This is a genomic window from Acidovorax soli (assembly GCF_014207955.1).
Lineage (GTDB): Bacteria > Pseudomonadota > Gammaproteobacteria > Burkholderiales > Burkholderiaceae_C > Acidovorax > Acidovorax soli_A.
Genome location: NZ_JACHLK010000019.1, coordinates 57,672 through 111,244 on the forward strand (window position 1 = coordinate 57,672; position 53,573 = coordinate 111,244).

The following is a 53,573-nucleotide window of genomic DNA, read 5'->3' on the forward strand; positions in this document are numbered from 1 at the left end:
TGGACATCGACTCCCGCCATGTTTCAATCGCTGCTGCACCAGCATCCCCATGCCGATGAGGACCGGTGCCCACCTGCACCGGATTGCGCCCTTTCGACACCCCAGCTCAAGAACAGGTAGTTTGCATGACTGAACGGCTATCCCTGGTGCTCTGGAGCTGGTACGCAGAAGACGAGTACAAGAACATCCTCGCACTCTGCGAGCTGTGCCAGGCACTCGAATTCTTGGCTTCCAGTGCAGAGGAACAGGCGCACAACATCCCCAACTGCCAGGCATGCGAGGCCTGGTATTCCGTGATCTTGCCGGTCAACAACTACCTTGAAAGTTGCCCTCAGGCCGTTGGTCCGGATGTCAGGCATGCTTTGGCGCGCACATGGGAAAGCTGCAATGCCATGGATGCAGGTGCCTTGGAATGCGGTACCCCGGAAATCTTCAACCACCCCGATTGGGAGCCTGTCAGGATCGACGCCCGTGCAGCGCTCGATGCAATCGACTGGCCGAGTTTTCGGGCCGATGCAGACAAACTGGTACTTGAGTGCAGAACGGCGCTGTTTTCAATCGGGCATCGAGAGCGACGAGGCTCCAACGCCAAGCCTTGAAAACAATTCCGGGTAGTGCACCACGGCGCCGTGCTCGCACACTTCGAGCACGCCGCTGTACCCCACCGTGGGCGCGTCGTACTGGTAGCGCACGGCGTCCACCCGCCGGTAGACCTGCGGCAACTCTTGCAGCCGCAGGTCCGGGAACGACAGCCAAGCCGCTGGTGCCTGTGCCTGTTGCCCCACTTGCAGCGCCATGCGGCGGATCGCGATCATGTTGGTGGCGGGGCTGAAGTTGAGGTCGATGTCGGGACATGCGTGCGCTGAAACACCGGTGTCCGCATCGGGCTCACTGCCCTGCCCCACCCGCCACTGCCCATCGGGGCCCGGATGGAAGTGCAGGTCCACCGAGCGATCGCCACAGTGGCCGCGCACCTGCGCTGCCAGGGTCACCCAGTGTGCATCGACGCTGACCTCATAGCCCAGGTCGCAGGCCCGCCCTTCATCGTGGAACACCGCCATGCCGCGCAGGTCCCAGCCGACATCGGCACGCTGGTAGACGCGGCAGACCTCGCTGCCGGGGCTGTAGAGGCGGCGCCAGAAGAAGGTGTGGTGCGGTGCTGCTGCAGCGGCGGCGACAACTGTCGTCCTCGGTGTGTCAGGCTTCGGCATGCGGACTCCTGGTTCGTTCCCAACGCCGCCATTCTCATCCTGTCAGGCAGCCACCTGCACGTCCTTGCGCATGAACACGCTGTGCACATCGGGCGCATAGTCGCCAAACGGCCCGCACTCCTCGTACCCCATGCGCGCATACAAGGCCAAGGCATCCTGCTGCAAGGGGCCTGTCTCCAGCGCGAAGCGGGTGCAGCCGCGCGCGATGGCCTCGGCTTCGACAAAGGCCAGCAGCGCCCGCGCCAAACCCTGGCCACGCGCCTCGGGGCGCACGTACATGCGCTTGACCTCGCTGAAGTCGGGCCCCAGCACCATGGCGCCGCAGCCCAGGGCCACGCCGTCTGCATTGCGCGCCACGGCGAACAGCACATTGGGCTGCGAGAGTGCGTTCAGGTCAATGCCGTGGTGGCTCTCGGGCGGGTACAGCGGTTTCTGGAAAGCGTCGAGGTCGTCGATAAGCTGCACCACATCGGGCTGGCGCGGGGATTCGAGCTGGATGCGCATGGTGAATGGGTTTTCCGAGTTCACTTGGCGAGGTCCTTGAGCAACTGGTCCTTGGCTTCCTGCCCCGTCTTCTTTTCACCCAGCTGGTACTGGCCGAACACCACGCCGTGCACCAACGGCTCCTTGCCCTGGGCGTCGAAGACGGCCAGGAAGACCTGGTCGCCAAACTGGTCCACCTTCACGGCCAGTCGCTCTGCGCCCTTGACGTAGCCGTGCACATTGCCCTCGAAGGCCTCGCCCACCTTGGCGTAGCCGGCACTGGCCATGGACGTGGCCACCCGCTGCAGCATCTCGGCGCGCGAGACGCCGCTGTATTCCACATACAGGCCGTGGTCGTTGGTAGTGGTCTCCACCTTCACGAGTTTGTCTTTCACCACGGGAATGCCGCGCCACTCGGTGGGTGCGGCGGGTGAACAGGCGGCCAGCGCAGCGGCGAGGCCCAGGGTGGCAATGGTGGTTGACCAAGGCAATGGCATGAGCGTTTTCCTCACTTTGAGAACCAACTCTTGTGTGTGCAAACGAATGGCATGGTAAAGGGTTCGGGCACCGCCATGGGCGGGCGGCATCACCCCACGGTCTGGAGGTACTTGGCGCACAACTGGCCGATGGCCTCGCACAGCGCTTCGGTGCTGGGCGGGGTGCCCGGGGGCTCCATGGGCAGTTCGATGTCCTCGCGGTGCACCCAGTCGTCGCCCTCCACCTGCGAGAAGCGGATGCGCATGTTCGCCCAGTCGAAGACGCGGGCCTCCAGCTCCACCGCGCCGCTGCGGCTGAGGTAGGACTTGGTGCGCGACCAGCGCAGGCTGCGGAAGTGCCCGTCGTACTCGAGGTACAGCACATCGGGCGGCACGCGCGGGTCGGCGCCCGAGGCCAGGTGCGCGATCACGTCCTTGAGGCAGTTGCGCAGCCACTGTGGGTACTGGTGGGGCTGCCAGTCGGTGGGGCCGTCGATCAGGCCGGGTGCGCGCGCCCACGAGGCGCGCTGTGCCTCACCTGCGGGCGCCTTGGGCTTGGCCGGCTTCTTGGGCGGCACGCTGGTGGTGAGCGCGGCCACGCGGGCTTGGTACTCGGTGCCCTTGAACAGGCGCACATCGGCTGCCGCCAGTTGGCCCCGTGCTGCCAGGGCCTCGGCCAGCACGGCGGCCACGTCGAGGTTGCCGGCACTCACAGCAAGGCGCAGCGGGGTGCGCCCGCGGGCATTGGCGGCGGCAGGGTCCAGGCCCCAGCCCAGCAGTTGGCGCGTGGTGGCCACAGGGTCGCCCTCGCGCCGCCAGGCCACGGAGATGCCCGCACGGCTCAGGTCCAGGCCATCGACATCGCCAGCGGAATGCATGAGCGCATTGGAGCCTGCGGGCGTGGTGGCCAGCACATTGGCACCCCGGTCCTTCAGAAAGCGCAGCAGCGGCACACTGCCCATCGACGCCGCCATGAGCACCGGGTTGTACATCTCGCGCTGGTCGAGGGCCTCGATGTCGGCACCGGCCTGGAGCAGCATGTCGAGGGCCTGGTAAACCGCTTCGGCATGCCCGGCAGGCGCGTCGTCGCGAAATGGCATGCTGAAGATCTCGCCGCGCATGTCCCTCAGCCCGAGGGCGATGCACAGGGCCGGCTCCTTGGTCTTGCGGGGGTCGCCGCCCGCCGCCAGCACCAGCCCGAGCCGCTCCAGGGCGCGGTGCTCGGAGTAGCTTGAAAACTGCTCGCAGCACACGGCCAAGGGTGTGGAATTGCGGTTCTTGCGCCGGTTGGGGTCTCCGCCCTTCTCCAGCATCAGGCGCAGCAGCGCGAACTGTGCATCCACCCGGCTGGTCACGCTGGCGTCGTCCGGGCGGTCATAGTAGGCCCAGTACGCCGTGCAGGCCCACTGTACGGCAGCGTCCTGGGACACGCTGATGCGATCCGGGTGCAGGCCGGAGCGGACCAGGCGCTCCATCTCGGCAAGGAGGATGTCGAACCCGATGTCGTATTCGAGGGTGACGGAGGAAGGTGAAGCAGCCATGGAGGAAGGAATGCAAAATTACTTGAAGCCTGGTCAGGCCTTGGCCATCACCGCCAGTTCCTGGTGCAGCAGCAGCTCCACCTCGCTGGGCTCGAACTGCGCCGTCATGAGCGGTATCGCAAAGCTGTAGATGGCCTCTTCGCGCCGCAGCACCCAGGCCAGTTGCAGGCGCGCGAGCGACTGGCGCAGGGCCTGGGCGTCGGCCTGCACGCCATGGCCCTGCAGCAGGCCTGCCAGGGCCACCAGGCTGGTCTGCCCCTGCTGGGCCACGTGGTAGACCACCACGCGGTCGAGCCGGCAGGCCGCGTCGTCGGGCGAGAGGCGGCCCCAGCCGGCCAGGGCGTCCTGCACGGGTTGGGAGGCCAGGGCCTGGTCGAGGTGGCGCTTTTCAATCACGCGCTCGCCGGGCTTCAGGGCCTCCAGGCATTCCTGGCAGAGGATGGCGACGAGGTTGGCGCGCTGGCCGCTGGCATCCACCAGGCGCTCCACCAGGGCGTCGCCGCCAAAGCCCAGGCGCAGGCGGCGCAGCGGCTCGGTGGCCAGGGCCTTGCAGGCCGGGCGCTCCAGCCCGCCGATGGCCAGCACCTCGCCAAAATTGCGCAGCGGGCTCTGGTAGTCGAGCACGGCCGTGGCATACAGGTCCCAGAAACCGGCCAGCATGAACCAGCAGCGCCCCTCCTCGCTGAGCGAGCGCAGGGTGGACAGCTGGTGGTAGCCGTTGTTCGACTCGTCGCGGAAGAACAGGTCGGCCTCGTCGATCAGCAGGTACAGGCGCTTGCCGGTGTACTGGGCCTGCAGGTGGTCCACGATGGCTTCGAGCGGGGTGTCGGCCGGCAGGCCGAACTGCAGCGCCATGCGCGGCGACAGGCGGTGGTCGCGCAGCGAGACGTAGTGGCACACGATCTGCGGGTGGCCCTGCAGGCGGCGCTGCACGGCCTTGAGCAGGCTGCTCTTGCCCAGTTGGCGCCCGCCCACCACCAGGTAGTTGGCGGGCTCGCGGTTGACCACGCGGGCCAGCAGCTGTTCGCGCCCGAAGAAGGAGCCCTCGCGCGTCACGCCGCCGCGGGTCTGGTAGGGCGAGATGCGCGTCACGCGCAGTTGCGCGGCCAAGAGGCGCAGCAGCACCTGCAACGGCTCGCGCGCGAGCAGCCATTCGGTCTGGCTGGCGCTGTCCACCATGACGTGCAGGTTGGCGCCGTCGTCGGTGTGGGCGCGCAGCAGGGGCCAGGGGTTCTCGGTGCCATGGTCGCACAGAATGAGCAGCACGTCGGTGCCGGTCTGCGCGGCGCGCAGTTGGCGCAGCACGGTGGCCTCGTCGAGCCCGGGCTGCGGCACATACAGCAGGCAGCGATCCAGTGAAACCGGCAGATCGGGCGGAAACTTCCACTCGAACACCGCGCCGGGCAGCGCCCAGTCGCGGCTCGGCTGGCTGCTGGCGGACACACGCTCGGCCAGCACCATGGACTGGTCGGCCGCGTCGTCGTGTGCAAACTGTACGGCGCTCTGCCAGTCCTTGGTGCGCACTTCGGCGGCTTCGAGCGTGGCGCGCAGCCGGCCCACGGTGCGCAGCAACTGGTCGATGCGCGGCAGGCGCGAGACCGGGGTGCGCAGCAGCTTCTCGGGCCGCAGTTGCGCCGGGCCGATCAGCGGGTGGCGCAGCACCCACACCACGGCGCCCACGGCGAAGATCAGAGCGCACCACTTGATGAGGCTGCGCAGCCAGCCGAAGGGGTCCGCCGCCTCGACCGCGGCGATGCGGCTTTGGCGCACGGCTTCGGGGTCCATGTCGTCGCCCTTGCCGTCCTGGCTGTCCTGGCTCTGGGGGCCGGCGGCGCAGCTGATGGGCAGTGCGCCGGCGGGCATGGGCGGTTTGCCGGGGCGGCAGGTCCAGTGGTACATGTCGGGCGTCATGTGCAGCAGCACCTGGGTGCCGGCCAGGTGGCCCAGGGCCGGGTCGTTGATGACGTCGACCTGCAGGCGCAGCGGCCCGGGCGAGGTGACGCGCAGCTTGGGGAAGGCGACCGATGGCGCGTACTTCTGGATGTCCTTGGGCCAGTGGCCCAGCTCCTGGCTGGCCTGCACCAGGGCCACGCGCCACTGCACCAGCTCGCCCCACACGGGGCCGATGCTCTCGTAGGTGCGCACCGATCCGCGGGTGGCAGGGTTCAGGTGCGGCGTGAGCAGTGCGCTGCCAACGAACAGCGTGACGCCGGCGATCAGCAGCGCGCGCGCCACCGGCCAGGTCATCCAGGATTTGAGCTGCTCGATGATCATGGGGTGGGCGCGTCCAGCACCATCAGGCCGGCATGGCGCACGGTGGCGCAGCGCCAGTGCAGGCGCGCCGCATCGCCCGTGCCGCGCACGTGGATGAGGTTGCCCCAGAACAGGCGGCGCAGGTCGTCGTCCTGCAGGTAGGGGCGCGCGCGGCCCAGGTCGTCGGCCTGCAGCAGGCTGCGCAGGCGCTCGCGCGAAGCGCCCTCCTGCGCCAGCGGCAGAAAGGTCTGCCACAGGCGCGGGCTGGCGGCCAGGTGGGTGCGCAGCGCGGCAGAGCCGGCCTGGGTCTCGTTCACGCCCTGCTCCACCAGCCACTGCAGGCCTTCCTCGAACAGCGCGGGGTGGCCGCCACTGGCGTCCAGCAGGTGGGCGAGCACCGGCTGGGGCCAGTCCTGGCCGGGCCAGCGCTGGCGCGCCAGGAGGGTAAGGTCGGCCAGCGTGGGCTCGGGCCAGTGGTTGACCTGGGCGATGTTGAGCAGCGACATGTCGCCGCTGCGGTACTTGAGGTCGGCCAGCGCCTCGCCGCCGCACAACAGCAGGTGCAGGCGGCCGCTGTGCATTTCGCTCAGGCTGCGCAGGATGCCGGCCAGGGTTTCGCGCAGCGCGGGCGTGCCCTGCTCGAAGCGGCTGACCAGGCAGAACAGGCGCTCGCCCGCGAGCAGGCGCCGCTCCAGCGCAGATTCGAATTCGTAGTCGGACTGCACCTCGCCCAGCCCGCACTGGCGACCGATGGCGGCAAAGTATTCGGTGGGCGCCGTGCTCACGCTGTAGGGCGGCTGGATGTGCAGCACCGAGGCGGCGCCGTACTGCTGGCGCGCGCGCTGCAACAGCTCCAGCCGGAACGGCGGCTGCCCCCAGTGCGCAGGCGACAGCAGCATGGAGATGGGGTATGGCATGGCCTGGGCCAGTTGGGCGAACAGCCGGGCCTGGAAGGCGGCAAAGGGCTGCTCGGCATCTACCGCAGCGGGGGCGGGCATGCCCGGCGCTGCCGCCGGCAGCTCCACCTCGGCCTGCAGCGGGAACTCGGGGGCGAAGCCGGCGGCGCTGAGCAGGCGGTTGGTCTCGGCCTCAGTGAGGCGCAGGTAGCGGGTGCAGGCCACCACCTTCTCGCGCGAGCGGGCGTTGGGTGCCGACATGCCGTTGCGCCAGTTGTTCACGGCCTCGCGGCTCAGGCCGATCTCGGTGGCCACCCCCGAGGCGCTGGCGCGGATGCGGCGCATGTAGAGGGACAAAAGCTCCGGGAACGAATCGTGGGCCATGGATGGTGCGGGGCGGCAAGCCGGGTGGGAAATGGGGTGGCAACAAAAAGAGGCCGGAGCCTCTGGCACGGATTGTCTCCTGCGCCAGGGCTGCCGGCCGCCAAAAAGCTGGTGCGTGCCAGCCATTCCTGGCACTTCGCACCGTTTATCCCTCCCAGTCTCTGAAACTGGCGCGCCCCAAGCCAGTGCTCCCGCGCAAGGGCCGCCCCGCCGCGCTGGGAGCGTCCCCCTCCCGACTCGCGCAGCGAGTCGAGAGAGGGGTGAAGGCGCGAAGCGACTCAGGGGGTGCTTCATCCCAGCTGTTGCACCAGGGGCCAGGCCTTGTGGCAACCCAGCCCGCATGCCACGAGCACGGGGCTGTACAGCACCAGCGCCCCCAACACGGTGATCAGCCAGCCAGACTCCTCGTCTTCGGTCTGCTGCTCTTCTTTTTCTTCTTCTCCCTCCCTCCCGGCCTTTGCGGCCTTGTGAGTTCCTTGCTTGCCGGCTTCGTCCTCGGGCGCGTCGCCGGTGATCTCCTGGAACAGCATGGCCAGCACCACGGCCAGCGCCATGCCCAGCAGCACCAGGTAGCCGTACTGCAGCTCCCGGCGCTCCAGGGGGTAGAAGTAGCCCGCCAGCACCGCCCCGGGCAGCAGGAAGAACAGGCGCATGAACCAGCGGTACCAGTCGATGCCCTCTTCCTTCTTCTCCAGTGCGCCCATCACCAGGCGCCAGGTCAGCGCGCCCAGCACGAAGATGACCCCACCCCACCATTCGATCTGTGTCAGCATGTCGTGATTTCCTTGCTTGCCCTGGCTTCTCTTACGCGGCAGCGGCTCCGGATGGGCCGGCTTCATCCCCATCGCCATCGTCGTCATCGCCCTTGATCTCCCGGTAGGTGCGTGCTGCGTAGAACAGCGGCAGCACCACGGCCAGCACCAGGCCCAGGCCCAGCCACAGCCACAGGCCCTTGAACAGCAGCACGGTGACCACGGTGAAGACCGCGGCGTGCAGCAGCCCCTTGAGGGCCGAGCCCAGCACCAGCACGCCGATGACGCCATCCACGGTGTTCTTGACCCCGTTCTTGCCCATGCTCTTGGCGATTTCGACAAAGGCTTCGGCGGCTTCCTGCGCCTCCTTGCGCTTCTTGGCCTCCTCCTTGAGCAGGCGGTCCACCGAAATGGGCTTGGCCGGGTCGTGCGCATCGGCCGCCGCGCGTTCGCCGGGCTCGTCGCCGTCGTCGGGGTCGTGGGCCGGCTCGACGATGGACTGCAGTTGCGGGTACAGCGCCAGGAAATACTGGCGTGGCACCCACAGGCCCTTGTCGAAGTACATGCGCTGGGTCTCGCCCACCTGGTCGTAGAACACATCGAGCACCGCGGCCTGCAGGCCATGGCCGAACAGCGCGGCCAGGGGCGACAGGGGCAGCGGGTCGCTGGTGCCCGTGTCGAAGTTGAGCTGCAGGTAGCTCGGCGCAGCCGTGACCTGCTGGTTGAACCACTCGCCATCCCACAGGTCCGCGAGGTCCACGCCCAGCTTGCCGGCCCAGCGCGTGGCTTCTGCAGTGTTGCCCTCGGCGATGTACTGGTACACCAGCTGGGCGTACTTGAGCCGGATCGGGTCTTCAAAGAACAGGTGCAGGGTATGGGCGTTTTGGGACATGGTGGATTCGGGGTGCGACCGGGTTGGCTGCGAAGTGGTTGGATTGTTGCCGGGGTGCGTGTGCAGTGCCCTCTCCACCTTGTCCATGGCCGCTGCACCGGCGCTTGACAGGGCGTCAACCGCGCCGCGGCAGGCGGCTTGTTGGGGCATGAACGCCACACCTTTGGCCAACCAGTCGCCAAGGTTACAAACAACCCGGTCGCCTCATGCATACTGACCACCCTTTTCGAGGCCCGTGCCGCAAGGCCTTGCCAATGCCGTTGGCACCCAGGGCATCCATTTCCAACGCACATTCCCGTCCAGCGCCCGGCCATCCCGGCCGGCCTGCGCTGCCGGTCGGCTTTGCGTTGCCGCCCACCAGAACGAACCGAGGAAGAGAGAACACCATGTTGTTTGCCAAACCACTGGATGCGCGCCTGTGCGTGCTACTGTCGGGTGCCACCCTGCTGCTGGGCCCCGTGGCTGCACAGACCACAGCCAGCCCACCGGCCAAGGCCCCCACCGCGCGGCAGGCCGCAGCGCCGGCCGCCCCGCTGTTCGGCGGCACGCGCGAGAAGCTGGTCGTGGCCATGCCCAAGACCTACGCCAAGAGCGAGACCATGCTCATCTGGGGCGACTACTTCAATCATTTGGCACGCTGCGGCAACCTGGACCTGCAGAACCTGCAGGGCGAGTCGCTGGAGCGCAGCGTGAACATCGACACGCTGGGAGAGAAAGAGCTGATCGACGGCATCATCGCCGGCAAGGTGCAGCTCGCCCAAGTCAACCCCGGCCTGGTGCCACAGCTGGTGGCCGCCGGCCAGCCGGCCCCCTTTGGGGTGCCGGGCAACAAGGCCAGCGGGCAGCGCAATTCGTACAAGCTGATCCTGATCTCGCGTGTAGACAGCCCCTTCACCAAGCCGCAGGACCTGGTGGGCAAGAAGATTGCGCACACCACGCCTACCTCCAATTCGGGCAACCTGGCGCCGCGCGCACTGTTCCCCGCGCTGGGCCTGGTGCCCGACCAGAACTACGAGGTGGTGTTCTCCAACGGCCACGAGCGCTCCGTGACCGGGGTGATGCACGGCTTCTACCCGGCCGCCGCCGTGGCCAGCGACCTGTACCAGCGCATGGTGGTCAAGGGCGATGTGAAGGGGTCGAGCATTCGCACGCTGTGGGAGAGCCCGCCCTTCATGACCGAAACCTGGACCCTGGGCAAGGAGGTCTCACCCGAGGTGCAGGCGCGCGTGACCAAGTGCTCGTACAGCTACAGCTTCTCGCCCAAGCTGCGCCAGTTGCTGCCGGGCAATGACAGCTTCCTGGCCATCAATTTCGAGCGCGACTTCGCCACCGTGATGGAGGTCTACAACAAGACCCAGAAGGCGCAGGCTGCGGCCAAGGCGGCCAAGCCCTGAGACCCCTCCGCCCCGGCGCCAGCGCTATCAGGCGGGCGCCAGGGGCAGGTGCTGCACGATGAGCGCCTGCGCCTCGGGCGGCAGCACGGCCTTGGGGATCATCATGCACAGGCCGGGCTCGACAAACAGGTAGAACATGGCGTCGTCTTCCTGGCGCGCGATGAAGAACGCCCAGTCCAGGCGCGAGAAGGCGCCCTTGGCATGCTGCTCGATGCCCGCCTCCGTGACCACGACCGATTGCGGGGACAGGGTGCTGCCATCGTCCGCCAACTGCTCCTGCAACTGCCGCCGGGTCATGGCCGCAGCACCCAGGTAGGCCAGCACCAGGGTCGCCACCGCCGTGGCGGCGGCGCACAGCACATAGCCCTTGGTCTGCGGGCTCAGGGCCTTGGTCTGCAGGAAGCCCAGGGTGAGCGCCAGGAGCAGGGGCCAGACGGACAGCCTTGCCAGCCCTTCCACGACCCGGCGCACCGTGCCCTGCGCGGCCGCGGCAGCCTCCTTCCTGCGCCGGGCAATGGCCCGCAGGTTGGCACTGACGCGCCGGTAGGCCTGGAGATGGTCGCTGCGGGTCAGGGTGAAGGTCTGCATGGGCGCGTGGCGTGGTGGGGGACGAGCCCCCACTATAGGAGAGCCACGGCCCGGCCCCGCCACCCTCACCGCGCGCAATGCGCACTATGTCACGCGGTGGGCTTGGGCACTCCGAGCCGCTCGCGCGTGCGCCGCGCCACGTCGCGCACCCAGGGCTGGGCCACCCAGTGTCGCTGGGCAAAGGCCTCGATCTGGTCCTGGTAGGTCAGCGAAGCGCCGATCACGTCCAGCCCGTCAAGGAACATGCGCCGGTGCCGCTCGGAGATGGTGAACGGCGCGCTGTGCCCCGCCGTACGCACCTGGCGCTGCTCCACGTCGATCTGCATCGCCAGCGGGCCGCTGGTGGCACGCGCCTCGCGCATGAAGGCCTGGGCGTCGGCCTCGCTGACCATGGCCAGCAGCAGGCGGTTGTTCATGGCGTTGGAGTAGAAGATCTCGCCGAAGCTCGATGCCACCACGGCCTTGAAGCCATACTGCTGCATGCCCCACACAGCATGCTCGCGGCTGGAGCCGCAGCCGTAGTTGCTGGCGGCCAACAGCACATCGGTGCCGGCAAAAGCCGGCTGGTTGAGCATGAAATCCGGCCGCGGCTGGCCCGCGCCGTCAAAGCGCAGGTCGTACAGCAGGCCCGGTGCCAGGCCCGACTTGTCGATGCCGCGCAGGAACTGCTTGGGCATGATCTGGTCGGTATCGAGGTTGGCGATATCGAGCAAGGCCGCCTGGCCGCTCACAGTGGTGTTGGATTGGGCGCTCATGCGGTCACCTCCAGGGTACGTACATCGGTGATGCAGCCGGTGATCGCAGCAGCTGCAGCCATGGCCGGGCTCATCAGGTGGGTGATGGCCCCCCTGCCCTGGCGGCCCTCGAAATTGCGGTTGGTGGTGGAGGCGCAGCGCTGGCCCGGGGCGAGCACGTCGTCGTTCATGGCCAGGCACATGGAGCAGCCGGGCTGGCGCCATTCGAAGCCCGCGGCCACCAGGCGCGCGGCAATGCCCTCGGCCTCGGCCTGGGCCTTCACCGCGCCCGAGCCGGGCACGACCATGGCGCGCACGCCGCTGGCCACATGGCGGCTGCCGACGATGCGGTCCACCTCGCGCAGGTCTTCGATGCGCGCATTGGTGCACGAGCCAATGAACACATGCTGCACCGGCACGCCCGCCAGCGGCTGCCCGGCCGACAGCGCGGTGTAGCGCAGGGCCTGCTCGGCGCTGCTGCGCTGCACGGCGTCGGCAATGTCTTCGGGCCGGGGCACGGTGGCGTTGACGGCCATGGCCTGGTCGGGGCTGGTGCCCCAGGTGACGAAGGGGGCGACCTCACTGGCGTCAAACACATGCTCCACGTCGAACGCGGCGCCCGCATCGCTGTGCAGCGTGGCCCAGTGGTCCAGGGCCTGCGCGCGCACCTCGCCCGTGATATCGGGCGCCTTGTCCAGCACGTAGGCGATGGCTGTGGCGTCGGGTGCGATCAGCGCGCCGCGGGCGCCGGCCTCCACCGCCATGTTGCACAGGGTGAAGCGCGCCTCCACCGACAGGGCTTCGATGGCGCTGCCGCAGAACTCCACCACAAAGCCGCGCGCGCCCTGGGCGCCGATGCGGCTGATGATCCAGAGGATCAGGTCCTTGGCCGTGGTGCCCGTGGGCAGGGTGCCGTCCACGCGGATGCGCATGTCTTTGGCGAGGCGGTAGACCAGGGTCTGCGTGGCCAGCACATGCTCCACCTCGGAGGTGCCGATGCCGAAACCCAGCGCGCCCAGCGCCCCGTAGGTGGTGGTGTGGCTGTCGCCGCAGATGATGACCATGCCCGGGCGCACCATGCCGTGCTCGGGCGCGATCACGTGCTCGATGCCCTGCAGCGGGTCGTTGGTGTCGAACAGCGGGATCTGGTGGCGCTCGCAGTTGGCCTTGAGGTTGCTGGCCTGCAGGGCCGAGGGCGGGTCCTGGATGGTGCGCCAGCGCACCGGGTGCGTGGGGATGATGTGGCTCACCACCGCCACGTTCTGCCCCGGCACGGGCACGCCGCGCCCGGCCTCGTGCAGCCCGGCGAAGGCCTGGGGGCTGGTGTATTCGTTCATCAGGTGCAGGTCGCAGAACAGCAGCACGTTCTGTTCGTCCAGAACGGCCACGGTGTGCGATGCCACCAGTTTCTGGTAGAGCGTCGTGGGGGTGGTCATGGTGATCGTGGGCTTGTCGTTGTGTACTTGCTACCGGCCTGCCAGCAGGAAGGGCAGCGCCGCGTCGAGCAGCGCATCGGGCGCCTCCTCGGCGATATAGTGGCCGCAGGGCAGCGCATGGCCGCGCACGTCAGATGCCACACGCTGCCACTCTTCGAGCGGCTTGAAGCACTGGTGCACCACGCCCTGCTCGCCCCACAGGGCCATGAGCGGCATGGCCAGCTGGCGGCCCGCGTCGTGGTCGGCGCGGTCGTGCACCAGGTCGATGCCGGCGGCGGCGCGGTAGTCCTCGCAGATGCCGTGGGCCGTGCCGGGCAGGCCCAGGCAGCGCACATACTCGGCCAGGGCGCGCGGGTCGAACGGGGCCAGGCCGGCGCTGCGCCGGCCCATCACGTCACGCACATAGGCGCCGGGGTCGGCCTCGATCAGGCGCTCGGGCAGCGGCGCGGGCTGGATCAGAAAGAACCAGTGCCAGTAGGCACGGGCAAAGGCGTTGCTGGTCTGTTCGTACATGGCCAGCGTGGGTGCGATGTCCAGCAGCACCATGCGCTGCACGGCAGCGGGGTGGTCGGCCGCCAGGCGGTGCGCCACACGGGCGCCCCGGTCGTGGGCCAGCACGGTGAAGCGCGGGTGGCCCAGGTGCTGCATCACGGCCAGCATGTCGGCGGCCATGGTGCGCTTGCTGTAGAGCTGGTGTTCCGGGTCTCCCTCGGGCTTGGCCGAGTCGCCATAACCGCGCAGGTCCGCCAGCACCAGCGTGAAATGCTGCGCCAGCGCGGGCGCCACCTTGTGCCAGATGGCCGAGGTCTGCGGGTGGCCGTGCAGCAGCAGCAAGGGCGGGCCTTCGCCGCCCACCAGCGCGTGGATGTGCTGGCCATCGGGCGTGGGCACACGGTAGGGGGTGAAGCCGGGGAAAAGCGGGGTCGTGGTCATTGTGTTTTTGGGGTTCGGCGCGGTTCTATTCGGCAGTGATGCCCCGCTCCTTGATGAGCTTGGCCCACTGCGGCATCTCTTTTTCGAGCCGTGCACGGGCCTGCTCGGGGGTCGAGGGGATGGGGTCGAAGCCGTCCTTGGCCATGCGCTCCTTGAGCGCGGGGGTGTTGAGCGCCTGGTTCAGCGTGGTGTTGAGTTTGTCGATCACGGGCTTGGGCGTGCCGGCCGGCGCGAACACGATGAACCAGGTTTCGAAAGCGTAGCCGGGCAGGCCCGCCTCGGCAATGGTGGGCACGTCGGGCATCAGCGGCGAGCGCTTGGACCCCGTGACCCCCAGCGCCCGCAGCTTGCCCGCCTGCACGTGCGGCTGCGCAGCCGAGAGCACGGGAAAGCTCAGCGCCACCTGGCCCGACATGGTGTCGATCATGGCCGGGCCGCCGCCGCGGTAGGGGATGTGCACGATGGGCGTGCCCGCCACGGCCTTGAACAGCTCGGCCGACATGTGGAAGGTGCTGCCCGCCCCGGCCGAGCCGTAGGAATACTGCCCAGGCTTGGCCTTGAGCAGCGCGATGAGTTCCTTGAGGTTCTTGGCCGGCAGCGCGTTGTTGACCACCAGCACATGCTGCGAGCTGGCCACCATGCCGATGGGCGCCAGGTCCTTCAGGGTGTCGTACGGCATCTTGGCCGTAAGGCTGGGGTTGATGGCCAGCGACACGGTCTGCAGGCCGATGGTGTAGCCGTCGGGCTGCGCCTTGGCGACCATGTCCACGCCGATGTTGCCCCCCGCCCCGCCCTTGTTCTCGATGAACAGCGAGCCGCCCAGGGCCTTGCCCCATTCATCGGTGATGAGCCGCGCGGCGATGTCGGCACTGCCGCCCGGCGCATAGGGCACCACGAGCTTGATGGCCTTGTTGGGATAGGCCGCGCCCTGGGCCATGGCTGCGGGGGTGGCCAGCACGGCCAGCGTGGCGGCAGCCAGGGCGGAGGTGGCCAGTCGGCGGCGGGAAAGGGAAAGCGTCGTCATGGGTCTGTCTCCTGCGGTATTTGTTGTGGGTGGGATCTTATGAGTGATGTTCAACGCCATAAATACCGTCAAAATTACTTCATTCATAAATTCAACACACGAATTGACCACCCATGGACGGCTTCTCGGACCTGCGCTTCTTTGCCCTGCTCATGAAAGAAGGCAGCCTGGCCGCTGCCGCCCAGCAGATGGGCATCACCCCGCCTGCGGTCAGCCGGCGCCTGGCGCAGCTGGAGCACCGCCTCGGCGTGCGCCTGCTGCACCGCACCACGCGGCGCATCCACCTCACGCCCGAAGGAGAGACCTACCTGCTCGATGGCGCGCGCATACTCGGCGACCTGGAGGCGCTGGAGCGCACGGTGGCCGGCGCGCGCAGCTCGCCACGCGGCCTGATCAAGCTGGCGGCCACGCTGGGCTTTGGCCGTGTGCACATCGCGCCGGCCCTATCGGCCTTTGCGCGTGCCTACCCCGAGGTAGAGGTGCAGCTGCACCTGACCGACCGCCCCGTGAACCTGGTGGAACAGGGCTTCGACGCCGCCGTGCGCTTTGGCGATCTGCCCGACTCGCGCCTCACGGCCCGGCGGCTCATGGCCAACCAGCGCGTGCTGTGCGCATCGCCCGCCTACCTGGCCCAGGCCGGCGAGCCCGCGCAACCCGCCGACCTGCTGGCCCACCAGTGCATCGTGATCCGCGAGAGCGACGAGACCTACGGCACCTGGCACCTGCACCAGGGTGAGCGGCAGGAGACCATCAAGGTGCGCGGCATGCTCAGCACCAACGACGGTGCCGCCGCCACCACCTGGGCGCTGGACGGGCACGGCGTGCTCATGCGTTCGCACTGGGATGTGGCCGCTTATCTGGAGTCCGGGCGCCTTGTGCCTGTGTTGCCCGGCTGGGCCTTGCCCGCCGCCGACGTGACCCTGGTCTACCCGACCAAGAGCGACCTCTCGGCCAAGACGCGGGCGTTGGCGGATTTTCTGGTCGACTGGTTTGGCGGGCGGCGGCGGGCTTGAGCCGTCGATGCAAGAATGCAGGCATGGAGATCCGCCCTGTCGCACGATCCGAGCTGGCGCAGTTGCTTGCGCTCTATGCACACCTGCATGCCGATGACGAACCGCCACCCGACGGCGATGCGCTGGACAAGATCTGGGACGAACTACAGGGCAGCCAACGCTACCGCTACCTGGGCGCCTATGTGGGCGGCCAACTGGTCTCCAGCTGCACCATCACCCTCATCCCCAACCTCACGCGCGGTGGGCGACCCTATGGCTTGATCGAGAACGTGGTGACCCATGCCGATCACCGAGGACACGGCCACGCCAAGGCCGTGCTGCACGATGCCTTGTCCTTCGCCTGGGCCCAGGACTGCTACAAGGTGATGCTTATGACCGGGCGCAAGGACGAGGCTACGCTGCAGTTCTATGAATCCGCGGGCTTCGACCGGCATGGCAAGCAGGCGTTCATTGCCAGGCCCTGAGTGCCGCAGGGGCAGGCGCTACCGGGCGCTGTCTGCAAACAATTCCGCGATGAAGCGCTCCAGCTCCTGCTCCTCCAGCAGCTCGATCGAGAAGTTGCCGAAGCGCTTGGGCAGCCACAGGATGCGGGTGCCACTGGGTGTGCGCAGCCCATCCCTCTCCAGGCGATTGCCGTTCTCATCCTCCGGCTGCACACCGGCTGCCACCAGCCCATCGTAGGCGGCCTCGATGTCGGGGGTGGAGTAGCAATGGCGGTAGATCGTGCCCTCGCCCAGCCGGTCCATCAACTCCTTGAGGTTGCCGGCAATGGGCTCTACCAGCATGAAACGCTCGCTGCCGAACAGCACCACCGCATAGCGCACATGCAGGCCGCCGCGGTCCCACACCAGGGTTCTGGAGACGCGCGCACTGAAGACCCGCGCGTAGTAGGCGCAGGCCTCCTCCAGGTTGCCGACCAGAACATCGACGTGGCTGAATTTCAGGTCCATGGCTTGCCTTCACTCCATATGGTTCGTCCAAGGTGCAGAGCTTCGCACAGGCCAGGGCCTTCAGTTTTCTCAAGCCCTGCCGATAACCACCGGAACCGCATCAACAGACCAAGAATCAGAAAATGAGTGCAGTCAGCAGCCTTTCTTCCTCTGCAGCAGCCCTGGGCACACAGAACGCCACCATCAAGGCCTCCACCAACTCGGGTGCGGCGCTCGCGCAAGCCGCCAGTGCATCGGCCGCAACGGCAACGACGGACTTCACCGCGTCCACGCCCGTGTCCATCCCGCCTGCGGCGTCCGGCGACGGGCGCTTCCTCTACCTGACCCAAATGCCCTCGGGCCTGGACTCGGCCGACCTCACCTACGAAGCGCTGGCCCAGGTCTCATCCGCTTCCGGCCGCATGCAGGTGTGGGAGCAGCCGCCCGGTGCCAAGACCGCCGTGGACCAGGTGCTGGGTCGCAACGCGGGCGCCAGCACCGAACAGGCCCGCTTTGCCGGCCTGGGCTCGGCCCTGCTGGAGCAGGTGGCCAGCACGGGCTCGGGCTACAAGCAGACGGTGGTGAACATCGGCGCTGCCTACTCGCCGGACCGCATCCAGGGCAAGGCGACCGATGCGCTCTGGGCCATCAAGTCCCGCCCCAGCGCCAGCACGGAGCTGACGATCAAGACCCAGTCGGGTGCCACGGTGCGCCTGTCCATCCATGACCAGAAGGCGCCTACCGCCACGGGCTCTGGCATTGCCGTGCAGATCGAAGTCGACGGCAAGCTCACGCAGCAGGAGCGCGAAGCCCTGCAGTCCCTGGCCAAGGGCTTTGACGAGGCCATCGAGGGCCTGACGCGCGAGCCGCCTCTGCTCAACCTCGACGGGCTGATGAAGTTCGACAGCAAGCTGCTCACCAAGGTGGAACTCAAGGCCGAGGTCTATGGCCTGAACGACAAGGGCGAGCGCGCCATGGTGCTGGGCACCCGCTTCACGGCCAATGCCGGCAGCCGCGAAATCGAGCTCAAGACCCTGAAGGGCACGGCCACCGTGAAGACCGACCTGCGCCAGAGTGCGATCTGGGGCAGCGCCGAGCAGAAGGCCCGGGCGATGCAGCAGTACCTGGGCCGGGTGGACAAGGCAGCCGAGCGGGGCAACGGAAACCAGGAACTGGTGGATCTGTTCAAGGCCTCTTTCACGGCCCTGCACGGCGGCTATGGCGCCACCGGCAAGCCCAGCGGGCTGGAACGCGTGGGCCCGGCCGACCTCGCCAGTGATGCCGACGCCTTCAGCGAAGAGGACCACAGCCTGCTCACGGGCCTGGCGGACTTCAAGGCCTCCATCGTCACCAACCGCCGCGCCGCCAACCCGCGCCACACCAACGAGATCGACATCTTCGACTACCGGATCGGCCAGTCGACCCAGATCTCCGGTGGTTCTGCCGCCAACCGCGCCCTCACCCAGACGCAGACGGCCGACCTCACCGCAGGCTACCACCGCTCGCTGCGCAGCAAGCGCGAGCCCGACCTCAGCTCCGACACCTCCACCCAGAACTACTACTACACCCAGGTCGAGGACCACAGCAGCACACAGGTGGAACTGGCCTACGAGAAGGACAAGCCCGTGCGGGCCCTGGTCACCCAGGCAGCCTCCCAGTCGCTGCGCACCATCATGGTGGAGAACAACAAGGTGGTGGATACGGTGGAAGAGCCCCTGCAGCAGCAATCGAAGCAGAAGGACCTGCTGCCCCTGCTCCAGCATCTGCTGCGGCAGGAGGAAGCCAAGGAGCTGTCGGCCGAGGAAAGGCAGAAGACGCTGCGGGAATGGAATGCGATGGTGCTGGGCGAGCCGGGTGCGGCGTAGCGCCCCCTGTGCCTACGCCGCCATTGCCAGCTCATAGCGCGCCAGCGCCCAGCTCCCCTTGGGCACTTCGCTGTGCAGCACGAAACCGAAGCCTTCGTACAGCGAGCGCAGCCCCTGGCGGTCCGCCACGCAGTCCAGGCGCAGCCAAGGCCGTTGCACGGCCTGCGTGCGCTCGCGCGCAAAACGCAGCAAGGCGATGGAAACGCCCTGCCCCGCCCAAGCGCGGCGCACGGCCAGCTTGTGCAGGTAGACGGAGCTGCCAGGTGCGATCTCGGGCCAGTAGTGCGGGTCTTCCAGGTCCAGGCGCATGACGCCCGCTACCGACCAAGGCCCGCTGCGCGCCACCCAATAGCCGCCTGCCTCGATGTCGCGCCCTATGCGCTCGGGGCTGTAGTCCGCCGGGGACCACAGCGGCCGGCCATCGCCCTGCAGCCACTGCGCGGCCTCCTGCAGGGTGGCGACGACGGCGTCCAGGTCCGTGGAGGTGGCTTGCTCGATGTGCATGAAAACGCGGCAGTGAGTGCGAAAAGGGCCGCCATCTTAGAACCTGTTGAGGGCGTGTGCGGGGCCAGGCCAATCGTCATGCCGCTGCCAAAAACTCCTGCTAAGATCCGCCCATCGGGAAACCAGCCTCCCGAATCCTCGCGGATAGATGGTGTCCCATCCAAGTGCTGATCACTCTTTGCTGGAGTCATCATCCGTGGACACCTCTATGGGCAACGCCCCTTCCCTCTCCATTGCGCCCCAAGACCTCGCATCCCGCATCGGCACGCCTGATGCACCGCTCCTGCTGGATGTGCGCCGGCCCGCGCGTTTTGCCAAAAGCCCCCATCTGCTGGCGACGGCACGCCACTGCCCGCCCGAAGCGCTTGCCGGGCTGGTGGCATCCGGCCCGCCGCGCGAGGCCGTCATGTACTGCGTCTACGGCCACGCCGTGAGCCAGGAGGCCGCGGCGCAACTGCGGCAGGCGGGCTGGGATGCGCGGTTCCTCGCGGGCGGCTTCGAAGGCGGCGAGCCAGGCACCGACGCGCCGCAGGACATGGCCCGCTGGCGCGAAACGCGGCCTCTCGCGCTGCCCAAGCGCCCGGACCTGGGTGTGGATGGAACGGCGCCGTCGTGCTGGATCACACGCGCACGGCCCCAGATCGACCGCGTGGCCTGCCCCTGGCTGGTGCGCCGTTTCATCGACCTGCGCGCTGAATTCTTTTATGTGGAAGCGGCCCAGGTGCGGGCCGAGGCGCGGCGGCTCGGTGCCGTGGCCTATGACATTCCTGGTGCCCCCATCACGCACGAAGGCGCGCTGTGCAGCTTCGATGCACTGCTCTCGGCCTTTGGCCTGCAGGCCGACCCCGCGCTCGCGGCACTGGCGCACATCGTGCGCGCAGCGGATACGGACGCGTTGCAGCAGGCACCCCAGGCCGCCGGGCTGCTGGCCGTGTCGCTGGGCCTGTCGCAGCTGCACGCCAGCGACGACATGGCCATGCTCGCCGCGGCCATGCCGGTGTACGACGCGCTGTATGCCTGGTGCCGCCAGCAGGTGCAAGGCGTGCAGGAGGCCCACCGCTGGACACCCCAGGTGGTGCAGGCGTGACCGATACGAACAACCCGCCCACGATGACAAGCAACACCCACCCCGAGGTGGCCGCCTCCGGCCAGGCCGATGTCCCCAGCGCCGATGCACGGCGCCCCGCCGAAGTCCCGTTCATCCAGGCTTTCTGGTTCTGGCTCAAGCTCGGCTGCATCAGCTTTGGCGGGCCGGCCGGACAGATCGCGATCATGCACACCGAGCTGGTGGAGCGGCGCCGCTGGATCAGCGAGAAGCGCTTTCTGCACGCGCTCAACTTCTGCATGGTGCTGCCCGGGCCCGAGGCCCAGCAGCTGGCCACCTACATCGGCTGGCTGATGCACCGCACGCGCGGCGCCATCGTGGCGGGCGCGCTGTTCGTGCTGCCCTCGCTGCTGCTGCTGGTGCTGCTGTCCTGGGTGTACATCGCCTTTGGCCACTTGCCCGTGGTGGAGGGCATCTTCTACGGCATCAAGCCCGCAGTCACGGCGCTGGTGCTGCATGCGGCGCACCGCATCGGCACACGGGCACTGAAGAACCGCTGGCTCTGGGGCCTGGCAGCAGCGGCCTTTGTGGCCATCATGGCTTTCAGTGCCCCTTTCCCGGCCATCGTGCTCGCGGCGGCCCTCATCGGCCACCTGGCGGGGCGGCGCTGGCCGCAGCTGTTCACGGCCAGCGCGCATGGCGCCGCGCAGCGGGGCTACGGGCCGGCGCTGATCGATGACGACACACCCACGCCGGCCCACGCGCTGTTCAGCCGCGCACGCCTGGCGCGCGTGCTGGCCGTGGGCGGCGGCCTGTGGCTGGCTGCCATGGGCATGCTGGTGGCCTGGCATGGCTGGCAAGGCACGCTGGCGCAGATGGGCTGGTTCTTCACCAAGGCGGCGCTGCTCACCTTTGGCGGGGCCTACGCGGTGCTGCCCTATGTGTTCCAGGGCGCGGTGGAGCACTACCACTGGCTCAATGCCCAGCAGATGATCGACGGCCTGGCCCTGGGCGAGACCACGCCCGGCCCGCTGATCATGGTGGTGGCCTTCGTGGGCTTTGTCGGCGGCTGGCTGCACAACGTGCTCGGGCCCGACACCGCCTTCTGGTCCGGCGCAGTGGCAGCCACGGTGGTCACGTTCTTCACCTTTCTGCCCTCGTTCGTGTTCATCCTCGCGGGCGGGCCGCTGATCGAGACCACGCACAACCAGCTGCGCTTCACCGCGCCACTCACGGCCATCACGGCCGCAGTGGTCGGCGTGATCCTGAACCTGGCGCTGTTCTTTGCCTGGCATGTGTGGTGGCCCCGGGGCTTTGGGGGCGGCATGGACATCGCCTCCGTCGCCATCACGCTGCTGGCGGCCGTGGCGCTGTTCCGCTTCAAGCTCGGGGTGCTGCCCCTGCTGGGAGGTTGCGCGCTGGCGGGCCTGGCGCTGCGGCTAGTCCTTCAATAGCTCCTGCACCAGCGTGCGCACGATGGGCATGGCCGGCGCCTCGCTGCGGCCGGCCAGGGTGACCAGGCCGAACAGCGCGGTGGTGATCTCGCCTGGCACCATGGGCAGCTCCACCAGGTCGGGCGCGGCGGCGCGCACGGCCAGCAGGATGGCGTCGCTCTTGCGCACCACCTCGACCAGGCTCGGAATCTCCTCGCAGCGCAGGGTCACGCAGGCGGCGGGGTGGGCCTCGGGGCCGTAGGTCTCCATGAGCCGGCGCGCCACCTCGTCGCTGAGCGGGGTGGAGGCGATGGGGTACTCCTTGAGCATCTCGAAGCGCACGCCGCCACGCTTGCGCAGCAGCGGGTGGCCGCGCCGCACCATGAAGGAACCGCGAATCTCGCAGACCAGTTCGGTGCGCAGGTCGGTGGCGGGCTGCAGCGAGCGCGCGTCAATCACCAGGGCGTCGAGCTGGCGGTCGCGCAGGGCCTGCACCAGCCGGTCGGTGCTGCCGCGCGAGATCTCCAGCGTGAGCTGGGGGTGGCGCGTGGCCACCTGCATGAGCAGCGGGGTCATCAACAGCGCACCAGGCCCCGAGCCCAGGCCGATGCGGATGGCGCCGCCCTCGCCCTCGCGCATGCGCTGGCCCAGGGCATGCAGCTCGGCCGCGTCGTCCACCAGGCGCTGGGCGCGCTGCAGCACCTGGCGGCCGAAGGGCGTGAGTTCGCTGCGCCGGCCGATGCGGTCGAACAGGGGCAGACCCAGCTCGTCTTCGATGGAGCGGATGCTGCGGCTGAGCGCGGGCTGCGTGAGGTGCATGGCCTCGGCCGACTTGCTGAACGAGCCGGTCTGCGCCAGTGAAATGAAGTGCCGAAGCTGCACCAAAGTCATGCCGATTTGCCCCCTTCTGGTGCAAGAAAATTGAATAACTTCAACTCATGCTAACCCACTTTGCAATGCATTGGACGCGCAGAAACGCCAATCCTAAGATGGCCCGGCTGACCTGCAAAACGCGCCCCTAAAGAGCTGCGCTGCAGGGCCAGAGGGTGTCGATGAAACGCATGCCATGGCTGCCATGGCCGCCTACCAATTTGTACGCAAGGGATCGAAATGAAGCACACAACGATTGCGATGAAACGCCTGCTCGCCACACTGGCCGGGCTCACGGGCCTGGTGCTGGGCGCCAGCCCGCTGGCCGCCTGGGCCCAGGCCCCCACTGCCTACCCCGCCAAGCCGGTGAGCCTGATGGTGCCCTACCCTGCGGGCGGCCCGTCGGATGCGATGGCGCGCATCCTGAACACACCCATGTCGCGCGAGTTGGGCCAGCAGGTGATCGTGGAGAACCTGGGCGGCGCGGCCGGTGCCATGGCCGCGCAGAAGGTGCTGGCCGCGCCGGCCGATGGCTACTACGTCTTCCAGGGCTCGCCCAACGAGGCCATCCTGGCGCCGCTGGCCAATGCCGCGGTGAAGCTGCGCACCGAGGACTTTCGCCTGGTGCACCCGGTGTCGGACGCGGCCATGGTCTTCGTCACGCGCAAGGACCTGGGCGTGAACAGCGTGGACGAGCTCATCGCACTGGCGCGCACCCCGGGCAAGGATCCGCTGTCCTACGGCAGCGTGGGCATCGGCTCGCTGTACCACCTGATCCTGGAGAAGGTGCAGCAGACCACGCACACCACCATGCAGCATATCCCCTACAAGGGCAATGCGCCGCTGCTGCAGGACCTGGGCGGGGGGCAGCTCGACTTTGCGGTGCTGGTCTACAGCGCGGCCATGGGCGCCATGGCCGAGCAGGGGCGCCTGAAGATCATCGGCCAGCTGGGTGCGCAGCGCTCCGAGATGCTCAAGGCCATTCCCACCGTGAGCGAAGGCAAGACCCTGCCCCACTTCTCGTACAAGATCTGGACCGGCTTCATGGTGCCCAAGAAGACGCCCGAGCCCGTGGTGCAGCGTCTGCACCAGGCCATTGGCCGCGCGCTCAAGGACCCGGCGGTGCATACACAGCTCGCGGCGCAGTCCATGGTAGCGTCGCCCGCGATGACGCTGGCCGAATCTACCGCCTTCTTCGAGAGCGAGACCGCGCGCTACCGCGAGATCGCGCGCTCCATCAACCTGCAGCCGCAATGACGACGATGATGGACACCCCCTTGTTCGAGGCCCTGCAGGCGCGCGCCAGCGAGTTCATCGACCTGCGCCGCGACATCCACCGCCACCCCGAACTGGCCTTCGAGGAGCAGCGCACGGCCGAACTGGTGGCCGATCGGCTGGAGCACTGGGGTTATGCGGTGGAGCGCGGCATCGGCGGCACGGGCGTGGTGGGCAAGCTGGTGCGCGGGGACGGCACCCGGCGCCTGGGCCTGCGCGCCGACATGGACGCCCTGCCCATCACCGAGGCCACGGGTGCCGCCTGGAGCAGCGCCCACCCGGGCGTGATGCATGCCTGCGGGCACGATGGCCACACCGCCATGCTGATGGCGGCCGCCTGGTACCTGGCGGAGCACGGGCAGTTCAGCGGCGAGCTGAACCTGATCTTCCAGCCTGCCGAAGAAGGCGGAGGCGGCGCGCTGCGCATGATGGCCGATGGCCTGTTCACGCGCTACCCCTGCGACGCCGTGTTCGCCATGCACAACATGCCCGGCGTGGCCCAGGGCCACCTGCTGCTGCGCGAGGGGCCGGCCATGGCATCGAGCGACTACGCCACCATCACGCTCGATGGTGTGGGCGGCCATGGCGCCATGCCGCACCAGGCCGTCGACCCGGTAGTGGCCGCCGCCAGCCTGGTGATGGCGCTGCAGACCATCGTCTCGCGCAATGTGGACCCGCAGCAGATGGCCGTGGTGACCGTGGGCGCGCTGCATGCGGGCCAGGCCAACAACGTGATCCCGGCCAGCGCGGTGCTGGAGATCAGCGTGCGCGCCATGGACAGCGGCGTGCGCCGGCTGCTGGAGCAGCGCATCCGCGCGCTGGTGGAGGCCACGGCCACGGGCCATGGAGTGCAGGCCCGCATCGACTGGCGGCCGGGCTATGCCGTGCTGGTCAACACGCCCGAAGAAACGGCCCTGGCACGCCAGGTGGCGCTGGAGCTGGTGGGCCCCGAGCGCGTGACCCTGCAGGCCGCGGCCCTGCCGGCCAGCGAGGACTTCGCCTTCATGCTGGAGCAGGTGCCGGGCTCCTACCTGCAGATCGGCAATGGCAATGCCCCGGGCGGCTGCATGGTGCACCACCCGGGCTACGATTTCCACGATGGCAACATCGTGGTGGGCGGCGCGTACTGGGTAAGGCTGGCCGAGACCTTTCTCACGCCCCCGTGACGGCCCCGAGCATGCCCGTGCGCGGGTGGCAGTTGAAGTACTCGAAATACTGCTCCTCGGCCCGGGCCACCGTGACCTCGTGGTAGAGCTTGAGCTGCGCCGCCGGGCCCATGGTGCCCAGGTACTTCATGGCCGCGCCGAAGATGGCCACATGCGTGGGGTGCGACTCGGCCCAGCGCTCCAGCGCCGCCAGGCTGCGCCACCAGCCCATGCCGAAGCTCTTGTCCACTGGCTGGCCTTGGGCATCGACCACGGCCATGTAGCGGTTGGCATAGCAGTCCACCTGGCGGCCCTGGGCCTGCAAAAAGTCCATGCCGGCGCGCAGCACGGGCTCGACCTCTTCGGTATACATGCGGCGCTCATTGCCCTGGGTACCTGTCCAGTCCTGGCCGGAGCGGATGAGGCACAGGTTCCCGTGCGGCAGCACCCGCTGGTGCAGGCCTTCGGTGACGACCTGCGGCGCACCCTCGGGCGCCATACCGTCGGTCTGCGACAGCGCCAGGCGGTCGCGCATGCCACCCCAGTAGGCATGCTCCTGGATGGGCTGGCCCAGGCCGCTGGAGACACCGGCCACGCCCTCCACCACGTCGGCTGAGAACAGGGTCTCGAACCGGTCCACGGCAGGCTGCAGCACCTCGGTGAACAGGCCCAATGCCGGGTCATTGAAGGCCCCGGAGGCCCAGCGCGCGCCATGCTCGGCGAACCAGGTGGCGTAGGCGGCCGGGTCGTCCCAGTAGCCGATGCTCACCGTGGTGAGGTAGCCGGCAGCGTCCACACAGCGCGCGCGGTCCCAGTGGCCCGGGCCGGTGGCGGCGGCAAAGGCCTCGGCGATGCAGTGCAGGGCCCGCGCGGCCAGGGCGGGCGCGAGCGCATCGGCCCGGTGCTGGATGCCGAAGTAGGCCATGGCCACGCGCGTGACCTCGGAGCGGTAGCGCGCCACCGTGGCCGGGTACGGCGGCACATAGTCATCGGGCACCCTGCGGTGGCGCAGGCGTGGGCACTGCAGGTGCGGGGGGATGGCGGATTCCATGGTGCGCTCACTCGGCCATGGCTGCGGCGGGCTCCGCGGCGACGGCTTCGTTGGCCGCCACGGGTGCGGCCATGCCGGCCGGCACCTGCGACACCACACGATCGCCCGGCGTCTGGTTGAGCAGCAGGCGCGTGACGTCGGGCCGCGCATAGTGGCCGGCCGGGTCGGCCGCCGTCTTGGCCAGGGAGATGGTGCCCAGGTCGATGTCGGCCAGCACCAGGCCCTCTTCCTTCTCGCCCAGCGGGGTGCCCAGCGAGGCGCCGTCGGGCCCGTAGATGCGCGCAAAGCCCCCGCCTTCGAGCAGCAGCTGGCGCTGCAGGTCGTCGGTGCAGAGCAGGGCCACCATCTCCTTCGATACCGTGGCGCAGGGCGCAACCACGTAGCAGCCGCCCTCGACCGCATAGATTTGGCTGGCGGCGTTGTTGACTTCGGCCCCCAGCGCATGGGCGGCGCCGCGGTACAGCGAGAAGCTGGGCCAGGCACCCACGTGGATCTGCTCGTTCTGCGCGTACATGGCGTACTTGCTCAGCGGCTGCAGGTGCTCCCAGCAGGCCAGCATGCCGACCCGGCCGATGGCGGTGTCCATCACGGCCAGGTCGCTGCCGTCGCCCTCGCCGAACACGGTGCGCTCCACATGGGTGGGCTTGAGCTTGCGCCGCGTTTTCACCACGCGGCCCTGGTCGTCGAACAGGGCCTGGGCGATGTAGAGGCTGCCGCCCGCGCGCTCGCTGTAGCCGGTGGACATCCAGATGCCGATGTCGCGCGCGGCCTGGGCCAGGCGCTGGAACTCGGCCGATCCCACCACCAGCGAGTTGTCGTTGTAGCGCTGCACATACTGCATGCCCAGGGCGGGCGCACTGAGCCAGATCCACCAGGGGTAGCCCGGAATCCAGGTCTCAGGGAAGGTGACCAGTTGCGCGCCCTGCTTTGCGGCCTCCTTCATCAGCGCAATGGTCTTGTCGATGGTGGCATCGAGGTCGAGGAACACGGGCGTAGCCTGGACGGCGGCGACACGCAATTGGGGGTGGTGGGTGGCGGGCATGGGGAACTCCTTCAAGGGCGGGGTTGGCGATGGCAGGATTTCACTGCGGGCAGATCGCTCCGTCTTGCCCTTGGCTCGCGCGGTTCTTGATTCCAGGCCACTTGACTGGAACTCTCCTGCCCCTTGCCCCAGGCTCACCACCCCGGGTTTATCGGCATGGGCCTTGCTTGAAGAAAGGGCGCGGCAGGAGGATGATGGACACATCGCCGCCCTCCCCCCTCCCGCCCGCTTGAGACCCGCCCATGAGCCAACTCTTGAGTACAGACCCCATCCCACCCCGTGAGCGGCTGGCTTACTGGACCGACATGATCTGCACCACCTACGTGCAGCTCGAATGCGATGCGCCGGACGCTGAGGGCTTTGGCGGCTCCATCCAGAGCCACCACCTGCCGGGGCTGGACCTGTCGGTGGTGCGCTCGCGGGCCCAGCGCGTGGTGCGCACGCCGCGTTCCATCTCGCGCGCGGCAGACGACTGCTTCATCGTGAGCCTGCAGACGCGGGGGCATGGCGTGATCTCCCAGGACGGGCGCGACGCGGCCGTGGCCCCCGGTGACTTTGCGCTGTACGACAGCACCCGGCCCTACACGCTGCAGTTCAGCGAGGACTTCGAGGAGATCGTGCTCAAGCTGCGCGGCGAGCAACTGCGCGCACTGGTGACGGGTACCGAGCAGCTCACGGCCACCACGGTCTCGGGCCGCAGCGGCGCCGGGCACCTGATGGCCCACATGGTCACCGCGCTGCGCGACGAGGCGGACCGCCTGCCCGCGGCCTCGGCCGCCGCCGTGGCCAGCGGCGTGATCAGCGTGCTGGCCGCCGGCCTGCAGTCGCTGCCCGCCTGCCACCTGGTCGAGCCTTCTGCCATGGGGGCCTACCATGTGGCGCGCATCAAGCGCCACATCGACGCGCGGCTGCGCGACCCGGGGCTGAGTGTCGAGTCCGTGGCGCGGGACCTGGGCATGTCCAGCGGGCACCTGCACCGCCTGTTCAAGACCGAGCCGCAGTCCCCCTCGCACTACCTCTGGGGCCAGCGGCTCGATGGCGCCAGCCGCGAACTGCTGGACGCACGGCGCGCCAGGGCCTCGGTCTCGGAAATCGCCTTTGGCTGGGGCTTCAACGATGCGGCGCATTTCAGCCGGGCCTTCAAGGAGCGGTTTGGGCGCGCGCCGCGCGAGTGGCGCGCACAGGGTCCGGCCGCAGCCCGGGGCTGAGCGGCGCCGGCACAATCGGCTCCATGCATGCATTGGATCCACGAGACTTCCCTGCCCTGACCCCTTTGCGCGACGGGCTCCACGCGGGCACCGAGATCATGGCGGCCGTGCTGTCGGGCCACACCCGGGGCCGCATCTTCACCCCCACCCCGAGAGACCGGGGCACCGCCTTTGTCTACGACAACGGCTTTTGCGTGCTGGCGGGCGCCGTGCCCGATGCGGTGTTCGCCAGGTCCTGCATGGACTGGCTGCGGCGCCACGCCGGCCAGGACTTCTTCATCCTGTACCCCGGCCACGCCGCCTGGGAGCCGGTGATCGAGCAAGGCGTCACCATGGCCGCCGTGCAAAAGCGGCAGCGCGTGGGTTTTTCGTTCGACCCCGTCCGCTTCGCCGCAGCGCAGCGTGCGGCACCGCTTCTGCCGCCGGGCTACCGCCTGGTGCCCATGGATGCGGCGCTGCTGCAGCAACTGGGCGACGGCCCCTACCCGTTCGCGGCGGGCATGTGGGCGTCCGCTGCGCTGTTCGAGCGCGAGGGCGTGGGCTTTTGCGTGCTGCAGGGCGGCCAGGTCGCGAGCCTGTGCTACTCGGTGTTCGTGAATGGGCTGCGCCACGACGCCGACATCTGCACCCTGGACGGCCACCTGCGGCAAGGCCTGGCCCGGGCCGTGGCGACGGCCTTCATCGGCGGCTGCCTGCAGCGTGGGCTGACGCCGGGATGGGACTGCTTTCGCCACAACCAGGCGTCGTACGATCTGGCCCGGTCGCTCGGCTTCGCGCCAAGCCACGAATTCTCCGTCTACGCCCGAGAATAGCGCTTGCTATGCCGCTGCGGCCAGATGCAGCACCCCGAAGGGCATGTGGTGCATCAGCTCGCGCAGCAGCAGCAAGGTGGTGGCGAACTCCACGCTCTCGGGCAGGCCCTCGCTCGCAGCGGGCCGGCCTTCTGATACGGCCGCCAGGCGCTGGAACAGGCGCTCCATGGCCTCCAGGCTGAGCTGCATGGCGGGGGCGCTGGGTACGCCGGCCAACTCAGCCAGGGCCAGCAGGTGGGCGTCGGTGGACCACCAGGCCGCGCGGGCCGCCCCCGGCTGCTGTGCGTACTGCCGGTGGGCCAGGTAGACCTCGTCCTCCACGCTGGCGATGGCGTTTTCCAGCTCCAGCGGCGTGGGCACATCGCGCCGGAAGAAGTCGCGCGCGGTCTTGTGCCGGCCCACGGTCAGCGAGACCAGGGGGCCCGGTGCGCCGCCCTCGCCCAGCAGGGCCACCAGGGTGTGCGCGGTGCCCATGTGCAGCAATGCGATGGGCTGGCCAGGCCCGGCATGGCCGTGCAGCGCCTGCCAGGCGGCGGCGATGTCGAAAGGCCGGGCATGGCCCGCCGCGGCAGCGGGTGGCAGGGGATGGCTGGCAAACATGGCTCAGCCCTGCCGCGCACTGGTGTCCGCACCGGTGCCGCCTGACTGCTGCACGCCGGGCGGCCCGGCCTGCTGCTGGCTGCGGGCGTTCGCGGGCACATAGTGCATGCGGTGGTGCATCTCCAGCGTCAGGGCCTCGATGCGTTCGCTGAGCTTCTTGGTCACCTCGGTCAGGCGGGTGTTCTGCTCCAGCAGGTCGAGCAACCGGGCACTGTTCTGCGCGGCCAGGGCCTGGCGCTCGGCGGTGGCCTGGGCCAGGGCCTCGCGGTGGCGGGCGTCGGCATCGGCATGCATGCGGTCGCGTTCGGCCTGGCGCGTCTGGGCCAGCAGGATCAGCGGCGCGGCGTAGGCGGCCTGCAGGCTGAACGCCAGGTTCAGCAGGATGAAGGGATAGACGTCGAAGGCCACCACGCCCGACAGGTTGAGCCCGATCCACACGGCCACAAAGCAGGTCTGCGCAAGCAGGAAGCGGGGCGAACCGAACATGCGCGCAAAGGCCTCGGCCCGGCGCGCAAAGCCGTCGTTGCCAAAGGGCGGCGACAGGTGCTCATGCTGGCGGTGAAAGCGCAGGTGGTCGGAGCCCGGGGCCGGGGTGGTGGTGGTTGGCGTCGTCATGCAAAAGACCTCGTTCGTTCGTGCAAGCGGTGGCAACCGGCCCCAATGGGAGCGCCGGGCGGCACCTGCATGCCTGCCACTCTACCCGCTGGGCGTGTTCAAGTTCTGTGCCAGCGGGCAGGGTGGCCAGGGCGGGCCGCCAATCTCATCGCCGATCCGTGAATTTTCTGGCAACCAGGGCCCCGGCTTGAGGGCCCGCGCATCCCCGACAGCGCGGACCCGTGGTGTGATGCGGCCTGGCGGCCCATCCGGCCGACAGGCGATGCCAGCCCGCGCCTACACGCGGCCGCCAGCGCCCCCACTACATTGACCACACCGCCGCACCACAGGCAGCCCCCGGCCCGACGGCCGGCCCCTGCCAGAACTGCAGCGAAGCCTTCAGCCAGGGACACCACCATGCCTGACACCCTTGTCGCACTGCGAGACATGCCAGCAACCGCCCCGGAGCACGCAACCCCTGCGGCCACGCGCGCGATGGGCCGCCGCATCCTACCCAACACCATTGGTGTGCTGGCGCTGGGTGCGGTGCTGTTCTTCACGGCCTGTTCCACGCACCCGCCTGCCGGCATTGAGCCGGTGGCGGGCTTCGACGCGCAGCGCTATGCGGGCCAGTGGTACGAGGTGGCCCGGCTGGACCATTCCTTCGAACGTGGCCTGCAGCAGACCACGGCCAACTACATCCCCCAAGCGGATGGCACCATCCAGGTGGTCAACCGCGGTTTCGATCCCGGCCGCGACCGCTGGAAGCAGGCCGAGGGCAAGGCACGCTTTGTCGGCGACACGCGCCAGGGCGCCCTCAAGGTCTCGTTCTTCGGCCCCTTCTATGGCGGCTACAACGTGGTGGCGCTGGACCCGGACTACCAGTGGTCCATGGTCATCGGCTCCAACCGCGGCTACCTGTGGATCCTGTCGCGCACCAAGACCCTGCCCCCCGGCGTGCGCGAGCAACTGCTGGCCCAGGCGAAGTCGCTTGGCGTGGAGGTGGACAAGGTGCTGTGGGTGGCGCAGGACGGGCCCGCCCAGGGCAAGCCGGCCAGTTGAATGCCCCCACGGCCCACTAAAGTTTTTCGCCCATGTGCCGATAAGGAGGCATGCAAGTTTCCTCTTCGTCATCGGCAGGCCAGGTGTCGTCGTCCAGCGGGGGCGGCGGCAGCGAGATCGCCAAGCTGCAAAAGCAGTTGCGCGAGCTGACCGACGAACTCAAGAACCTGGCCACGTCCGACATGGAACCCAAGGCCAAGCAGCAAAAGGCCAAGCTGCTGCAGGCCCAGATCCAGATGGTGCAGGCGCAGATCACCGCCATCCAGCGGGCCCGCCAGCAGGAGCAGCAGGACGCCCAGGCTCGCAAGATGGAAGCCGCGGCCCAGACTGCGCGCGAGCAGCGCCCCCCATCGGCGGATGGTCTGGGGTCACAGGTCGATACTTACGCCTGAGCCCCTGGCCGCCACGCCTCAGAAGTTGTGGCGGATGCCGATCTCGTAGCCGCTGGAGCTGCCGCCCAGCGTGGTGCCGGTCGCCGCCAGCCCCTGCAGGCCGATGGACCGCTGGGCGCCTGAGTCGTTCTTCAGCCGCGCCACGGCGCCATAGACTTGGGTGCGCTTGGAGAAGTGGTAGCCGTAGCCCAGGGCGAGCTTGTGCCAATCGGCACTGCCGGGCTGGGTGCTGTAGCGGCTGACCTGGGCGCGCAGCTCGCCATTGCCCAGCGGGGCCGTGGCGCCCAGTTCGATGGCCGTGATCTTCACCGCCCCCTTCTTCTCCGAGGCCCAGAGCAGCATGGGTCGGACCACGCCGAAGTCGTAGGACACACCGGCATTGTGGGCCTTCACGTCCTCTGCCCCCGTCGCGCCCTTGAGCTTGCCCGTGGCCAGCGAGGCGTTGAACGGCCCCGTGCGGTAGCCCACGCGCGCGCCGGCATAGTTGCCCTGCTTGGAGTTGTCGGCGTTGGAAGGCTGTTCTCCGAACGCATACTGCACCTGGCCGTAGAAGCCGCCAAGCTCGCGCGGCAGGAAATAGCCCACCGCGTTGCTGACCTGGATCGGTGCACCCAGCATGATGAAGGCGTTGGTGCCGCCCACGCCATTGGTCAGGAAGGGATCGAAGATCAGCGTGTTCAGGAAGGTCGCGGCATCGTCACGGCCCAGGCGCAGCTCGCCGAAAGGCCCCGACAGGCTGACCGTGGCGCGGCGGTTGAATGCCAGGGCGCCGCTGGTCTTGCCCGAGCCAGAGTCCACGTCCAGCCCGGCTTCGAGCCAGAAGCCCGCGGCCAGGCCGCCGCCCAGGTCTTCGGTGCCGCGAAAACCCAGGCGGCTGATGTTGGCGCCGCCGGTGGACAGGCCGGTGCGCGAGACGCCTTCGCCCGTCACGTGCGCCACGCCGACGTCGAGCACGCCGAACAGGGTGACGGAAGACTGCGCCGAGGCGGCGCCCGCGGTGGCCAGCACGGCCAGCGCGATCCAGGTTTTTTGGTGCATGCGTTCTCTCCTCCGGCAGGTTCGCCGGTCATGTGTTTCTGAGGTCGAGGGGAGGACGGGAGCGAACAGCCGAAGATGCGGCGGCCTCCCCCAAAGCCCGTCCGGGGGAAATTCGGGGCTGCGTCGTCAGCGGCGCATCACAGGTCCAAGGCCAGCGATTCGCTCTTGCAGCCGGAGACGCAGACCATCATGGCCTTGTTCGAGGCGCGCTCCTTGGCGCTGAGCACCGAGTCGCGGTGGTCTGGCTCACCGGCCAGCACGCGCGTCTCGCAGGTTCCGCAGACGCCTTCGCTGCAGCTGTACTCCACCGGGATGCCGGCATCAAGCAGGGTGTCGAGCAGCGACTTCTCGGGGGTGATGGTGATGCTGCGGCCGCTCTTGCGCAGCTCCACGGTGTAGGTGGCGCGCGCATCGGACGAGGCGGCCACCTCGACGGCGGCGAAGCGCTCGATGTGCGCGTTCTCGTGCCCCAGTTCGGCGCAGAACTTCTCGAAGGCGTCCAGCATCACCGTGGGGCCGCAGGCGTAGTGGTGCGTCTGCGCATCCGGTGCGCGCCGCTGCAGCAGCGCGTGCAGGTCCGGCGGCCCGCCCTGCTCGCTGTCGAAGTGCAGGTGCAACGGCACCCCGAGCGCCTCGAGCTCGGCCACGAAGGCGGCGCTTTCGCGCGAACGGGCGAAGTACATCACCTCGACCGAACGGCCCAGCACCTTGAGGCGCCGCGCCATGCACAGGATGGGCGTGATGCCGATGCCGCCAGCGACCAGCACCGTGTGCGCGGCCTCTTCGTGCAACGCAAAGTTGTTGCGCGGCGCCGAGATGGGCAGCCGCATGCCCACGCGCAGCTGCTCGTGCACGCAGCGCGAGCCGCCGCGGCTGGCGCGGTCGCGCAGCACACCGATGACATAGCGCCCGCGCTCCTCGCTGGCGTTGCACAGCGAGTAGTTGCGCACCATGCCGTTGGGCAGGTGCAGGTCGATGTGCGCGCCGGCGTCGAAGGCCGGAAACGGCTCACCGCCGCGCACGGGGCGCAGCTCGATGCTGATCACATCGTCGGCCTCGAAGCGCAGGGTGTGGACAAAGGCGTTCAAGATACTCATGGCAATGGCTCCCGGGGCATGGCGCGTCGGCGTGCGCTCAGGCCGGCACGGTGGCGGCTTCCAGCTGCTCGGTGGCCAGCTTGCGCAGGTGGCGGCGCAGGCGCACCAGGCCGATGTCGTGCTGGTACAGGTGTTCGTTCTGGTTGGCGTCGGGCTCCATCTGCTCGAGCATCACGCGGTCCTGCTCCAGCACGGCCCAGTGGCGCGCTTCGAGCCGGTTGCGGTAGAGAAAGCGCCAGGTGTCGCGCTGCCATGCGCTGACCTTGCGGCAGCGCCAGAAGAACACGCTGCACAGGCCCTCGTTGATGGGCGTGGCGCAGGCGATGATGGCGAAGTTGCCGCCGGGGCCGCCGGTCTTGGGGTAGGGAATTTCCAGGCGCATCCAGTGCACGCCGGTATCGCCCCACTCCGTCCAGTCGAAGTTCACGCCGCGCTGGCCCACCTTCTCGAAGACGAAGCCGGAATCGGTGTCGCGGATCTGGAAGGTGGCCGTGCTGTCGCCCTCGGCCATCGAGTGCGACTGCTTGTGCAGGAAGGTGCCGTGCATCGGGTCCATCACGTTGTCGATGGCGTAGCGGTAGTCGCCCTTCCACTCGGCGTAGCAGAGAAAGTGCGAATACTCGGGCGAGCTCAGTTCCTCGGGCAGGGTCATCGGCGGGGGCGTGTCGACGTTGGTATCGCTGTTGTAGAGGAACACCGCGCCGTAGGCCTCCTGCACATGGAAGGCCAGCGCCGCGCGCGCGCCTTCGAGCTTGCAGCCGGGGCTGCCTGGCACCTTGGTCACGGTGCCGTCGCAGCGCACTTCCACGCCGTGGTACGGGCAGGCCAGGCGGTCGCCCAGCACCATGCCCTGCGACAGCGGCGCGCCGCGGTGCGGGCAGTGGTCTTCCAGCGCATGCAGGGTGCCTGCGGCATCGCGCCACAGGGCGATCTTTTTGCCCAGGCGGCGCAGCGACACAGGGCGCTCACCGATGAAGTCCGAAGGGCAGATGGGGTGCCAGAGGTTCTTCAACCCGTCGCGCAGCAAGGCGTCGACCGGGTCCTTGGCGAAGGAAATGGTCTTGTTCATGGGGGGCTCCTGGGGTCTGTACTGGTCTGGTGGCGCGCTTCAGTGGCCCAGGCGGGCCATCAGGGCCTGGAAGTTCTCTTCGGTCCAGGCGGCACCGTTCTCGCTGGCCGGGCCGGTGCGGTTGAGGTAGGCCACGAGCTCGGGCAGCGTGTAGGCGCCTTCGCCGAAGGCGCGCTCGATGGCGTCGCCCAGCAGGTCTTCGAACATGGTGGGCAGGCGCGTGCGGGCCTGGTGCGGTTCGAGGTAGCGGTCGGTGGTGGTCATGGGGTCTCTCCTTGAGCGGTCGGTGGGGCGGTTGGGCGCTCAGCCGCTCAGTCGGCCTGGATGCCGAAGTCCTTGATGATCTTTCCGAAGCGGGCGTAGTCGCCCGCATTGCTCTTGGCCAGCCGCGTGGCATCGCCACCGCCGGGCAGCGCGCCGAACACGGCCATCTTGGATTGCACGTCGGGCATCTTCAGGATCTCGTTGAAGTGGCCGTTGAGGGTCTTGACGATGTCGGCCGGCAGGTCCTTGGGGCCGAACAGGCCTTGCCAGGCCCCCACCTCCACGCCCTTGTAGCCCAGCTCGGCCAGGGTGGGCACGTTGGGCGCCAGGGGCGAGCGCTGCGCGTCGGCCACGGCCAGCGCGGCCACCTTGCCGGAGGCGAAATGGGGGGCGACCGGCCCCAGGGTCATGAAGGTGACGGGCACATGGCCGCCCAGCACGTCGTTCACCGCGGGCGCCACGCCGCGGTAGGGCACGTGCGAGAGCTTCACGCCCGCGGACTGGTTGAACATCTCGCCCAGGATGTGCATGGGCGAGCCACTGCCCGGGCTGGCATAGGACAGGGTCTTGGTCTTGGCCTTGGCGACCACCTCCTTGAGGTCCTTGCCGCCGGTCTCGGTGTTGGCGGCCACGAACAGGGGCTGCACGCCCGTCTGCACGATGGGCGTGAGGCCGTTGATGACGTCGTAGCTCGCGCCCGCGCCGGTCTTGAGCACCAGTTGCGCGATCGAGACGGTGCTGGGGGCCAGGAGCAGCGTGTAGCCGTCCGCGGGCGCCTTGGCCACATAGGCGGTGCCGATGGTGCCGCTGGCACCTGGCTTGTTGTCCACGATTACCGGCTGGCCCAGGCGGGTGCCCAGCTTTTCGGCATACAGGCGGGCCATGGCGTCGGTGTCGCCGCCGGCCGGGTAGGCCACGATGAGGGTGATGGGCTTGCTCGGGTAGGCCTGTGCCCAGGCAGTGCCGGCGCAGGCTGCGGTACCGAGCGAAACAGCCATGGCAAGCGCCTGGCGACGGGTGAGTTTCATGGTGGGATTCCTTGAGGTTGCAGTCGGTCCGGCGCGAAGCTGCGCGCCATCGGAGGGGGGTGAAAACTATTTGGAGCGGACAACAAAACTCAGCGAAGCGGTTCTGGCTAGGCGCTGCGTCGCAGGCAGTACGCGCAGTACGACAAGACGCAGCAACGACGCCAGAAGAGTTTTGTTGGCCGCGCTCATTGCGCCTCGATCTTTCGCGCCTTGATGATGGGCGCCCAAACCGCGGTCTCCTTGCGGATCAGCTCGCCAAAGGCAGCGCCCGAGGTGAGCCACACGCCCATGCCCTGCTTTTGCAGCTGGGCCTTGACGGCGGGTTCGCTGAAGATCTGCGCGATGTCGCGTGCCAGTTGCTCGACGACCGGGGCCGGCGTGCCCTTGGGCGCCATCACGCCGTACCAGGACGACAGCGCCACGCCCTGCACCCCCGCCTCGGCCAGTGTGGGCACGTCGGGCAGCTCGGTGGCGCGGGCCGGGTCGGTCACGGCCAGGGCGCGCAGCTTGCCCGACTGGATGTGGGGCAGCACCGAGGGCATGTTGCCGATGATCATCGGCACCGTGCCGCCGAGCACATCGTTGAGCCCCGGGCCCGTGCCCTTGTAGGCCACGTGCAGGATGTCCGCCCCGCTCTGCTGGCGGAACAGCTCACCCGCCAGGTGCAGGCTGCTGCCCACGCCGGGCGAGGCATAGCTGATGCTGTCGGGTTTGGCCTTGGAGAGCGCCACCAGCTCGGCAATGGTCTTGGCGGGCACGGCCGGGTTCACCGCGATCACGTTGGCCGCCTTGGCCAGCGAAGAGACGGGCGCGAAGTCGCCGTCCACCGTGTAGCCGAGGCGGGGCATCAGCGTGGGGTTGATGGTGAGGTTGCCTTGCGGCACCACGAGCAGGGTGTGGCCCGTGGGCGCGGCGCGCTTGACCAGCTCGATGCCGATGTTGCCGCTGGCGCCGGTGCGGTTGTCCACCACGGCCGGCTGCCTGTAGCGCGCCGTGAGGCCGGTGGCCAGGATGCGCGAGAGCGTGTCCACCGGCCCGCCGGGCGGGAACGGCGCGACGATGCTGAAGGCCTGCGATGCCAGCTGCCGCTCGGCGTCCGAGCCCTGCGCGAGCGCGGGCGCCAGCAGCAGTGCACAGGCGGCGCCGGCCAGGGCCTGGCGAAGAAAGGTGTGTCGTTGCATGGTGGGTGCCTGCCTTGTCTGCCTGCTTGTCTGCTTACTTGCGGTCGGTGATGAACTGGCCCTTGGGCGCTTCGGCGCTCTTCTGCCGGCGCGTGTTGCCGTCGATGCCGCCTTCGATGGCCCATTCGGCGAACACCGTGGGACCGGGCTCGAACTCGCGCGGCTCCCAGTCGGCGGTGAGCTGGTCTTCGTCGGCGTAGTACTCCACCAGCGCACCGGCCGGGTTGCGGAAGTACCAGAAGTAGGCCGACGAGATCGGGTGCCGGCCCGGGCCGAGCTGGGTCTCCCAGCCGCAGCGCGAGATGTGCATGCCGCCGCCGAACACCTCGTGGATGTCGCGCACGGTGAAGGCCACGTGGTTCAGCGCGGAGTCGCCCGCGGGGCGCTGCAGCAGGAAGATGTCGTGGTGCCCGCCGTCGGGCGCGCAGCGCAGGAAGGCGCCACGGCCCGGGTAGCGGTCGGATGCGGCAAAGCCGAAGTGCTGCACATAGAAGCGCTCGCAGGCCGCCACGTCCTTCACGAAGAACACCACATGGCCGACCTCGATCGGTGTGGCCCGCTCGTAGGCGGGGCTGGCCCGGTTCACACGGTCCTTGCGGTTCCAGGTGTTGTAGTCGGCGCTCTGCACGTCGATGGCCCGCTTGCGCGTGACCTGCAGGCGCACCGACAGGCCGTTGGGGTCGGTGCAGCCGATGCGCCCCGCCCCCACGGTGAAGCCCGGCTGCCAGCGGATGGACTCGGTGTATTGCGCCAGGTCGGCCTCGCTCTGCACGCCCCACACCACCTCGCGCAGCGTCGGGCCGCTTTCCATCGCGGGCGGCAGGCCGGCGCGCGTGGTCGCGGCCACGATCACGCGGCAGCCGTTCAGGGTCTCGAAGACGAGCTGGTCGGTTTCTTCCGCGACCAGGGCCAGGCCCCAATCGAGGAAGAAGCGGCGGCAGGTCGGCAGGTCGTCCGCTCCGTAGGTGACTTCGTCGATGCCCAGTACGCTCATGTCATGGCTCCCGTGTTCAGTTGGCCCAGGCCAGGGGCTGTTCGTTCAGGCCCCAGTACAGGCTCTTTTGCTCCATGTACTGCAGGATGCCCAGGCGCCCCTTCTCGCGGCCCAGGCCGCTGTCGCGCCAGCCGCCGAAGGGGGTGGAGATGGAGAACTGCTTGTAGGTGTTGATCCACACCGTGCCGGCCTGCACCGCGCGGCCGATGCGCCAGGCGCGCTTGTAGTCGCGCGTCCAGATGCCGGCGGCCAGCGCGTAGACGCTGTCGTTGGCCTGGGCGATGAGCGCGTCCTCCCCATCGAACGGCATGGCCACGAGCACCGGGCCGAAGATCTCCTGCTGACAGATCTGGTCGCTGTTCTTCACGCCTTCCAGGATGGTCGGGCGGTAGTAGTAGCCGCGCTCGTAGAGGCTGCCCTCGGGCCGGGCGCCACCAGTGCGCAGGCTTGCCCCTTCGGACAGGCCCATGTCCACATAGCGCTCGATCGATTCGCGGTGCCGGGCTGTGATCAGCGGGCCCATCTGCGTGCGCTCGTCGGCCGGGTCGCCGACCCGCAGCGCGGCGGCGCGCGCGCTCAGGCGCTCCATGAACGGCGCGTACAGCGAACGCGCCACGAACAGGCGCGAGCCGGCGATGCAGGACTCGCCCGAGGAGCTGAAGATGCCGTAGAGCACGCCGTTGACCGCATGGTCCAGATCGGCATCTTCGAGCACCATCGTGGCCGACTTGCCGCCCAGTTCGAGCGAGACCGGCATCATCTTGTCGGCCGCGATGTGGGCGATGTGCTTGCCGGTGCTGGTGCCGCCGGTGAAGGACACGCGCTTGACCAGCGGGTGCTTGGTGATGGCGTCGCCGATCACCGAGCCGCGGCCGGGCAACACGCTGAGGAGCCCCCGGGGCACGCCGGCCTCCTCGCAGAGTGCGGCCAGCTCCAGCGCCATCAGCGGCGTGGCTTCGGCCGGCTTGATGACCACGGCGTTGCCGGCGGCCAGGGCCGGCGCAACCTTCTGCGCCTCGCTGGCGATGGGCGAGTTCCACGGCGTGATGGCCGCCACCACGCCCATGGGCTCGTACACGCTCATGGTCATGAAATCGCCGCGCGAGGGCGTGATGGTCTCCTCCAGCGTCTCGCAGGCACTGGCGAAGAACTGGAAGGTTGCGGCGGCGCTGGCCACCAGGTTGCGCGTCTCGGTGATGGGCTTGCCGTTGTCCAGGCGCTGGCGCTGGGCCAGGGGTTCGGCGCGCTCGCGGATCAGCGCGGCGACGCGGTGCAGCACGGCCGCGCGCTCGTGCGGCTTTTTCTGCGCCCAGCCGCTGGTGCGAAAGGCGTGGTCGGCCCGCACGATGGCCTCGTCGACATCGGCCAGGCTGGGCGCGCGCAGCCGCGCCACGACCTCGCCGGTGGCCGGGTACAGCGTGGCGGATTCGTCGCCGCCGCCCAGGCGCATCTCACCGCCGATGTTGATGGGCAGCAGCTCTTGGGATTCAGTGGTGAGCGGCATCGTGGAATTCCTTAGATCGACAGCGCACGGCTGCGGTTGTGCAGGGCGCGGACCACGCTGTAGACGGTCAGCGCGGAGGTCTTGGGGTTGGCTGCCAGCGGCTTGCCGCGCAGGGTCAGCTCGAAGCTGCCGAAGGCGCCGCGCGCCTCGACGTGGTGGACGTTCTCGCCCACGGCCGGGTCGGCGAACAGCTGCACCTCGGTGCGCTGCAGGCCCAGGCCTGCGAACGCCAGGGTGGCCGCGACGTTGGCGTTCTTCGGGTAAAGCCGGGCGGCTTCCTCGGCGCTGCCGCGGAAGATGCAGTGGGCGCTGGTCAGCCCGGCAAGGTCGCAGGCCTCCTGGGCCGGCGTGCCGGTCCAGGCCAGGGGTGGCTTGCGGCCGGTGTAGACCACCGTGTCGAGCCCACCCACGCGGGCCGCGGCCAGTGCGTCGATGCCGCCGATGGCGCCCGAAAGCAATTGCACCTGGGTGTTGCCGCGTGCTGCGGCCTGCTCCAGCGCCTGGGCCATGCCGGGCGCGCCCAGGGCGCCGATGGAGACCACCACGCAGGGGATGCCGCGCGCGAGCGCCGGCAGCACATGCTCGGCCACCGCGCCGTGGCCGGCGCACTCGACCACCAGGTCTGGTACTGCACCGTCCAGCGCCTCGCACACGCGGGCCTGGGGTGCCCAGCGCGCCGCCACGGCCTGCGCCTGCGCATGGGCGGCCGCTGGCGCGACGATGCAGTCGACCGCAATGCGCGGGTCGCCGTGCAGCAGCTCCAGCACGCTGGCGCCGATGGCGCCACAGCCGATCAGGGCAATTCTGAGCATGGCGTCGCGTCCCCTCAGGCCACCGCCGCGACCTTGGTCGGCGGTCCGGCAAAGGCGGTCTTGAAGCTGCCGATGGAGAGCATGTCGATCTCCAGGATGAAGGGGCCGCTGGCGGACAGGGCCTTGTCCAGCCCTGCGGCCAGGTCGGCGAGCTGGCTCACGCGCACGTGGCCCAGCTGCAGTGCCGAGCACAGCTGCGCGTAGTCGGGCGTGTGCAGGTCCACATAGCAGCGGCGGCCGCCGTACTGCGCGTCCTGGATGTTCTGGATCACGCCATAGCGCTGGTCGTTCATGAGCACGAAGACCACGTTGGCCTTCTCCTGCACGGCCGTGGCCAGTTCGCCCAGGTTCAGGATGAAGCCGCCATCGCCCGAGAGGCACAGGGTCTTGCGGCCCGAGGCCGTGACGGCCGCGCCCACGGCGGCCCCCACGCCCATGGCCAGGCCCTGGCCGATGCCGCCGCCCAGGGCGTGCACCCCGGCGCGCGGATCGAAGATGTGCAGCTGGCGGTTGCCCCAGGTGCTGTTGGACACCGTGACGTCGCGCACCCAGTTGAAGTTGCGCCCCGCGGCCTGCTGCAGCTGCTGCACCAGTTCGGCATAGGGGCCCAGGCCATCGAGCAGGGATTTCTCGGCGGCCACCCGCGCGGCACGCAGGTCGGCCATGAAGCCGGGGTCGATGGACAGGCGCTCCTGCAGGCGGTCGGCCAGGCCTTCAAGCACCAGTTGCGCATCGCCCGCCACGAAGTAGTCGGTGGCATAGCAGCGGCCTTCGCTGGCCGGGTCGGCATCGACCCGGTACAGCGGGCGCGGCAGCTTGAGCTCGTACTTCAGCGTCTCGTTGCCGCGCAGGCGCGAGCCCACCACGAGCATGGCATCGCAGGTCTGGTAGAAGTTCTCGACCGGCTTGTGCAGGTTGTAGGCGCCGAGCGAGCGTTCGTCGTCCTCGGGCACGATGCCCCGGCCCTGGGTGCTCGTGACCACGCCCACGCCCAGTGCCATGAGGCGCGCGACGGCGGCCCCGGCATGGCGCGCACCGCCGCCCAGCCACAGCAGCGGGCGGCGGGCCCGGGCCAGGCGTTCGGCCAGCTCGTCCAACGCGCGCGCCGATGGCACGGCGGGTGCCACCGGCAGCGGCTGCAGGTCGGTCGGCGCGGGGATCAGCGCTGCCTGGATGTCGATCGGGATCTCGACGCTGACGGGGCCGGTGGGCGCGGTCAGCGCGGTCTGCACCGCGAGCTTGATGGTGCTCAGCGCGGTCTCGGCGCTGCGCACGCGGAAGGCGGCCTTGGAGACGGACTGCAGCATCGCCAGCTGGTCGGGCGCCTCGTGGATGTAGGACAGGCTCTGGTCCAGGTACTGGGTCTCGATCTGCCCCGTGAGGTGCAGCAGCGGCGTGCCGGCCGTGAGGGCCTCCACCATCGCGCCGGCGGCATTGCCCGCAGCGGTGCCGGTGCTCGTGAGGCAGACACCCAGGCCGCCCGTGGTGCGGGCATAGGCGTCGGCCATGTTGGTGCCGCCGGCCTCGCCGCGCGCCATGATGAAGCGGATCCTGCCGCGCTCGTTGAAGGCGTCGAGGATGGGCATGTTGTGGATGGAAATCACGCCGAAGGCAGCCTTGACGCCGCATTCTTCGAGGAAGGCAGCAATGGCGGCGCCGACCGTCATGGGGTGGTTGTGGTTCTCAGGCATGGTGGGAAAGACCTCCGGATATGTCGATGTGGCTGCCCGTCGTGTACGACGAAAGCGATGTGGCAAGGAAGACGATGGCGCGCGCCGCCTCTTGCGGCAGGCCCAGGCGCCCCAGGGGAATGCGTTTGCGTGCGGCGAGCTCGCCGGTCCAGGCGTCCCAGTCGAGGGCACGGTTCTCGCGCGCCTCGAAGCGGCGGCGCCATTGGCCGGACTCGATCAGCCCGACCAGGATGCCGTTGACGCGCACGCCTGCGGGTGCGAATTCGGTGGCCATGGAGCGCACCAGGTTCTTGATGCCGGCGCGCGCGGCCGAGGTGGCGACCATGTGCGGCTCGGGCTGCTCGGCCAGCAGCGAGTTGACGCAGACGATGGCCGCCGAGCGCTGATCGGCAGTGCCCGGTGCAGACGCGCTGCGCTTGAGCTGCGGCAGAAAGGCGCGCGTAGGGTGGATCACCGAGAAGAACTTGAGATGCAGCTCTTCCGTCCAGGCCTGATCGGCGGTGTCGGCAAAGGTCGACACGCGCCCCTGGCCAGCGTTGTTGACCAGGATGGAGGCTGTGCCCAGCGCTGCCTCGGTGTCCGCGGCGAAGCGCTGCATGTCGGCAGCCTCCAGCACGTTGCAGGCGGCGGCAAACAGGCGCGCCGTGGGAAAGCGTGCGCGCAGGCCGGCTTCGGCATCGCGCAGGCGCTTTTCGTCGCGGCCGCAAAAGGCCACGGCGGCGCCGCTTTGCAACAGCAGCTCCACGGTGGCCAGGCCGATGCCCGAGGAGCCGCCCGTGACGACGGCGACGGTGGAAGTCAGGTCCAGGAGGTTCATCATGGTCAGAAAGGGCGCAGTGCGACGACCTTGTCGGAGGCATCGCCGCGCGGCTGGTAATTCAGGAGGCCCGAGAGTTCGTCGGCCGAAGCGCGCACGCGCTGCACCAGTTCTTCCAGGCGGCTCTCGTCGATGTGGCCCGAGGGGATGGTGGCGCCCAGCGCGGCGATGATGCGCGAGCTGCTGTCACGCACGGGGGCCGCAATGGTGGAAATGCTGGCCTCATAGAAGCCTTCGCCCAGCACGTAGCCGCGCTGGCGGTCGACTTCCACCATGTTGAAGAGGTCGAGCACGGTCTTGGGCGTGCTGCCCGAGAACACCTCGAGGTGCTCCTCGGGATACAGCGCGCGCAGTTCGGGCAGGGTCAGGTCTTCGAGCAGGATGCGGCCCAGCACCGTGGCGTGTGCCGGCAGGCGCGTGCCCACGCGCACCGAGCTGGTCAGCGGGGTGGGCGGCGTGACCTTGGCCACGTAGACGATGGAGCGGCCATCGCGCACCACGATGTTGCAGGGGTAGCGGATGGCGTCGCACAGGCGCGCAATCACCGGCTGGCCCAGCTCGGTCAGCTCCAGCGAGGAGAGGTACTCGAAGCCCAGGCGCAGCACGGCCAGGCCCAGGCGGTAGTCGTTGCCGCTGCCGATGCGCTCCAGGAAGCCCATGGATTCGAGCGTGTTGAGCAGGCGGAACACGGTGGAGCGCGGCAGGTCGAGGCGGCGCGCGAGTTCGGGCGCGTCCAGCGTGCGGCTGTCGCGGCTGAATTCACCGAGCAGGCGCAGGCCGCGCTCCAGGGCGGGCACGATGTACTTGTCACTGGCGCCGTCTTCGGCAAGGTTCTTTTCGGGCATGGTGCGGGTGCTCAGTGGCGGGGTTGGTGAAGGGCGCGCGCGATCAGGCGCGCCACGGCATCGGGCTGCTCGACGGGGCTGGCATGGCCGGCGCCGGCAATGGCTTCGAACGGCGCTCCCAGCGCGTCGGCCACGGCGCGGCAGGCAGCCGGGGGCGTGACGGCGTCTGCATCGCCGCAGGCCACCTGCACCGGCACCGCCAGGCGCTGGGCCGCCAGGTCGCTGGCGCACAGCAGCTCCACCGCCTGCAGGTAGCCGTCGGGATGCAGGCGCGCCGTGTTCCACTGCACCCAGGCGCGCTGCGCCGCATCGGCGGCTGGCGACAGCAGGCGCGCGGAAATGCGCTCGGCCATACCGCCCACGCCCAGGGTCTGGAGCGACTGGCGGCGCTCGCTGCGCACGCGCTCACGCTCAGCCGCACGGCCCGGTGCGCCGTAGCCGGCGGCGGGGCTGATAAGCAGCACCCGCTCCACACGCCCTGCCCCCTCGCCGCGCGCATGGGCGCAGGCCAATAGCGCGCCCAGCGAGTGGCCGACCAGCACGCAGCGCTCTATGCCGAGCGCCTGCAGCAGCTCGTGCAGGCGCTCGGCATAGTCGGCGTCGGTGGGGGCGCCTGCCGCCAGGGGCGTGGAATCGCCATAGCCCGGCGCATCCCAGGCCAGCACATGGGTGTCAGCGCCAATGCGCGTGGCCACATGGACCCACGAGGCCGCACCCGAGCTGATGCCGTGCAGCAGCACGACGCTGAGCCCCTGGCCCGGCACCCCGCACTGGCGCACGGCCACCTGCGCGCCCGAGGGCAGGCGCACGGTGTGCTCGCCGAACTGCCGGGCCAGGAGGTCCAGCGCGGGCTGCAGCAGCACAGCGGGGTCGAGGGCGGGGGCCGCAACGGAAGCCATGGTGGAGCTCAGCGCTTGATCTTGGCCAGGGGGTGGTCGGCCGGGTAGGTCGGCGTGATGGGCTTTTTTGCGCCCAGCATCACGCACATCAGCGCGTCCTCGTCGCCGATGTTGATCTCCTCGCGGTACACGCCGGGCGGCACCGAGACGACGTCGCGGTCGGTCAGGATGGTCTCGAAGCGCTCGCCGTCTTTCTCCAGCACCAGCTTGAGCTTGCCGCGGATCAGAAAGAACACCTCTTCCACGTCGACATGGAGGTGCGAAGGGCCTTCGTTGCCGGCCGGGATCACCATGGTGGAGAAGGTGAAGTGCTCGGCGGGGATGGTGTTGCTGTCCTGGGCCACGCCGGTGCCACCGGTGCCGATGTAGCGCATCTGGCCGCGGCGGTACTTGGGATCGAAATCGGCCTGGAACTTCAGCGCATCGAAGTCGTACTTGCGGGTGGAAAAGCGCGCGACCCGGCTCTCCATCCACGAGGCGAAACTCGCGCCCTCGGGCTGGTCCCAGCTCTTGGGGAGTTGCTGCTGTTCGGAAAGATCGCTCATGGGGAAAGCTCCTGTGAAAGAAGATGGAATGGCGTTGGGAATCGGCGTTCGGCTCAGTGCATGACGAAGCCGCCGTTGACGGCCAGCACCTGGCCGGTGACGAAGCGGGCCAGGTCGGACAGTGCGTAGACCACCGCGCCCGACACGTCCTCGGGCATCTGCTCGCGCTGGATGGCGCGCTGCTCCAGGTAGTGGCGGTGCCGTGCCTCGGGCACGTACTGCGTGGCCTCGACCTGCACCAGGCCCGGGGCGATGGCGTTGACGGTGATGTGGTCGCCACCCAGCTCGCGCGCCAGCGAGTGCGTCATGGCGATCACCGCACCCTTGCTCGCCACATAGGCCAGCAGATTGGGGGCGCCCCACAGGGCCGTGTCGGAGGCCAGGTTGACGATGGCGCCGCGGCCGCTGTCGCGCAGCGCGGCGCGGCAGGCGCGGGTCATGAGCCAGGTGCCGCGCACATTGACGTTCATGACCTGGTCCCACTTGGCGATCTCGATGTCGTCCATGCCCCGGCCGCCGGAGTCGGTGACCGCCGCGTTGTTGACCAGGCCGTCGAGCCCGCCGAGCTCGCGCACGGCCTGCGCGGCACAGCGCTCGATGGCCGCCGGGTCGTTGACGTCGACGACCGCGCCGACGGCTGCATGGCCATCGGCCTTGAGCGCGGCCACGGACTGCAGGAGCAGTTCCTCACGCAGATCGGCCATGGCCACCTGCGCCCCCTGCTCGCACAGCGCACGGGCAAAGGCAAAGCCCAGGCCGCGCGCGGCACCGGTCACGAGGATGCGCCGACCCTGCAGCAGGGCACACGGAGCAGGGTGGGAAGCGTTGGCTGGGGTCATTGCAAATATTCTCGTTAGGGGCTTGTGTTTTCGTTTCACCTATGAAACAATGATTTATTCTTGAAACACACAGGAAGAATAATCCTGTTTGTTGCTCAAAAAATAGGTAAAAACCCTAGGCCCACCCTGCGATCCCGCACGGTGGGAACGCGGCGTTGCCCCGCCGGGTGCCCATTCGGCGGGGATGTTTGTGCAGAGGACTTCGAGCCCCCGGATGCCTTCAGGGCACGGGGCTATGGAGCAGGGTTGCGCTGGCCAACGGCCGGATGACCAGGCGCAGACAGGCAAGCTACTGCTGACGGCCGCAGGGGCCTGCCAGGCAGTGCATGAGGTGCGTGAGAAATAGGCTCCCGCGCAGCGGGCAGGCCAGGGCGGGGGCCGCGGCCCTCAATCCAGCCCGGCGGACTCCACCAAGCGCTGGGTATAGGGGTGCTGCGGCGCGTCGAGCACCCGGCCCACGGGGCCGCTTTCGAGCACCTGACCGTCCTTCATCACCAGCACCTCGTGCGCCATGGCGCGGATGACCTGCACGTCGTGCGTGATGAGCAGATAGGCCAGGCCCTTTTCCTTCTGCAGGCGCTGCAGCAGCTTGAGCACCTGCTGCTGGATGGTGACGTCGAGCGCGCTGGTGGGCTCATCGAGCACCAGCAGCTCGGGCTGCACGATGAGGGCGCGCGCAATGGCCAGGCGCTGGCGCTGGCCGCCCGAGAACTCATGCGGGTAGCGCGCCAGCAGGCCAGGGAACTGCGCCTCGGTCAGGCCGACCTCGGCCAGCGCGGTTTCCACCCGCGCGCGGCGTTCGGCCACGCTGAGCATGGGCTCGTGCACGCGCATGCCCTCGCCCACGATTTCCTCCACCGTGAGGCGCGGCGACAGCGACGAGAACGGGTCCTGGAACACCACCTGCACCTTGCGGCGCAGCTGCTGGTTGGCGGGCGAGTTGCGCATGGCAGGGGCCTGCCAGCCCTGCCCCGCCACGGTGAGCGATCCACCATGCGGCAGCAACCCCAGGATGGCCTGGGCCAGCGTGGATTTGCCTGAGCCCGACTCGCCCACCACGCCCAGCGTACGGCCCGGCGGCAGCGCCAGGCTGGCCCCCTGCACGGCCACGAACTCGCCCTTGCTGAACCAGCCGCGCACGCCCGGCAGCGGCGTGGGGTAGACCACGCGCAGGTCGCCGGCCTGCAGCACAGGCGGCGTACCGGGCGCGGTTTCGGCCTCGACCACATCGCGCTGGGGCTGGCTTTGCATGAGCTTGCGGGTGTAGGCGTGCTGGGGTGCGCCGAACACCTCGGCCACGGCGCCCTGCTCCACCAGCACGCCCCGCTCCATCACGGCCACACGGTCGGCAAAGCGGCGCACCAGGTTCAAATCGTGCGTGATGAGCAACACGGCCATGCCGGTCTGGCGCTGCAGGTCACTGAGCAGATCGAGGATCTGGCCGCGCAGCGTCACGTCGAGCGCAGTGGTGGGCTCGTCGGCCAGCAGCAGCTGCGGCTCGCTGGCCAGGGCCATGGCGATCATGGCGCGCTGGCGCTGCCCGCCCGAAAGCTGGTGCGGAAAGCTGTTTGCCCGTCGTGCGGGCTCGGGAATGCCGGTCTTGGCCAGCAGCTCGATGGCGGCCTGGGCGCACTGCGCGCCCGTGAGGCCCTTCTTGAGCTGCAGGATCTCTGCAATCTGCTGGCCCACGGTCATCAGCGGGTTCAGTGCCGTCATGGGCTCCTGGAAGATCATGGCGATGTCGCCACCGCGCACGCCACGCATCTCGCGCTCGCTCAGGGCCAGCAGGTCGCGCCCGCGCAGCAGGGCCTGGCCTGTCACTCTGGCATCGCCGGCCAGGCGCAGCAGGCTCAGCGCGGTGATGGTCTTGCCCGAGCCGGACTCGCCCACCAGGGCGAGCTTTTCGCCCGGGGCGATGGTGAAGCGGGCGCCGCGCACCACTTCCTTGGGGCCGAAGTGGACGTGCAGGTCGCGCACGTCGAGCAAGGGTGCCCCCGCGGGGGGCAGCGAGGACACGCCAGTGCCGAGCGTGGGGGTCGTCATTTATCGGCCTTCCGGGGGTCGAGGGCATCGCGCAGCGCATCGCCCATGAAGGTCAGCAGCAGCAGGGTGACCACCAGCACGGCAAAAGTGCTCAGCGAGATCCACCAGGCGTCGATGTTGTTCTTGCCCTGGCTCAGCAGCTCACCCAGGCTGGGGGTGCCTGGCGGCACGCCCAGGCCCAGGAAATCGAGCGCCGTGAGCGACAGGATGGCCGCGCTCATGCGGAACGGCAAAAAGGTGACCACGGGCGTCAGGCTGTTGGGCAGGATGTGGCGCCAGATGATCTGCGTGTTGCTGACCCCGAGGGCGCGCGCCGCCTTCACGTAGTCGAGCTGGCGGTTGCGCAGGAACTCGGCACGCACGTAGTCCGACAGGCCCATCCAGCCGAACAGGGAGAGCAGGATGAGCAGCAGCGAGATGCTGGGCGCGAACAGCGCACTGAAGATGATGAGCAGGTACAGCTCGGGCATGGAGCCCCAGATCTCGATGAAGCGCTGGAAGGCCAGGTCCGTCTTGCCGCCGAAGAAGCCCTGGATGGCGCCGGTGAGGATGCCCAGCACCGTGCCGATGAAGGTCAGCGCCAGGCCGAACAGCACGCTCACACGGAAACCGTAGATCAGCTGGGCCAGCATATCGCGCCCTCGGTCATCGGTGCCCAGCCAGTTGTCGCGCGTGGGCGCCGAGGGGTTGGGCTCCTTGGCGAAGTAGTTGAGCGTGGTCGGGCCGTAGGTGTTGAGGGTGTAGATCACCCAGTTGTCGCCTGCACTCAGCCGCTGCTGGATGAAGGGGTCCAGGTAGTCCGTGGGGGTTTCGAAATCACCGCCGAAGGTCTTTTCGGGGTAGGTCTGGAGCATAGGGAAATAGGTCTTCCCCTCGTAACGCACGACGAGCGGCCGGTCGTTGCTGACCACCTCGGCGGCCAGGCTGATGGCCACCAGCACGCAGAAGATCACCAGGCTCCAGAAGCCCAGTCGGTTGCGCTTGAAGCGCAGCCAGGCCCGGCGCGAGGGAGAAAGGGACACGGGGGTCGGTGGACTTGCCGTCGCCGGTGTGCCGGCAGCAGCGCTGGTGGGGCTTGCAGAGGGCGCGTTCATGCGGTCAATCGAACTTGACGCGGGGGTCTACCCACACATAACAGAGGTCGCTGATGAGCTTGGTGACCAGGCCGATCAGGGTGAACAGGTAGAGCGTGCCCAGCACCACGGGGTAGTCGCGGCGGATCACGCTCTCGTAGCCGAGCAGGCCCAGGCCGTCGAGCGAGAACAGGGTCTCGATGAGCAGCGAACCCGCGAAGAAGGCGCCGATGAAGGCCGCCGGGAAGCCCGTGATGATGGGAATCAGCGCATTGCGGAACACATGCTTCCAGAGCACCTGCCGCTCCGACAGGCCCTTGGCCCGCGCCGTCAGCACATACTGCTTGCGGATCTCTTCGAGGAAGGCGTTCTTGGTGAGCATGGCCGTCACGGCAAAGCTGCCCGCCACCATGGCCGTGACCGGCAGCGTGATGTGCCACAGGTAGTCCACGATGCGTGCGCCCCAACTGAGCTGCTCCCAGTTGGACGACACCAGCCCGCGCAGCGGGAACCACTGCAATTGCCCACCAAAGACCACCAGCAGCGCCACGCCGAGCACGAAGCCCGGTATGGCATAGCCCACCAGGATGAGCAAGGTGGTGACCAGATCGAAGCGCGAGCCCGCGCGCACCGCCTTGGCCACCCCGAGCGGCACGGCCACCAGATAGCTGATGAAGAAGGTCCACAGGCCCAGGCTGATGGAGACCGGCAGCTTCTCCTTGACCAGTTCCCAGACGTTCTTGTTCTGGAAGAAACTCTTGCCCAGGTCGAAGCGCGCGAACTGGCCCAGCATGATGAAGAAGCGCTCGTGCGCCGGCTTGTCGAAGCCGTAGAGCGCCTTGATCTGCTCCACGCGCTTGGGGTCCACGCCCTGGTCGCCCCGGTAGGCCATGCCACCGCCCTCCGCGCCCCGCCCCTTGCCGGCGGCGGCCCGTGCCTCGGCCATGTACTGCTCCACCGGGCCGCCGGGCACGAACTGGATCACCGCGAAGGTCAACAGCAGGACACCCAGCAAGGTGGGCAGCATGAGCAGCAGGCGTTTGGCGATGTAGGCAAGCATGGCGGGTGGCTGGGCTTTCTGTCAGGGCTGCATCGGCTTGGCTGCTGTCATGGCTTGGTGCTCCACCACGAGAACATCAGCCATTCCTCGGCCTTGGCGTAAGGGGGCATGGGCTCCTTGTAGGCCAGGCGCTGCTGGTTGTAGACCACGCGGTGCGATGACAGGGTCCACTGCGGAATCAGGTAGTGGCTGTGCATGATCACGCGGTCCAGCGCGCGGCAGGCGGGCAGCAGTTCGGCCTTGGTGTCGGCGCGGGTCAGCTTGGTGACGATGGCATCCACAGCTGGGCTCTTGACCCCGGTGTAGTTGGCAGCGCCCTCGACATCGGCCCGCTTGCTGCCGAAATACTCCTGCATCTCCTGGCCCGGGTTGTAGGAGCCCTGGAAGGCCAGGCTGATCATGTCGAAATCGAACTTGTCCAGGCGCTGCTGGTACAGGGCAAAGTCCACCGTGGCAAAGCGCAGGGTGATGCCCAGCTTTTCCAGGTTGCGGATCCAGGGCGAGACGGTGCGGGCCCCGCCCTCCTTGCTGTCCAGGAACTCGATCACCATGGCATCGCCCTTGGCGTTGCGCAGGGCCCCGTCGCGGTAGGTCCAGCCTGCATCGGCCAGCAGTTGGCGCGCCCGGCGCAGGTTCTCGCGCAGCGAATGGCCCTCGCCCTCCGTCACCGGCGGCCGGTACATGGGGCCGAACACGGCGTCGGGCACCTTGCCGCGCCAGGGCTCGAGCAGCTTAAGTTCTTCGGGGCCGGGGGTGCCGGTGGCCTGGCAGTCGGTGTTGCCGAACAGGTCGGTCACACGCGGGTAGCCGCCATAGAACATCTGGCGGTTCATCCACTCGTAGTCGATGGCCAGGCCCAGCGCCTCGCGCACACGCGGGTCGCTCAGCATGGGCCGGCGGGTGTTGAGCACGTAGCTCTGAAAGCCCGCAGGCAGGCGGTGCTTCATGTCTTTCTTGACCAGCACGCCCTGCTTGAAGAGCTTGCCGTCGATGCGGCGTGCCCAGTCGCCGGCCGAGTACACGGTCATGAAATCGAACTCACCGGCCTTCACGGCCTCCAGCCGGGCCGTGTTGTCCTTGTAGATCTTGACGGTGATGGCATCGAAATTGAACGCGCCCTTGTTCACGTTCAGGTTGCGGCCCCAGTAGTTCGGGTCGCGGGCGTAGGTGATGTCGCGCCCGAACGCCACCGGCCCGATGCGGTACGGGCCACTGCCGATGGGCGTGTCGGTCACGATCTGGTCGAAAGGCTTGGCCTTGCCGTCCGGCTGGCGGCCCCAGGCGCGGCTGAAGATGGGCAGGCTGCCCACCGTCAAGGGCAGCTCGCGGTTGGGCAGCTTGAAGCGAAAGCGCACCGTGCGCTTGTCGACCACATCCACCCCAGCCACCTCCTGCAGCAAGGTGGCATAGCCCGGCGAGGCCTGCGGGCTGATCAGCATCTCGTAGGTGTGCTTGACGTCGGCCGCCTCCACCGGGCTGCCATCGTGGAAGCGGGCCTCGGCGCGCAGGCGGAAGGTGGCGCTCAGCCGGTCGGTCGCCACGTCCACGTCCTCGGCCAGCAGGCCATAGCCCGAGGCGGTTTCGTCCATGGAGCCGGTGAGCAGGCTTTCGAACACCAGGTCCGACAGGTAGGCCGGCGGCGAGCCCTTCATGGTGAAGGGGTTGTACTTGTCGAAGGTGGAGTAGCGCAGGTTGCTCACCATGCGCAGCTCGCCCCCCTTTGGTGCATCGGGGTTCACATAGTCAAAGTGGGCAAAGCCGGCGGGGTATTTGAGATCGCCCCAGAGTGCATAGCCATGCGCTGCCCAGGCAGCAGGAACAGCGCAGCAACCCATCAGCAAAAAAGTGAGCCAAGACCGCATGCGACAATTCTGCACTACGTTCGGCCGGCTCTGCAGCGAATGGCGCATATCCATACGCGTGGTTAACCCGGCCCTTCATCGCTACCCCTGCATATTGATTGCATTACCCCAAAATTCCAAAGGAGAACGAACCATGGGTTTTCTGACCGGCAAGAAACTGCTCATCACCGGCGTGCTGTCCAACCGCTCCATCGCCTACGGCATCGCCAAGGCCTGCCACGCACAGGGCGCAGAACTTGCCTTCAGCTACGTGGGCGAGCGCTTCAAGGACCGCATCACCGACTTCGCGGCCGAGTTCGACTCCAAACTGGTTTTCGACTGCGATGTGGGCAGCGATGAGCAGATCGACCGCATGTTCGCCGACCTGGCCCAGGTGTGGCCCAAGTTCGACGGCTTCGTGCACAGCATCGGCTTCGCCCCGCGTGAAGCCATCGCCGGCGATTTCCTGGAAGGCCTGTCGCGCGAGTCGTTCCGCATTGCGCACGACATCAGCGCCTACAGCTTCCCGGCCATGGCCAAGTCGGCCCTGCCCTACCTCAACGAGAAGTCTTCGCTGATCACGCTGAGCTACCTGGGCGCCCTGCGCACCATCCCCAACTACAACACCATGGGCCTGGCCAAGGCCAGCCTGGAAGCCAGCGTGCGCTACCTGGCCGAAGCCCTGGGCCCCAAGGGCATGCGCGTGAACGGCATCAGCGCAGGGCCGATCAAGACGCTGGCTGCGAGCGGGATCAAGGATTTTGGCAAGCTGCTGTCGATGGTGGCGGATTCGTCCCCTCTGCGCCGCAATGTGACCATTGAGGACGTGGGGAATGTGGCGGCGTTTTTGCTGTCGGATCTGGCCAGCGGCATGACGGCCGAGATCACGTATGTGGATGGTGGGTTCAGCCAGACGGCTGGGGTTAGCCGCGACACCGTGGGCTGATTCTTTTTCTTTTGAAGCTTCACGGCTTTGTGGCTGTGGTTGCTTCTGTTTTTCTTTGAGGGCGGAGGCCGGGTCTCGGCCCGGCGGCCGAGGTACTTGTTCTTTGCTTCGCCAAAGAAAAGTACCCAAAAGAAAGGCGACCCCGCTGCC

53 protein-coding genes are annotated in these 53,573 nt (G+C 68.5%); 14 read left to right on the top strand and 39 right to left on the bottom strand.

The features are described 5' to 3' along the window. Positions 1-125: 125 nt before the first annotated feature. Complete coding sequence (locus tag HNP48_RS30535; protein WP_184864486.1) at positions 126-599, top strand: hypothetical protein; 474 nt, start codon at positions 126-128, stop codon at positions 597-599. On the opposite strand, the gene HNP48_RS30540 is transcribed toward HNP48_RS30535, so the two are convergent. From HNP48_RS30540 to HNP48_RS30575, 8 genes are all read right to left on the bottom strand, one after another. After that, positions 555-1,211 carry a putative glycolipid-binding domain-containing protein gene (locus tag HNP48_RS30540; protein WP_184864488.1) on the bottom strand — a complete coding sequence of 219 codons (657 nt, stop codon included), beginning with the start codon at positions 1,209-1,211 and terminating at the stop codon, positions 555-557. The genes HNP48_RS30535 and HNP48_RS30540 overlap by 45 nt on opposite strands. A 42-nt stretch (positions 1,212-1,253) precedes the next feature. Beyond that, on the bottom strand, positions 1,254-1,715 hold the full coding sequence (locus tag HNP48_RS30545; RefSeq protein WP_184864595.1) for a GNAT family N-acetyltransferase: 462 nt from the start codon (positions 1,713-1,715) through the stop codon (positions 1,254-1,256). A 20-nt stretch (positions 1,716-1,735) separates the two neighbouring features. After that, positions 1,736-2,191 carry a hypothetical protein gene (locus HNP48_RS30550; RefSeq protein ID WP_184864490.1) on the bottom strand — a complete coding sequence of 152 codons (456 nt, stop codon included), beginning with the start codon at positions 2,189-2,191 and terminating at the stop codon, positions 1,736-1,738. 89 nt (positions 2,192-2,280) lie between these two features. Continuing rightward, entirely contained in the window at positions 2,281-3,711 is a 1,431-nt protein-coding gene (locus HNP48_RS30555; RefSeq protein WP_184864492.1) for an ankyrin repeat domain-containing protein, read from the bottom strand. Between the two features lie 33 nt (positions 3,712-3,744). Next, positions 3,745-5,985 (bottom strand): ATP-binding protein, encoded by a 2,241-nt coding sequence (locus HNP48_RS30560; RefSeq protein ID WP_184864494.1) that lies wholly within the window; start codon positions 5,983-5,985, stop codon positions 3,745-3,747. Then, the gene (locus HNP48_RS30565) at positions 5,982-7,244 is read right to left on the bottom strand and encodes a hypothetical protein (RefSeq protein WP_184864496.1); all 1,263 of its coding nucleotides are present in this window, start codon (positions 7,242-7,244) and stop codon (positions 5,982-5,984) included. The genes HNP48_RS30560 and HNP48_RS30565 overlap by 4 nt, the downstream gene beginning before the upstream one ends. 290 nt (positions 7,245-7,534) lie before the next feature. After that, the gene (locus tag HNP48_RS30570) at positions 7,535-8,017 is read right to left on the bottom strand and encodes a hypothetical protein (RefSeq protein ID WP_184864498.1); all 483 of its coding nucleotides are present in this window, start codon (positions 8,015-8,017) and stop codon (positions 7,535-7,537) included. A 31-nt stretch (positions 8,018-8,048) separates the two neighbouring features. Further along, the gene (locus tag HNP48_RS30575) at positions 8,049-8,888 is read right to left on the bottom strand and encodes a hypothetical protein (RefSeq protein ID WP_260420436.1); all 840 of its coding nucleotides are present in this window, start codon (positions 8,886-8,888) and stop codon (positions 8,049-8,051) included. A 386-nt stretch (positions 8,889-9,274) separates the two neighbouring features. Here HNP48_RS30575 and HNP48_RS30580 point away from each other — a divergent pair, with 386 nt between their 5' ends. After that, entirely contained in the window at positions 9,275-10,282 is a 1,008-nt protein-coding gene (locus tag HNP48_RS30580) for a PhnD/SsuA/transferrin family substrate-binding protein (RefSeq protein WP_184864500.1), read from the top strand. Between the two features lie 27 nt (positions 10,283-10,309). Here HNP48_RS30580 and HNP48_RS30585 read toward each other — a convergent pair whose 3' ends face one another. The 5 genes from HNP48_RS30585 to HNP48_RS30605 form a co-directional block, all read right to left on the bottom strand. Then, the gene (locus tag HNP48_RS30585) at positions 10,310-10,870 is read right to left on the bottom strand and encodes a YcxB family protein (protein ID WP_184864502.1); all 561 of its coding nucleotides are present in this window, start codon (positions 10,868-10,870) and stop codon (positions 10,310-10,312) included. Positions 10,871-10,959: 89 nt separating this feature from the next. Then, complete coding sequence (gene leuD / locus HNP48_RS30590) at positions 10,960-11,625, bottom strand: 3-isopropylmalate dehydratase small subunit (protein WP_184864503.1); 666 nt, start codon at positions 11,623-11,625, stop codon at positions 10,960-10,962. Next, entirely contained in the window at positions 11,622-13,040 is a 1,419-nt protein-coding gene (gene leuC, locus HNP48_RS30595) for a 3-isopropylmalate dehydratase large subunit (RefSeq protein WP_184864505.1), read from the bottom strand. Before leuC ends, leuD begins: the two co-directional genes overlap by 4 nt. Before the next feature lie 30 nt (positions 13,041-13,070). After that, a complete protein-coding gene (locus HNP48_RS30600) occupies positions 13,071-13,973 on the bottom strand; it encodes an alpha/beta fold hydrolase (RefSeq protein WP_184864508.1) in 903 nt (300 codons plus the stop codon). 25 nt (positions 13,974-13,998) lie between these two features. Then, positions 13,999-14,997 carry a tripartite tricarboxylate transporter substrate binding protein gene (locus tag HNP48_RS30605; RefSeq protein WP_184864509.1) on the bottom strand — a complete coding sequence of 333 codons (999 nt, stop codon included), beginning with the start codon at positions 14,995-14,997 and terminating at the stop codon, positions 13,999-14,001. Positions 14,998-15,110: 113 nt separating this feature from the next. Here HNP48_RS30605 and HNP48_RS30610 point away from each other — a divergent pair, with 113 nt between their 5' ends. Further along, the gene (locus HNP48_RS30610; RefSeq protein ID WP_184864511.1) at positions 15,111-16,010 is read left to right on the top strand and encodes a LysR family transcriptional regulator; all 900 of its coding nucleotides are present in this window, start codon (positions 15,111-15,113) and stop codon (positions 16,008-16,010) included. A 23-nt stretch (positions 16,011-16,033) separates the two neighbouring features. After that, a complete protein-coding gene (locus tag HNP48_RS30615; RefSeq protein ID WP_184864513.1) occupies positions 16,034-16,474 on the top strand; it encodes a GNAT family N-acetyltransferase in 441 nt (146 codons plus the stop codon). 18 nt (positions 16,475-16,492) lie between these two features. On the opposite strand, the gene HNP48_RS30620 is transcribed toward HNP48_RS30615, so the two are convergent. After that, positions 16,493-16,960 (bottom strand): VOC family protein, encoded by a 468-nt coding sequence (locus HNP48_RS30620; RefSeq protein ID WP_184864515.1) that lies wholly within the window; start codon positions 16,958-16,960, stop codon positions 16,493-16,495. Between the two features lie 122 nt (positions 16,961-17,082). Between HNP48_RS30620 and HNP48_RS30625 the strand changes: the two genes are divergently transcribed. Further along, the gene (locus tag HNP48_RS30625) at positions 17,083-18,804 is read left to right on the top strand and encodes a hypothetical protein (protein WP_184864517.1); all 1,722 of its coding nucleotides are present in this window, start codon (positions 17,083-17,085) and stop codon (positions 18,802-18,804) included. A 12-nt stretch (positions 18,805-18,816) separates the two neighbouring features. Here HNP48_RS30625 and HNP48_RS30630 read toward each other — a convergent pair whose 3' ends face one another. Then, positions 18,817-19,308 carry a GNAT family N-acetyltransferase gene (locus tag HNP48_RS30630; RefSeq protein ID WP_184864519.1) on the bottom strand — a complete coding sequence of 164 codons (492 nt, stop codon included), beginning with the start codon at positions 19,306-19,308 and terminating at the stop codon, positions 18,817-18,819. A gap of 196 nt (positions 19,309-19,504) precedes the next feature. On the opposite strand from HNP48_RS30630, the gene HNP48_RS30635 reads away from it, so the two are divergent. Together HNP48_RS30635 and chrA are read left to right on the top strand one after the other, a co-directional pair. Then, positions 19,505-20,395 (top strand): chromate resistance protein ChrB domain-containing protein, encoded by an 891-nt coding sequence (locus HNP48_RS30635; protein ID WP_311773875.1) that lies wholly within the window; start codon positions 19,505-19,507, stop codon positions 20,393-20,395. 23 nt (positions 20,396-20,418) lie between these two features. Beyond that, positions 20,419-21,807, top strand: a complete 1,389-nt coding sequence (gene chrA / locus HNP48_RS30640) for a chromate efflux transporter (RefSeq protein WP_184864521.1) — start codon at positions 20,419-20,421, stop codon at positions 21,805-21,807. On the opposite strand, the gene HNP48_RS30645 is transcribed toward chrA, so the two are convergent. Then, the gene (locus tag HNP48_RS30645; RefSeq protein WP_184864524.1) at positions 21,793-22,677 is read right to left on the bottom strand and encodes a LysR family transcriptional regulator; all 885 of its coding nucleotides are present in this window, start codon (positions 22,675-22,677) and stop codon (positions 21,793-21,795) included. The genes chrA and HNP48_RS30645 overlap by 15 nt on opposite strands. Positions 22,678-22,917: 240 nt before the next feature. Between HNP48_RS30645 and HNP48_RS30650 the strand changes: the two genes are divergently transcribed. Then, a complete protein-coding gene (locus tag HNP48_RS30650) occupies positions 22,918-23,913 on the top strand; it encodes a tripartite tricarboxylate transporter substrate binding protein (RefSeq protein ID WP_260420437.1) in 996 nt (331 codons plus the stop codon). Next, entirely contained in the window at positions 23,910-25,097 is a 1,188-nt protein-coding gene (locus tag HNP48_RS30655) for a M20 aminoacylase family protein (RefSeq protein ID WP_184864529.1), read from the top strand. The genes HNP48_RS30650 and HNP48_RS30655 overlap by 4 nt, the downstream gene beginning before the upstream one ends. Here HNP48_RS30655 and HNP48_RS30660 read toward each other — a convergent pair. After that, a complete protein-coding gene (locus HNP48_RS30660) occupies positions 25,084-26,127 on the bottom strand; it encodes a phenylacetaldoxime dehydratase family protein (RefSeq protein ID WP_184864531.1) in 1,044 nt (347 codons plus the stop codon). The two genes, HNP48_RS30655 and HNP48_RS30660, sit on opposite strands and share 14 nt — an antisense overlap. Positions 26,128-26,134: 7 nt before the next feature. Beyond that, entirely contained in the window at positions 26,135-27,169 is a 1,035-nt protein-coding gene (locus HNP48_RS30665) for a carbon-nitrogen hydrolase family protein (protein WP_184864533.1), read from the bottom strand. Between the two features lie 242 nt (positions 27,170-27,411). Between HNP48_RS30665 and HNP48_RS30670 the strand changes: the two genes are divergently transcribed. Continuing rightward, the gene (locus HNP48_RS30670) at positions 27,412-28,377 is read left to right on the top strand and encodes a helix-turn-helix domain-containing protein (RefSeq protein ID WP_184864535.1); all 966 of its coding nucleotides are present in this window, start codon (positions 27,412-27,414) and stop codon (positions 28,375-28,377) included. 23 nt (positions 28,378-28,400) lie between these two features. Then, positions 28,401-29,189 (top strand): GNAT family N-acetyltransferase, encoded by a 789-nt coding sequence (locus HNP48_RS30675; RefSeq protein ID WP_184864537.1) that lies wholly within the window; start codon positions 28,401-28,403, stop codon positions 29,187-29,189. A gap of 6 nt (positions 29,190-29,195) precedes the next feature. Here HNP48_RS30675 and HNP48_RS30680 read toward each other — a convergent pair whose 3' ends face one another. Next, the gene (locus HNP48_RS30680) at positions 29,196-29,789 is read right to left on the bottom strand and encodes a hypothetical protein (RefSeq protein ID WP_184864539.1); all 594 of its coding nucleotides are present in this window, start codon (positions 29,787-29,789) and stop codon (positions 29,196-29,198) included. 3 nt (positions 29,790-29,792) lie between these two features. Continuing rightward, a complete protein-coding gene (locus HNP48_RS30685) occupies positions 29,793-30,404 on the bottom strand; it encodes a DUF1003 domain-containing protein (RefSeq protein ID WP_184864541.1) in 612 nt (203 codons plus the stop codon). Positions 30,405-30,800: 396 nt separating this feature from the next. On the opposite strand from HNP48_RS30685, the gene HNP48_RS30690 reads away from it, so the two are divergent. Both HNP48_RS30690 and HNP48_RS30695 read left to right on the top strand, forming a co-directional pair. Continuing rightward, complete coding sequence (locus HNP48_RS30690) at positions 30,801-31,445, top strand: lipocalin family protein (protein WP_184864543.1); 645 nt, start codon at positions 30,801-30,803, stop codon at positions 31,443-31,445. A gap of 50 nt (positions 31,446-31,495) precedes the next feature. Beyond that, positions 31,496-31,837 carry a FlxA-like family protein gene (locus tag HNP48_RS30695; RefSeq protein ID WP_184864546.1) on the top strand — a complete coding sequence of 114 codons (342 nt, stop codon included), beginning with the start codon at positions 31,496-31,498 and terminating at the stop codon, positions 31,835-31,837. 18 nt (positions 31,838-31,855) lie between these two features. On the opposite strand, the gene HNP48_RS30700 is transcribed toward HNP48_RS30695, so the two are convergent. The 19 genes from HNP48_RS30700 to HNP48_RS30790 all read right to left on the bottom strand — a co-directional run bounded on the left by HNP48_RS30700 (position 31,856) and on the right by HNP48_RS30790 (position 52,498). Next, on the bottom strand, positions 31,856-32,875 hold the full coding sequence (locus HNP48_RS30700; protein WP_184864548.1) for a porin: 1,020 nt from the start codon (positions 32,873-32,875) through the stop codon (positions 31,856-31,858). 137 nt (positions 32,876-33,012) lie between these two features. Further along, positions 33,013-33,972, bottom strand: a complete 960-nt coding sequence (locus HNP48_RS30705; protein WP_184864551.1) for a PDR/VanB family oxidoreductase — start codon at positions 33,970-33,972, stop codon at positions 33,013-33,015. Between the two features lie 37 nt (positions 33,973-34,009). Then, positions 34,010-35,041, bottom strand: coding sequence for an aromatic ring-hydroxylating dioxygenase subunit alpha (locus tag HNP48_RS30710; protein WP_184864553.1), 1,032 nt, complete (start codon positions 35,039-35,041; stop codon positions 34,010-34,012). A 39-nt stretch (positions 35,042-35,080) separates the two neighbouring features. Beyond that, positions 35,081-35,305 carry a recombinase-like helix-turn-helix domain-containing protein gene (locus HNP48_RS30715; protein WP_184864555.1) on the bottom strand — a complete coding sequence of 75 codons (225 nt, stop codon included), beginning with the start codon at positions 35,303-35,305 and terminating at the stop codon, positions 35,081-35,083. 47 nt (positions 35,306-35,352) lie between these two features. Beyond that, a complete protein-coding gene (locus tag HNP48_RS30720) occupies positions 35,353-36,333 on the bottom strand; it encodes a tripartite tricarboxylate transporter substrate binding protein (RefSeq protein WP_184864557.1) in 981 nt (326 codons plus the stop codon). A 185-nt stretch (positions 36,334-36,518) separates the two neighbouring features. Next, entirely contained in the window at positions 36,519-37,514 is a 996-nt protein-coding gene (locus HNP48_RS30725; protein WP_184864559.1) for a tripartite tricarboxylate transporter substrate binding protein, read from the bottom strand. 34 nt (positions 37,515-37,548) lie between these two features. After that, positions 37,549-38,508, bottom strand: coding sequence for a VOC family protein (locus tag HNP48_RS30730; RefSeq protein ID WP_184864561.1), 960 nt, complete (start codon positions 38,506-38,508; stop codon positions 37,549-37,551). A gap of 16 nt (positions 38,509-38,524) precedes the next feature. After that, on the bottom strand, positions 38,525-40,012 hold the full coding sequence (locus tag HNP48_RS30735; RefSeq protein WP_184864563.1) for an aldehyde dehydrogenase: 1,488 nt from the start codon (positions 40,010-40,012) through the stop codon (positions 38,525-38,527). Positions 40,013-40,023: 11 nt separating this feature from the next. Continuing rightward, the gene (locus tag HNP48_RS30740) at positions 40,024-40,824 is read right to left on the bottom strand and encodes an aspartate dehydrogenase (protein ID WP_184864565.1); all 801 of its coding nucleotides are present in this window, start codon (positions 40,822-40,824) and stop codon (positions 40,024-40,026) included. 14 nt (positions 40,825-40,838) lie between these two features. Continuing rightward, positions 40,839-42,515 carry a thiamine pyrophosphate-binding protein gene (locus HNP48_RS30745; RefSeq protein WP_184864567.1) on the bottom strand — a complete coding sequence of 559 codons (1,677 nt, stop codon included), beginning with the start codon at positions 42,513-42,515 and terminating at the stop codon, positions 40,839-40,841. Beyond that, positions 42,508-43,332: an SDR family oxidoreductase gene (locus tag HNP48_RS30750; RefSeq protein ID WP_184864601.1), complete on the bottom strand. Its 825-nt coding sequence runs from the start codon at positions 43,330-43,332 to the stop codon at positions 42,508-42,510. The genes HNP48_RS30745 and HNP48_RS30750 overlap by 8 nt, the downstream gene beginning before the upstream one ends. A 5-nt stretch (positions 43,333-43,337) precedes the next feature. Next, the gene (locus HNP48_RS30755; RefSeq protein WP_184864570.1) at positions 43,338-44,177 is read right to left on the bottom strand and encodes an IclR family transcriptional regulator; all 840 of its coding nucleotides are present in this window, start codon (positions 44,175-44,177) and stop codon (positions 43,338-43,340) included. Positions 44,178-44,188: 11 nt separating this feature from the next. Next, positions 44,189-45,076, bottom strand: a complete 888-nt coding sequence (locus tag HNP48_RS30760; RefSeq protein WP_184864572.1) for an alpha/beta fold hydrolase — start codon at positions 45,074-45,076, stop codon at positions 44,189-44,191. Positions 45,077-45,084: 8 nt separating this feature from the next. Then, a complete protein-coding gene (locus HNP48_RS30765) occupies positions 45,085-45,621 on the bottom strand; it encodes a cupin domain-containing protein (protein ID WP_184864574.1) in 537 nt (178 codons plus the stop codon). Between the two features lie 53 nt (positions 45,622-45,674). Then, complete coding sequence (locus tag HNP48_RS30770; protein ID WP_184864576.1) at positions 45,675-46,460, bottom strand: SDR family oxidoreductase; 786 nt, start codon at positions 46,458-46,460, stop codon at positions 45,675-45,677. 387 nt (positions 46,461-46,847) lie between these two features. Next, positions 46,848-48,503, bottom strand: a complete 1,656-nt coding sequence (locus tag HNP48_RS30775; protein ID WP_184864578.1) for an ABC transporter ATP-binding protein — start codon at positions 48,501-48,503, stop codon at positions 46,848-46,850. Then, a complete protein-coding gene (locus HNP48_RS30780) occupies positions 48,500-49,597 on the bottom strand; it encodes an ABC transporter permease (protein WP_184864580.1) in 1,098 nt (365 codons plus the stop codon). Before HNP48_RS30780 ends, HNP48_RS30775 begins: the two co-directional genes overlap by 4 nt. A gap of 4 nt (positions 49,598-49,601) precedes the next feature. Next, a complete protein-coding gene (locus HNP48_RS30785) occupies positions 49,602-50,636 on the bottom strand; it encodes a microcin C ABC transporter permease YejB (RefSeq protein WP_184864583.1) in 1,035 nt (344 codons plus the stop codon). A gap of 47 nt (positions 50,637-50,683) precedes the next feature. Beyond that, on the bottom strand, positions 50,684-52,498 hold the full coding sequence (locus HNP48_RS30790; RefSeq protein WP_184864585.1) for an extracellular solute-binding protein: 1,815 nt from the start codon (positions 52,496-52,498) through the stop codon (positions 50,684-50,686). Positions 52,499-52,631: 133 nt separating this feature from the next. Between HNP48_RS30790 and fabI the strand changes: the two genes are divergently transcribed. After that, a complete protein-coding gene (gene fabI, locus HNP48_RS30795; RefSeq protein ID WP_184864587.1) occupies positions 52,632-53,423 on the top strand; it encodes an enoyl-ACP reductase FabI in 792 nt (263 codons plus the stop codon). The last annotated feature ends 150 nt before the right edge of the window (positions 53,424-53,573 follow it).

Excerpts from the sequence above, each read along its gene's own strand:
- HNP48_RS30705 (WP_184864551.1), bottom strand. The coding sequence starts at position 33,972 with ATGAGTATCTTGAACGCCTTTGTCCACACCCTGCGCTTCGAGGCCGAC.
- HNP48_RS30740 (WP_184864565.1), bottom strand. The coding sequence starts at position 40,824 with ATGCTCAGAATTGCCCTGATCGGCTGTGGCGCCATCGGCGCCAGCGTG.
- HNP48_RS30660 (WP_184864531.1), bottom strand. The coding sequence starts at position 26,127 with ATGGAATCCGCCATCCCCCCGCACCTGCAGTGCCCACGCCTGCGCCAC.
- HNP48_RS30575 (WP_260420436.1), bottom strand. The coding sequence starts at position 8,888 with ATGTCCCAAAACGCCCATACCCTGCACCTGTTCTTTGAAGACCCGATC.
- HNP48_RS30710 (WP_184864553.1), bottom strand. The coding sequence starts at position 35,041 with ATGAACAAGACCATTTCCTTCGCCAAGGACCCGGTCGACGCCTTGCTG.
- HNP48_RS30730 (WP_184864561.1), bottom strand. The coding sequence starts at position 38,508 with ATGAGCGTACTGGGCATCGACGAAGTCACCTACGGAGCGGACGACCTG.
- HNP48_RS30540 (WP_184864488.1), bottom strand. The coding sequence starts at position 1,211 with ATGCCGAAGCCTGACACACCGAGGACGACAGTTGTCGCCGCCGCTGCA.
- leuC (WP_184864505.1), bottom strand. The coding sequence starts at position 13,040 with ATGACCACCCCCACGACGCTCTACCAGAAACTGGTGGCATCGCACACC.
- HNP48_RS30790 (WP_184864585.1), bottom strand. The coding sequence starts at position 52,498 with ATGCGGTCTTGGCTCACTTTTTTGCTGATGGGTTGCTGCGCTGTTCCT.
- HNP48_RS30690 (WP_184864543.1), top strand. The coding sequence starts at position 30,801 with ATGCCTGACACCCTTGTCGCACTGCGAGACATGCCAGCAACCGCCCCG.
- HNP48_RS30720 (WP_184864557.1), bottom strand. The coding sequence starts at position 36,333 with ATGAAACTCACCCGTCGCCAGGCGCTTGCCATGGCTGTTTCGCTCGGT.
- HNP48_RS30675 (WP_184864537.1), top strand. The coding sequence starts at position 28,401 with ATGCATGCATTGGATCCACGAGACTTCCCTGCCCTGACCCCTTTGCGC.
- HNP48_RS30785 (WP_184864583.1), bottom strand. The coding sequence starts at position 50,636 with ATGCTTGCCTACATCGCCAAACGCCTGCTGCTCATGCTGCCCACCTTG.
- HNP48_RS30780 (WP_184864580.1), bottom strand. The coding sequence starts at position 49,597 with ATGAACGCGCCCTCTGCAAGCCCCACCAGCGCTGCTGCCGGCACACCG.
- HNP48_RS30550 (WP_184864490.1), bottom strand. The coding sequence starts at position 2,191 with ATGCCATTGCCTTGGTCAACCACCATTGCCACCCTGGGCCTCGCCGCT.
- HNP48_RS30650 (WP_260420437.1), top strand. The coding sequence starts at position 22,918 with ATGAAACGCCTGCTCGCCACACTGGCCGGGCTCACGGGCCTGGTGCTG.
- HNP48_RS30570 (WP_184864498.1), bottom strand. The coding sequence starts at position 8,017 with ATGCTGACACAGATCGAATGGTGGGGTGGGGTCATCTTCGTGCTGGGC.
- HNP48_RS30565 (WP_184864496.1), bottom strand. The coding sequence starts at position 7,244 with ATGGCCCACGATTCGTTCCCGGAGCTTTTGTCCCTCTACATGCGCCGC.
- HNP48_RS30765 (WP_184864574.1), bottom strand. The coding sequence starts at position 45,621 with ATGAGCGATCTTTCCGAACAGCAGCAACTCCCCAAGAGCTGGGACCAG.
- HNP48_RS30775 (WP_184864578.1), bottom strand. The coding sequence starts at position 48,503 with ATGACGACCCCCACGCTCGGCACTGGCGTGTCCTCGCTGCCCCCCGCG.
- HNP48_RS30585 (WP_184864502.1), bottom strand. The coding sequence starts at position 10,870 with ATGCAGACCTTCACCCTGACCCGCAGCGACCATCTCCAGGCCTACCGG.
- HNP48_RS30605 (WP_184864509.1), bottom strand. The coding sequence starts at position 14,997 with ATGACGACGCTTTCCCTTTCCCGCCGCCGACTGGCCACCTCCGCCCTG.
- HNP48_RS30695 (WP_184864546.1), top strand. The coding sequence starts at position 31,496 with ATGCAAGTTTCCTCTTCGTCATCGGCAGGCCAGGTGTCGTCGTCCAGC.
- HNP48_RS30735 (WP_184864563.1), bottom strand. The coding sequence starts at position 40,012 with ATGCCGCTCACCACTGAATCCCAAGAGCTGCTGCCCATCAACATCGGC.
- HNP48_RS30625 (WP_184864517.1), top strand. The coding sequence starts at position 17,083 with ATGAGTGCAGTCAGCAGCCTTTCTTCCTCTGCAGCAGCCCTGGGCACA.
- chrA (WP_184864521.1), top strand. The coding sequence starts at position 20,419 with ATGACAAGCAACACCCACCCCGAGGTGGCCGCCTCCGGCCAGGCCGAT.
- HNP48_RS30760 (WP_184864572.1), bottom strand. The coding sequence starts at position 45,076 with ATGGCTTCCGTTGCGGCCCCCGCCCTCGACCCCGCTGTGCTGCTGCAG.
- HNP48_RS30600 (WP_184864508.1), bottom strand. The coding sequence starts at position 13,973 with ATGACCACGACCCCGCTTTTCCCCGGCTTCACCCCCTACCGTGTGCCC.
- HNP48_RS30655 (WP_184864529.1), top strand. The coding sequence starts at position 23,910 with ATGACGACGATGATGGACACCCCCTTGTTCGAGGCCCTGCAGGCGCGC.
- HNP48_RS30610 (WP_184864511.1), top strand. The coding sequence starts at position 15,111 with ATGGACGGCTTCTCGGACCTGCGCTTCTTTGCCCTGCTCATGAAAGAA.
- HNP48_RS30750 (WP_184864601.1), bottom strand. The coding sequence starts at position 43,332 with ATGAACCTCCTGGACCTGACTTCCACCGTCGCCGTCGTCACGGGCGGC.
- HNP48_RS30755 (WP_184864570.1), bottom strand. The coding sequence starts at position 44,177 with ATGCCCGAAAAGAACCTTGCCGAAGACGGCGCCAGTGACAAGTACATC.
- HNP48_RS30555 (WP_184864492.1), bottom strand. The coding sequence starts at position 3,711 with ATGGCTGCTTCACCTTCCTCCGTCACCCTCGAATACGACATCGGGTTC.
- HNP48_RS30665 (WP_184864533.1), bottom strand. The coding sequence starts at position 27,169 with ATGCCCGCCACCCACCACCCCCAATTGCGTGTCGCCGCCGTCCAGGCT.
- HNP48_RS30700 (WP_184864548.1), bottom strand. The coding sequence starts at position 32,875 with ATGCACCAAAAAACCTGGATCGCGCTGGCCGTGCTGGCCACCGCGGGC.
- HNP48_RS30745 (WP_184864567.1), bottom strand. The coding sequence starts at position 42,515 with ATGCCTGAGAACCACAACCACCCCATGACGGTCGGCGCCGCCATTGCT.
- HNP48_RS30580 (WP_184864500.1), top strand. The coding sequence starts at position 9,275 with ATGTTGTTTGCCAAACCACTGGATGCGCGCCTGTGCGTGCTACTGTCG.
- fabI (WP_184864587.1), top strand. The coding sequence starts at position 52,632 with ATGGGTTTTCTGACCGGCAAGAAACTGCTCATCACCGGCGTGCTGTCC.
- HNP48_RS30545 (WP_184864595.1), bottom strand. The coding sequence starts at position 1,715 with ATGCGCATCCAGCTCGAATCCCCGCGCCAGCCCGATGTGGTGCAGCTT.
- HNP48_RS30615 (WP_184864513.1), top strand. The coding sequence starts at position 16,034 with ATGGAGATCCGCCCTGTCGCACGATCCGAGCTGGCGCAGTTGCTTGCG.
- HNP48_RS30770 (WP_184864576.1), bottom strand. The coding sequence starts at position 46,460 with ATGACCCCAGCCAACGCTTCCCACCCTGCTCCGTGTGCCCTGCTGCAG.
- HNP48_RS30685 (WP_184864541.1), bottom strand. The coding sequence starts at position 30,404 with ATGACGACGCCAACCACCACCACCCCGGCCCCGGGCTCCGACCACCTG.
- HNP48_RS30620 (WP_184864515.1), bottom strand. The coding sequence starts at position 16,960 with ATGGACCTGAAATTCAGCCACGTCGATGTTCTGGTCGGCAACCTGGAG.
- HNP48_RS30560 (WP_184864494.1), bottom strand. The coding sequence starts at position 5,985 with ATGATCATCGAGCAGCTCAAATCCTGGATGACCTGGCCGGTGGCGCGC.
- HNP48_RS30645 (WP_184864524.1), bottom strand. The coding sequence starts at position 22,677 with ATGACTTTGGTGCAGCTTCGGCACTTCATTTCACTGGCGCAGACCGGC.
- HNP48_RS30670 (WP_184864535.1), top strand. The coding sequence starts at position 27,412 with ATGAGCCAACTCTTGAGTACAGACCCCATCCCACCCCGTGAGCGGCTG.
- HNP48_RS30630 (WP_184864519.1), bottom strand. The coding sequence starts at position 19,308 with ATGCACATCGAGCAAGCCACCTCCACGGACCTGGACGCCGTCGTCGCC.
- HNP48_RS30535 (WP_184864486.1), top strand. The coding sequence starts at position 126 with ATGACTGAACGGCTATCCCTGGTGCTCTGGAGCTGGTACGCAGAAGAC.
- HNP48_RS30680 (WP_184864539.1), bottom strand. The coding sequence starts at position 29,789 with ATGTTTGCCAGCCATCCCCTGCCACCCGCTGCCGCGGCGGGCCATGCC.
- HNP48_RS30715 (WP_184864555.1), bottom strand. The coding sequence starts at position 35,305 with ATGACCACCACCGACCGCTACCTCGAACCGCACCAGGCCCGCACGCGC.
- HNP48_RS30725 (WP_184864559.1), bottom strand. The coding sequence starts at position 37,514 with ATGCAACGACACACCTTTCTTCGCCAGGCCCTGGCCGGCGCCGCCTGT.
- leuD (WP_184864503.1), bottom strand. The coding sequence starts at position 11,625 with ATGAGCGCCCAATCCAACACCACTGTGAGCGGCCAGGCGGCCTTGCTC.